Source organism: Streptomyces coryli (genome assembly GCF_011044975.1).
GTDB lineage: Bacteria > Actinomycetota > Actinomycetes > Streptomycetales > Streptomycetaceae > Streptomyces > Streptomyces coryli.
The window spans coordinates 1-54298 of the sequence record NZ_JAAKZV010000013.1; the positions used below are offsets into that span (position 1 = coordinate 1).

At 72.0% G+C, this 54298-nt stretch carries 57 protein-coding genes (1 of these 57 cut by a window edge); 22 read left to right on the forward strand and 35 right to left on the reverse strand.

From position 1 onward, the window contains the following. From G5C51_RS05330 to G5C51_RS05340, 3 genes are all read right to left on the reverse strand, one after another. Positions 1 to 1660, reverse strand: a 1660-nt coding sequence (locus tag G5C51_RS05330; protein ID WP_165232505.1) for a DUF2207 domain-containing protein, incomplete at its 3' end; no start/stop codon positions are given. Between the two features lie 124 nt (positions 1661 to 1784). Continuing rightward, positions 1785 to 2810, reverse strand: a complete 1026-nt coding sequence (locus tag G5C51_RS05335; RefSeq protein ID WP_165232508.1) for a hemolysin family protein — start codon at positions 2808 to 2810, stop codon at positions 1785 to 1787. After that, positions 2807 to 4153 (reverse strand): CNNM domain-containing protein, encoded by a 1347-nt coding sequence (locus tag G5C51_RS05340; protein WP_165232511.1) that lies wholly within the window; start codon positions 4151 to 4153, stop codon positions 2807 to 2809. The genes G5C51_RS05335 and G5C51_RS05340 overlap by 4 nt, the downstream gene beginning before the upstream one ends. 323 nt (positions 4154 to 4476) lie before the next feature. Here G5C51_RS05340 and G5C51_RS05345 point away from each other — a divergent pair, with 323 nt between their 5' ends. The 3 genes from G5C51_RS05345 to G5C51_RS05355 all read left to right on the forward strand — a co-directional run bounded on the left by G5C51_RS05345 (position 4477) and on the right by G5C51_RS05355 (position 7325). Next, a complete protein-coding gene (locus tag G5C51_RS05345; protein WP_165232514.1) occupies positions 4477 to 6171 on the forward strand; it encodes an LCP family protein in 1695 nt (564 codons plus the stop codon). Further along, positions 6168 to 6563 carry a hypothetical protein gene (locus tag G5C51_RS05350; RefSeq protein WP_165232517.1) on the forward strand — a complete coding sequence of 132 codons (396 nt, stop codon included), beginning with the start codon at positions 6168 to 6170 and terminating at the stop codon, positions 6561 to 6563. The genes G5C51_RS05345 and G5C51_RS05350 overlap by 4 nt, the downstream gene beginning before the upstream one ends. Before the next feature lie 63 nt (positions 6564 to 6626). Further along, on the forward strand, positions 6627 to 7325 hold the full coding sequence (locus G5C51_RS05355) for a polysaccharide deacetylase family protein (RefSeq protein WP_165232520.1): 699 nt from the start codon (positions 6627 to 6629) through the stop codon (positions 7323 to 7325). Here G5C51_RS05355 and G5C51_RS05360 read toward each other — a convergent pair. The 7 genes from G5C51_RS05360 to G5C51_RS05390 form a co-directional block, all read right to left on the reverse strand. Then, complete coding sequence (locus G5C51_RS05360) at positions 7289 to 7969, reverse strand: polysaccharide deacetylase family protein (RefSeq protein ID WP_165232523.1); 681 nt, start codon at positions 7967 to 7969, stop codon at positions 7289 to 7291. The genes G5C51_RS05355 and G5C51_RS05360 overlap by 37 nt on opposite strands. A gap of 58 nt (positions 7970 to 8027) precedes the next feature. Next, entirely contained in the window at positions 8028 to 8981 is a 954-nt protein-coding gene (locus G5C51_RS05365) for a lytic polysaccharide monooxygenase auxiliary activity family 9 protein (protein WP_165232526.1), read from the reverse strand. 168 nt (positions 8982 to 9149) lie between these two features. Continuing rightward, complete coding sequence (locus G5C51_RS05370; RefSeq protein ID WP_165232529.1) at positions 9150 to 9704, reverse strand: dihydrofolate reductase family protein; 555 nt, start codon at positions 9702 to 9704, stop codon at positions 9150 to 9152. Between the two features lie 71 nt (positions 9705 to 9775). Beyond that, positions 9776 to 10477, reverse strand: coding sequence for a helix-turn-helix domain-containing protein (locus G5C51_RS05375; RefSeq protein ID WP_165232686.1), 702 nt, complete (start codon positions 10475 to 10477; stop codon positions 9776 to 9778). Between the two features lie 29 nt (positions 10478 to 10506). Beyond that, positions 10507 to 11148, reverse strand: a complete 642-nt coding sequence (locus tag G5C51_RS05380) for a DNA alkylation repair protein (RefSeq protein ID WP_206313439.1) — start codon at positions 11146 to 11148, stop codon at positions 10507 to 10509. A gap of 95 nt (positions 11149 to 11243) precedes the next feature. Beyond that, positions 11244 to 11762: a GNAT family N-acetyltransferase gene (locus tag G5C51_RS05385; protein ID WP_165232535.1), complete on the reverse strand. Its 519-nt coding sequence runs from the start codon at positions 11760 to 11762 to the stop codon at positions 11244 to 11246. After that, positions 11759 to 12592 carry a helix-turn-helix domain-containing protein gene (locus G5C51_RS05390; protein WP_165232538.1) on the reverse strand — a complete coding sequence of 278 codons (834 nt, stop codon included), beginning with the start codon at positions 12590 to 12592 and terminating at the stop codon, positions 11759 to 11761. The genes G5C51_RS05385 and G5C51_RS05390 overlap by 4 nt, the downstream gene beginning before the upstream one ends. Positions 12593 to 12694: 102 nt before the next feature. Here G5C51_RS05390 and G5C51_RS05395 point away from each other — a divergent pair, with 102 nt between their 5' ends. From G5C51_RS05395 to G5C51_RS05405, 3 genes are read left to right on the forward strand one after another with little or no spacing between them, the layout of a single operon-like run. Further along, entirely contained in the window at positions 12695 to 13456 is a 762-nt protein-coding gene (locus G5C51_RS05395; protein ID WP_165232541.1) for an SDR family oxidoreductase, read from the forward strand. 18 nt (positions 13457 to 13474) lie between these two features. Continuing rightward, a complete protein-coding gene (locus G5C51_RS05400) occupies positions 13475 to 13624 on the forward strand; it encodes a hypothetical protein (protein ID WP_206313431.1) in 150 nt (49 codons plus the stop codon). Between the two features lie 57 nt (positions 13625 to 13681). Continuing rightward, on the forward strand, positions 13682 to 14221 hold the full coding sequence (locus tag G5C51_RS05405) for an MmcQ/YjbR family DNA-binding protein (RefSeq protein WP_165232544.1): 540 nt from the start codon (positions 13682 to 13684) through the stop codon (positions 14219 to 14221). Positions 14222 to 14228: 7 nt separating this feature from the next. Here G5C51_RS05405 and G5C51_RS05410 read toward each other — a convergent pair whose 3' ends face one another. Continuing rightward, positions 14229 to 14849 (reverse strand): maleylpyruvate isomerase family mycothiol-dependent enzyme, encoded by a 621-nt coding sequence (locus G5C51_RS05410; protein WP_165232547.1) that lies wholly within the window; start codon positions 14847 to 14849, stop codon positions 14229 to 14231. Positions 14850 to 14920: 71 nt separating this feature from the next. On the opposite strand from G5C51_RS05410, the gene G5C51_RS05415 reads away from it, so the two are divergent. Continuing rightward, positions 14921 to 15823 (forward strand): LysR family transcriptional regulator, encoded by a 903-nt coding sequence (locus G5C51_RS05415; RefSeq protein WP_165232550.1) that lies wholly within the window; start codon positions 14921 to 14923, stop codon positions 15821 to 15823. A 24-nt stretch (positions 15824 to 15847) separates the two neighbouring features. Here G5C51_RS05415 and G5C51_RS05420 read toward each other — a convergent pair whose 3' ends face one another. The 3 genes from G5C51_RS05420 to G5C51_RS05430 are packed head-to-tail and all read right to left on the reverse strand — an operon-like array spanning position 15848 to position 17522. Continuing rightward, entirely contained in the window at positions 15848 to 16426 is a 579-nt protein-coding gene (locus tag G5C51_RS05420; protein WP_165232553.1) for a hypothetical protein, read from the reverse strand. Between the two features lie 12 nt (positions 16427 to 16438). Further along, the gene (locus G5C51_RS05425; protein WP_476715129.1) at positions 16439 to 16858 is read right to left on the reverse strand and encodes a PaaI family thioesterase; all 420 of its coding nucleotides are present in this window, start codon (positions 16856 to 16858) and stop codon (positions 16439 to 16441) included. 58 nt (positions 16859 to 16916) lie between these two features. Then, entirely contained in the window at positions 16917 to 17522 is a 606-nt protein-coding gene (locus tag G5C51_RS05430) for a TetR/AcrR family transcriptional regulator (protein WP_338118022.1), read from the reverse strand. Positions 17523 to 17619: 97 nt separating this feature from the next. Here G5C51_RS05430 and G5C51_RS05435 point away from each other — a divergent pair, with 97 nt between their 5' ends. From G5C51_RS05435 to G5C51_RS05445, 3 genes are read left to right on the forward strand one after another with little or no spacing between them, the layout of a single operon-like run. After that, the gene (locus G5C51_RS05435; protein ID WP_165232561.1) at positions 17620 to 18660 is read left to right on the forward strand and encodes an LLM class flavin-dependent oxidoreductase; all 1041 of its coding nucleotides are present in this window, start codon (positions 17620 to 17622) and stop codon (positions 18658 to 18660) included. A 6-nt stretch (positions 18661 to 18666) separates the two neighbouring features. Further along, positions 18667 to 19374, forward strand: coding sequence for an NADPH-dependent F420 reductase (locus tag G5C51_RS05440; protein ID WP_276617594.1), 708 nt, complete (start codon positions 18667 to 18669; stop codon positions 19372 to 19374). A 32-nt stretch (positions 19375 to 19406) separates the two neighbouring features. Next, on the forward strand, positions 19407 to 20573 hold the full coding sequence (locus G5C51_RS05445) for an acyl-CoA dehydrogenase family protein (protein ID WP_165232567.1): 1167 nt from the start codon (positions 19407 to 19409) through the stop codon (positions 20571 to 20573). On the opposite strand, the gene G5C51_RS05450 is transcribed toward G5C51_RS05445, so the two are convergent. Then, on the reverse strand, positions 20540 to 21538 hold the full coding sequence (locus G5C51_RS05450; protein ID WP_165232570.1) for a DMT family transporter: 999 nt from the start codon (positions 21536 to 21538) through the stop codon (positions 20540 to 20542). The two genes, G5C51_RS05445 and G5C51_RS05450, sit on opposite strands and share 34 nt — an antisense overlap. Before the next feature lie 168 nt (positions 21539 to 21706). Here G5C51_RS05450 and G5C51_RS05455 point away from each other — a divergent pair, with 168 nt between their 5' ends. Both G5C51_RS05455 and G5C51_RS05460 read left to right on the forward strand, forming a co-directional pair. Then, entirely contained in the window at positions 21707 to 23599 is a 1893-nt protein-coding gene (locus G5C51_RS05455) for an ABC transporter ATP-binding protein (protein WP_165232573.1), read from the forward strand. A 92-nt stretch (positions 23600 to 23691) separates the two neighbouring features. Further along, positions 23692 to 25344 (forward strand): alkaline phosphatase D family protein, encoded by a 1653-nt coding sequence (locus tag G5C51_RS05460; protein WP_165232576.1) that lies wholly within the window; start codon positions 23692 to 23694, stop codon positions 25342 to 25344. On the opposite strand, the gene G5C51_RS05465 is transcribed toward G5C51_RS05460, so the two are convergent. The 4 genes from G5C51_RS05465 to G5C51_RS05480 form a co-directional block, all read right to left on the reverse strand. Beyond that, entirely contained in the window at positions 25341 to 25811 is a 471-nt protein-coding gene (locus G5C51_RS05465; protein ID WP_165232579.1) for a hypothetical protein, read from the reverse strand. The genes G5C51_RS05460 and G5C51_RS05465 overlap by 4 nt on opposite strands. A 73-nt stretch (positions 25812 to 25884) precedes the next feature. Then, a complete protein-coding gene (locus G5C51_RS05470) occupies positions 25885 to 26772 on the reverse strand; it encodes an RNA polymerase sigma-70 factor (protein WP_165232582.1) in 888 nt (295 codons plus the stop codon). 39 nt (positions 26773 to 26811) lie between these two features. Continuing rightward, positions 26812 to 27984 (reverse strand): NAD(P)/FAD-dependent oxidoreductase, encoded by a 1173-nt coding sequence (locus G5C51_RS05475; protein ID WP_165232585.1) that lies wholly within the window; start codon positions 27982 to 27984, stop codon positions 26812 to 26814. A 91-nt stretch (positions 27985 to 28075) separates the two neighbouring features. Beyond that, positions 28076 to 29734, reverse strand: a complete 1659-nt coding sequence (locus tag G5C51_RS05480; protein WP_165232588.1) for a lactate permease LctP family transporter — start codon at positions 29732 to 29734, stop codon at positions 28076 to 28078. 130 nt (positions 29735 to 29864) lie between these two features. On the opposite strand from G5C51_RS05480, the gene G5C51_RS05485 reads away from it, so the two are divergent. Continuing rightward, positions 29865 to 30947 carry a CopD family protein gene (locus tag G5C51_RS05485; protein ID WP_165232591.1) on the forward strand — a complete coding sequence of 361 codons (1083 nt, stop codon included), beginning with the start codon at positions 29865 to 29867 and terminating at the stop codon, positions 30945 to 30947. Here the strand turns inward: G5C51_RS05485 and G5C51_RS05490 are convergent. Next, positions 30916 to 32028 (reverse strand): class I SAM-dependent methyltransferase, encoded by a 1113-nt coding sequence (locus G5C51_RS05490; RefSeq protein ID WP_165232594.1) that lies wholly within the window; start codon positions 32026 to 32028, stop codon positions 30916 to 30918. The genes G5C51_RS05485 and G5C51_RS05490 overlap by 32 nt on opposite strands. Before the next feature lie 183 nt (positions 32029 to 32211). Between G5C51_RS05490 and G5C51_RS05495 the strand changes: the two genes are divergently transcribed. Continuing rightward, the gene (locus tag G5C51_RS05495) at positions 32212 to 32652 is read left to right on the forward strand and encodes a nitroreductase family deazaflavin-dependent oxidoreductase (RefSeq protein WP_165232597.1); all 441 of its coding nucleotides are present in this window, start codon (positions 32212 to 32214) and stop codon (positions 32650 to 32652) included. A 27-nt stretch (positions 32653 to 32679) separates the two neighbouring features. Further along, positions 32680 to 33903: a GNAT family N-acetyltransferase gene (locus tag G5C51_RS05500; RefSeq protein ID WP_165232600.1), complete on the forward strand. Its 1224-nt coding sequence runs from the start codon at positions 32680 to 32682 to the stop codon at positions 33901 to 33903. On the opposite strand, the gene G5C51_RS05505 is transcribed toward G5C51_RS05500, so the two are convergent. The 3 genes from G5C51_RS05505 to G5C51_RS05515 form a co-directional block, all read right to left on the reverse strand. Further along, positions 33900 to 35135, reverse strand: coding sequence for an acyltransferase family protein (locus tag G5C51_RS05505; RefSeq protein WP_206313434.1), 1236 nt, complete (start codon positions 35133 to 35135; stop codon positions 33900 to 33902). The two genes, G5C51_RS05500 and G5C51_RS05505, sit on opposite strands and share 4 nt — an antisense overlap. Beyond that, positions 35108 to 37033 carry a glycosyltransferase family 2 protein gene (locus tag G5C51_RS05510; RefSeq protein ID WP_165232603.1) on the reverse strand — a complete coding sequence of 642 codons (1926 nt, stop codon included), beginning with the start codon at positions 37031 to 37033 and terminating at the stop codon, positions 35108 to 35110. Before G5C51_RS05510 ends, G5C51_RS05505 begins: the two co-directional genes overlap by 28 nt. A 168-nt stretch (positions 37034 to 37201) precedes the next feature. Beyond that, positions 37202 to 38410, reverse strand: a complete 1209-nt coding sequence (locus G5C51_RS05515) for a metallophosphoesterase (RefSeq protein WP_165232606.1) — start codon at positions 38408 to 38410, stop codon at positions 37202 to 37204. A gap of 235 nt (positions 38411 to 38645) precedes the next feature. On the opposite strand from G5C51_RS05515, the gene G5C51_RS05520 reads away from it, so the two are divergent. Continuing rightward, entirely contained in the window at positions 38646 to 39068 is a 423-nt protein-coding gene (locus G5C51_RS05520; protein ID WP_165232609.1) for a hypothetical protein, read from the forward strand. 4 nt (positions 39069 to 39072) lie between these two features. Here G5C51_RS05520 and G5C51_RS05525 read toward each other — a convergent pair whose 3' ends face one another. From G5C51_RS05525 to G5C51_RS05545, 6 genes are all read right to left on the reverse strand, one after another. Further along, a complete protein-coding gene (locus G5C51_RS05525; protein WP_206313435.1) occupies positions 39073 to 40290 on the reverse strand; it encodes an MFS transporter in 1218 nt (405 codons plus the stop codon). A 48-nt stretch (positions 40291 to 40338) separates the two neighbouring features. Beyond that, a complete protein-coding gene (locus G5C51_RS05530; protein WP_338118026.1) occupies positions 40339 to 41010 on the reverse strand; it encodes an alpha/beta fold hydrolase in 672 nt (223 codons plus the stop codon). Between the two features lie 6 nt (positions 41011 to 41016). Further along, positions 41017 to 41139: an alpha/beta fold hydrolase gene (locus G5C51_RS43975; RefSeq protein WP_338118023.1), complete on the reverse strand. Its 123-nt coding sequence runs from the start codon at positions 41137 to 41139 to the stop codon at positions 41017 to 41019. A 70-nt stretch (positions 41140 to 41209) separates the two neighbouring features. Next, entirely contained in the window at positions 41210 to 42175 is a 966-nt protein-coding gene (gene add / locus G5C51_RS05535) for an adenosine deaminase (RefSeq protein ID WP_165232612.1), read from the reverse strand. A 27-nt stretch (positions 42176 to 42202) separates the two neighbouring features. Next, positions 42203 to 42805, reverse strand: coding sequence for an HAD family hydrolase (locus G5C51_RS05540; protein WP_338118024.1), 603 nt, complete (start codon positions 42803 to 42805; stop codon positions 42203 to 42205). A gap of 11 nt (positions 42806 to 42816) precedes the next feature. Beyond that, positions 42817 to 43389: a PadR family transcriptional regulator gene (locus G5C51_RS05545; RefSeq protein ID WP_165232615.1), complete on the reverse strand. Its 573-nt coding sequence runs from the start codon at positions 43387 to 43389 to the stop codon at positions 42817 to 42819. Positions 43390 to 43486: 97 nt separating this feature from the next. Here G5C51_RS05545 and G5C51_RS05550 point away from each other — a divergent pair, with 97 nt between their 5' ends. Both G5C51_RS05550 and G5C51_RS05555 read left to right on the forward strand, forming a co-directional pair. Next, positions 43487 to 43921: a nuclear transport factor 2 family protein gene (locus G5C51_RS05550; RefSeq protein WP_165232618.1), complete on the forward strand. Its 435-nt coding sequence runs from the start codon at positions 43487 to 43489 to the stop codon at positions 43919 to 43921. A gap of 95 nt (positions 43922 to 44016) precedes the next feature. After that, on the forward strand, positions 44017 to 45240 hold the full coding sequence (locus G5C51_RS05555; RefSeq protein ID WP_165232621.1) for an alpha/beta hydrolase family protein: 1224 nt from the start codon (positions 44017 to 44019) through the stop codon (positions 45238 to 45240). Positions 45241 to 45242: 2 nt separating this feature from the next. On the opposite strand, the gene G5C51_RS42835 is transcribed toward G5C51_RS05555, so the two are convergent. Beyond that, positions 45243 to 45545 carry a hypothetical protein gene (locus G5C51_RS42835; RefSeq protein WP_240929407.1) on the reverse strand — a complete coding sequence of 101 codons (303 nt, stop codon included), beginning with the start codon at positions 45543 to 45545 and terminating at the stop codon, positions 45243 to 45245. Between the two features lie 469 nt (positions 45546 to 46014). Next, positions 46015 to 46989: a DUF5937 family protein gene (locus G5C51_RS43695; protein WP_165232624.1), complete on the reverse strand. Its 975-nt coding sequence runs from the start codon at positions 46987 to 46989 to the stop codon at positions 46015 to 46017. 97 nt (positions 46990 to 47086) lie between these two features. On the opposite strand from G5C51_RS43695, the gene G5C51_RS05570 reads away from it, so the two are divergent. Beyond that, positions 47087 to 47671: a dihydrofolate reductase family protein gene (locus G5C51_RS05570; RefSeq protein WP_165232627.1), complete on the forward strand. Its 585-nt coding sequence runs from the start codon at positions 47087 to 47089 to the stop codon at positions 47669 to 47671. 63 nt (positions 47672 to 47734) lie between these two features. Beyond that, complete coding sequence (locus tag G5C51_RS05575) at positions 47735 to 47965, forward strand: hypothetical protein (protein WP_165232630.1); 231 nt, start codon at positions 47735 to 47737, stop codon at positions 47963 to 47965. Here G5C51_RS05575 and G5C51_RS05580 read toward each other — a convergent pair. From G5C51_RS05580 to G5C51_RS05595, 4 genes are read right to left on the reverse strand one after another with little or no spacing between them, the layout of a single operon-like run. Then, positions 47955 to 48779, reverse strand: coding sequence for a carbohydrate ABC transporter permease (locus G5C51_RS05580; protein WP_165232633.1), 825 nt, complete (start codon positions 48777 to 48779; stop codon positions 47955 to 47957). The two genes, G5C51_RS05575 and G5C51_RS05580, sit on opposite strands and share 11 nt — an antisense overlap. Further along, on the reverse strand, positions 48776 to 49675 hold the full coding sequence (locus G5C51_RS05585; protein WP_165232636.1) for a carbohydrate ABC transporter permease: 900 nt from the start codon (positions 49673 to 49675) through the stop codon (positions 48776 to 48778). The genes G5C51_RS05580 and G5C51_RS05585 overlap by 4 nt, the downstream gene beginning before the upstream one ends. Then, positions 49672 to 51087: an extracellular solute-binding protein gene (locus G5C51_RS05590; protein ID WP_206313436.1), complete on the reverse strand. Its 1416-nt coding sequence runs from the start codon at positions 51085 to 51087 to the stop codon at positions 49672 to 49674. The genes G5C51_RS05585 and G5C51_RS05590 overlap by 4 nt, the downstream gene beginning before the upstream one ends. Before the next feature lie 25 nt (positions 51088 to 51112). Further along, the gene (locus tag G5C51_RS05595) at positions 51113 to 52201 is read right to left on the reverse strand and encodes a PfkB family carbohydrate kinase (protein WP_165232639.1); all 1089 of its coding nucleotides are present in this window, start codon (positions 52199 to 52201) and stop codon (positions 51113 to 51115) included. Positions 52202 to 52332: 131 nt separating this feature from the next. Between G5C51_RS05595 and G5C51_RS05600 the strand changes: the two genes are divergently transcribed. Then, the gene (locus G5C51_RS05600; RefSeq protein WP_165232642.1) at positions 52333 to 53091 is read left to right on the forward strand and encodes a DeoR/GlpR family DNA-binding transcription regulator; all 759 of its coding nucleotides are present in this window, start codon (positions 52333 to 52335) and stop codon (positions 53089 to 53091) included. Continuing rightward, positions 53088 to 54298, forward strand: partial view of a 6-phospho-beta-glucosidase gene (locus G5C51_RS05605; protein WP_165232645.1) — the 5' portion only. Its footprint extends 109 nt past the window's final position; the window shows 1211 of its 1320 coding nt (coding positions 1-1211); the start codon lies at positions 53088 to 53090; the stop codon falls past the right edge of the window. The genes G5C51_RS05600 and G5C51_RS05605 overlap by 4 nt, the downstream gene beginning before the upstream one ends.

Genomic DNA, 54298 nt, shown 5'->3' on the forward strand with positions numbered 1-54298 from the left:
CGCCCCCGCCGCTGCTACTGCCGCCTACGTGACTGCTGTTGTACGAGCTGGACGAGCCCCCGCCGCCCCCGCCCGACGACGGGACCGCCGTGGCCAGGGCGGCGGCCGTCAGGCGCTTGATGCTGCGGTACCGGCGGACGTCCTCCGGCGGCCGGGGCGTCCCGTCCGCGCCCTGGCGGGAGGCTGCGCGCTTCAGCGCGGCCGCCCACGGCTTGGCCTGTCCCAGGGCAACGGCCCACGGGGTGAACGCGTCCGGGGCGTCCTCATCGCCGGGCTCGGCGAGGTACTGGCGGAAGGCCTCCGTCTCCCGCCACCGTTGCGACCCGAGCGCGGTACGGGCCGGCAGCTCCCAGGCCCGTAGCGCCGCCGCGAGGCCCGCACCCGACAGGGCCGCGGTGACGGCCGTGGGCGTCAGCCAGGCGGCGCCCGGGTCCGTCACCTGCGAAGCGGCGAAGCCCACGGCGATGGCGGCGAGGGGCGCGACGATGACACCGCCCCACAGGGCGAGTCGGCGGCGGCTCTCGCCCGCCGGCAGCCACAGGCCGTCGCCGCCGGCCCGGCGCCACTCGTCGAGGCGGTCGCGCAGCAGCTTCCAGGCATGCGCGAAGTCGCGCTGGAACTGGCCCAGATGCACCCGGTCCTTGCGGGCGAACAGCGCCGCCAGCACCTCGGCCGTCAACGGATCGGCGTCCGCGCCGCCTTCGTCCGCGGGCGTCCGCTGGAGGTCGGGTTTCTTGCGTCCCTCGATGCTGAGGTGCCCGTCCCGCGCCGCGCTGAGCAGCCACGCCACGCGATGCTCGTCCTTGACCCGGCCGGCATGCAGGACCCCGGCCCGCGTGGGGGTGAGGCCCGCGGGCGGTACGGGGGAGGGCTTGATCTCGGCGTCCTGGCGGCGGATGTCCATGCGCCGGGTGCGGCCGTCGGGGCACTTGACGCGGTCCCGGCCGGCGAGGCGCAGCAGTTCGGAGACGGCGGCGGCCGCGGCGAGGGCGACGGCGGTCGCCCAGAGCCAGCCGAGCAGCGCACTGTCGCCCTTCTCGACGCGAGCGGCCGCGCCTTCAGGGGCGGGTGGCAGATCCACGGCTTCGCCGGCGGCGGCGCCGCGGTCCGCGTACAGCCTCATGCCGTCGCCGGCGTCCAACTTGCCGACGGATGCGGCCAGGCGTCCAGGGGCGGGCCGCTCGACGGTGCACGTCCCGTCACCGTCCCCATTGCAGACCGGGTGCTTGAGGGCGAAGGGAGCGGTCACGTGAACGTCGGCCCGCGCGATGGGAACGTCCCACGCGCCGTCGACGGCACGCCAGCCGATCTCGCGCCCGTCGACGAAGCCCGGCAGCGTGTACGTGATCCGGTACCGGTGGGTCCCCGAGACGGTGCGCGCCGGGTCGCCGATCCGGATCCTGGTCGCGTCGCCGGCGTCCGTCGCCAGATGCGGCACGGTCCGGCCGTCGGCCGTGACGCTGATGTCCCGCGCCTTCCCGGCTCCGGTGTCGAGCACGTTCCGGAAGACGCCGTGCCGCTCCTCGCCGGCGAAGTCGTAGTCGATGACCTCGGTGATCCGGGCCTCGCCGCCCGCACGTATCTCGGCACCGATCCACATCCGGTCGATCCGCTCCCCGGGCCCGCCGACCACAGCTCCCAGCAGGGCAACGAGCCCCACGACCACGGCCCCTACGGCCAGCATCACGGCATCGCGCCGCCGTCGCCGCCCCACCACTGCCCCGACCCGCACCACAGTCCCCCGCCCCGTCGGCCACTCGCGGGGCGAAGCATAGCCGCGGCCGTTACGCCGCCGGATGCAGCAGTCGCGCCAGCAGATCGTCCAGGCTGATCAGCCCGGTGAGGCGGCCGGACTCGTCCCGTACGACCGCGAGCGTGGAGCGGCGGCGCCGGAGCTGCTCGACCGCGTGCGCGATGGTGTCGTCGGCGTGCAACTCCGGGACCGGGCGGGCGAGTTCGCGTGCGGTCATGGCGTGTGCGCGGGTGCGGGCGGCGAGGGCGTCGCGGGCGTGGACCGAGCCGAGGATGCGGGTGCCGTCGCGGTCGTCGCGGACCAGGAGGCGGGTGCGGTCGGCGGCGGTCGCGGCCGCGAGGATCTCCTCCAGGCCGGCGTCGGCCGGTACGGCGTCGATGTCGGCGGCGGGCACCTGCAAGGCGCCGACCGCGGTCTGCGGTTCGGTGAGGGAGCGGGTGAGCAGCGCGGAGTCGTCGGCCTCGATCAGGCCGAGGCGCTCCGACTCGGCGACGAGGTGGGTGAGCTGCTCGCGGTTGTGGACCGAGGCGATCTCCTCGCGCGGGGCGACCTGGCACAGCCGGACCAGCGCATTGCTGATCTGGTTCAGCAGCCAGATGACCGGCCGGACCACCAGTGTCACGCCGCGGAACGGCGGTGCCAGCAGCATCGCGGAGGTCTCCGGGTGGGCGATGGCCCAGGACTTCGGCGCCATCTCGCCGACCACCATGTGCAGGAAGACGACGGCGAACATGGCGAGGGCGAAGGCGATGCCGTAGCTGAGTGCGGACGGCAGGCCGAGCTTCTGCAGCAGCGGGTCGAGCTCGTGCGAGATCGCCGGCTTCGATACGGCGCCGAGCCCGAGCGTGCACAGGGTGATGCCGAGCTGGGCGCCGGCGAGCATCAGCGACAGCTCGCGCATCCCGGCGAGCGCGGACTTCGCGCCGCGCTTGCCGTCGGCGACGGCCTGCTCCATGCGGTGCCGCTTCGCGGCGACCAGCGCGAACTCGGCGGCGACGAAGAACCCGCTGCCGATCAGCAGCAGCGCGGTGACGAGGAGGGCCATGGGGAAGCTCATGCGTGGCTCTCCTCGCTACGGGCGCCGGTGGGGGCGGGTGGCAGCTGCCGCAGCCGGATGCGTTCGGGGACGTGGTGGTCGAGGGTGACCACCTCGATCTCCGCCTGTCCGCCCGCCGGGAGCTCGACGGTGAGCCGGTCGCCGATGGCCGGGAAGCGGCCGAGGCGGTCGAGGATGAGCCCGGCGGCGGTGTCGTAATCCTCCTCCTCCGGCAGCTCGATGCCGGTGGCCTCGGCGATCTCGTCGAGGCGCCGACCGGCGCCGACCAGCCAGCCGTCGCCGTCGGGCACGGCGAGGATGTCGGCGCGGTCGGTCTCGTCCTCGATCTCGCCGACCAGCTCCTCGGCGATGTCCTCGAAGGTGACGATCCCGGCCATCCCGCCGTGCTCGTCGAGCACCACGGCGAACTCGTCGTCGCGCTCGCGCATCCGGTCCACCGCGTCGGGGAGTTGCAGGGTGTCGGGCAGCAGCAGGGCGGGGCGGGCGAGTTCGCCGCAGGTGGCGGCCGCGACGCGGGCGGCGGGCAGCCGCATCAGGTCCCGGACGCCGAGCACGCCGGCCACGTCGTCGTCGCGGCGGCCGACGACCGGGTACGTGGAGTGGCCGAGGCGGGTGATCAGGCCGACGGCCTCCTGCGCGGGGTCGGCGGCGCGGACGTACGCGGCGTCCACCCGCGGCACCATCACCTCGGCCAGGGTGCGCTCGGAGAACTCCAGCGCGTGGTCGAGGAGGTCCGCGGTGTGCGCGGGCAGGTGGCCGTGCTCGTGTGACTCGCCGATCAGGTGGCCGAGCTCCTCCAGCGACGCGCCGTGGTGCAGCTCCTCGACCGGCTCGATGCCGACCAGGCGCAGCAGCCTGTTCGCCGCGGTGTCGAAGACGCGGATGAGCGGGCCGACGATCTTCAGATACAGGAGGGTGGAGGACGCGAGGGACTTCGCCAGCCGCTCAGGGACGGCCAGGGCGAGGTTCTTCGGGGCGAGTTCGCCGAGCACCATCTGGATGACGGTGGCCAGGACGAAGGCGAGCGTCAGCGAGACGCCTGAGACCGCGCCCTCGGGGACGCCGAGGCCGGTGAGCAGCGGTTTGATCAGCACCGACAGCGACGGCTCGGCGAGTACGCCGACGACGAGGCCGGTGACCGTGATGCCCAGCTGGGCGCCGGAGAGCATGAACGACAGCCGTTCGAGGACCTTGATCGCCCGGGCGGCGCGCTTGTCGCCGGCGGCGGCGTCGCGGGCCAGGGTGATGCGGTCGGCGGCTACGTACGCGAACTCCTGGGCGACGAAATAGCCGGTGCCGGCTGTGAGCACGAGGACGGCCAGCAGGCCGAGCGCGGCGTTCACCGGGGTGGCCGGGGACTGTGGCAGGCCGGGTCCGTCGATCTGGATCTGGCGGACAAGCAGTGGCTCCTGGGGGTGCGGTGCGGTCTCCGGGCAACGGTCGCGACGGGTGATCAGTTCCCGGGTCGCGCTTATGCTGCGACATCAAGGTAGCGCCGCTGGTGACGATGTGGGAGGAGCGCACGCCGCCGGCAGCGGGTACGAACGGTGTTGAAGTTGCCGACAACCTTGCCGGTGGGCCGAGCGTCTACTGATTGGGCACTGCGGGCCGGTGTCCTTCGTTGGCTTCGGTGACCGAGAGCATTCAACAGAAGAACGGGGGACGGATGGGGCACGACGGTGAGGATGAGGGATCCATAGGCGGGGCCTCCGCCGATGGAGGCTCGTCCGCGGTGGACACGACGCTCCGGCTCACCGCCGCGCGCGAACAGGCGCCGCAGGGCCTGGCGACCGTGCCCGCGCAGGCCTCCGCGCCGGCGGACGAGGTCCCGGGTCCGCCGTCCGACGGGAAGCGGCGGCACGCCGCCGACCTGCCCAGGCGGAAGTCGGTGCGCGTCCTGCGCTGGACCGCGATCGGCGTATCCGTGGCCGTGCTGGCGACGGCGGGCGGCGGCTGGCTGTACTACCGGCACCTGAACGCCAACATCACCAAGGACGCGCTCAACCTCGGCGACACCGGCGCGAAGCCGGCCGAGCCGAACGCCGCCGGACAGCAGCCGCTGAACATCCTGCTGCTCGGCTCCGACAGCCGTAACACCAAGGAAGACCTGAAGCTCGGCGGGGCGCGGGACACCGTCGGACAGAAGGAGCGCGCCGATGTGCAGATGCTGCTGCACGTGTCGGCCGACCGGAGCGACATGACCGTGGTGAGCATTCCCCGCGACACCCGGGTCACGATCCCCAAGTGCACCGACAACGACGACGGCAAGGTCTATCCGGAGACCTCGGACATCATCAACACCAGCCTCTCCCACGGCGGTCCCGGCTGCACGGTCGCCACCTGGGAGAAGCTCACCGGCATCCACATCGACCACTTCATGAAGGTCAGCTTCTCCGGCGTGGTGGACATGGCCGACGCCGTCGGCGGCGTTCCCGTCTGTGTCCGGGACAACGTCCGGGACGAGAAGTCCGGACTGAAGCTCACCAAGGGCTCGCACACCATCAAGGGCGAGCAGGCGCTGCAATGGCTGCGCACCCGGCACGGCTTCGAGGACGGCAGCGACATCGGCCGGACACACGCCCAGCACCTCTACATGAACTCGATGATCCGCGAGCTCAAGGCAGGCGCGAAGCTCACCGACCCCGGGAAGCTGCGCAGCCTTGCCGAGGCGGCCACCAAGGCGCTCACCGTCGATGAGGGCCTCGGCACCGTCAAGAAGCTCTACGACCTGGGCAACGACATCAAGCGCGTCCCGACGAGCCGCATCACCATGACCACGATGCCGCGGATCCCCGACCCGCAGAACCCGACGGCGCACGTCGTGCCGGCGCCCGCGGCCGAGCAGCTCTTCTCGCTGCTGCGCGCCGACAAGCCGATCGACGGCAAGGGCAAGTCCGGCAAGAAGAAGTCGGCGGACCCCACGCCGACCAGCTCCACCCCGAAGGACCAGGTCGCCGTGAACGTCATCAACGGCACCGGCTCCGCCACCGCGGCCCCCGCCCCCGGCCGGGCCAACGTGGTAGCCCAGCGCCTGACCGCGCTGGGCTACGCCCAGGCCCGGCCGTCCACCGCCGTGCAGCCCCAGCGGACCACGACGCTCACCTATCCGGACGCCGCCGCCAAGGCCGACGCGCTCGCCGTCGCCAAGGCGCTCGGCGTCCCCGTGAGCGCCGTGGAGCAGGCCAAGCCGTCCGCCGCGGCGACGGGTATCACCCTCGTCATCGGCGCCGACTGGAAGACCGGCACGCGCTACCCGAAGTCCGCCACCGAGAACACCGAGGACATGCTGCGCTCGGCCGACCCGCTCAAGGCCACCGACTCCAAGGCCTGCATGAAGGTCAACCCGAACAACACGTGGTGACCGCGCGCCGCTTCGAGGCGGGCTGCGGGATCGGCTGCCTGCTGGTGCTGTGCGGGGCCCTGGCCGGGGTCGGCTCCTGGCTGCTCGCCCGGTCCGCCCGCCGGGCCTGCCATGTCTACGTCTCCGAGTGGCCCGACATGCTGTCGTGGCGGTTCTGGGAGCTGCCGCTGAGCATCGGCGCCGGAGCGGTGGCGGCGACGGCGGTGTACGCGCTGGCCGGGGCGCGGGGACGTACCGGCGCCGCCGTGGTCGCGACGCTCGTCGTCCTGGTCGCGCTGACATGGGTGCAATTCGCCTGGCTCGGCACGCCGGCCGGGGCGGGCACCGCCGAGGCGCCGACGTGCCCGGCCTCCAATATTCCGCCCTGGTGGCCGGATTGGCTGCCGGCGTGAAATGCGGCGTGAATTGGGGCGCGAATTGGGGCGTGGGATGTCTATGACGTCTATGCTGGCGTCATGGCAATTTCCGCAGCGATTTCGGCTGTCGCGGCCGTCGCCGTGCTCATGCCGGGCGCGACGCCTGTTCAGCGGCAAGGCGATGTTCTGACGAGGATTCCGACGAAACGTAAGGTCGTCGCCCTCACTTTCGATGCGGGCTTCAACGCCAAAGGCATCGGGGAGATCACCAGGACGCTGAAGAGGGAAAGGGTGCCCGCCACCTTCTTCATGACGGGGAAATTCGCCCGCTCGCACCCGGCCGCCATCCGGAAAATCGCGAAGAGCGGATTTCCGGTCGGCAATCACTCCTACAGACACCCTGATTTCCGCAAGCTGTCGAAGAAGGCCAGGAACAGTGAGGTGCGGCGCGCCGACCAGGCCATCAGGAAGGTCACCGGGCGCACGACGAAACCGCTCTTCCGGTTCCCCTTCGGCATGGCCTCGGGTGCCGATATCCGCGACGTAAGAAAGCAGGGCTACGAGCCGATCGGGTGGACGGTGGACACGCAGGGCTGGAAGGGAGCCTACCGGGGGCGCGGGCCGAAGGCCGTCGTGTCCCGCGCGGTGCGCTGGCTGCGGCCGGGGCACATCATCCTGATGCACTGCGGCGCCGCCCGGGACCGGTCCACCCCGGACGCCGATGCCTTGCCCGCGCTGATCGACCGCCTGCGGAAGGAAGGCTATTCCTTCACCGATCTGCGGCATCTTTCCTCGTAGAGGCAGCGCAGGTCGATGACGCGATAGCCGCGGGCGGCGAAGGCGTCGAGGATGCGGGGGAGTGCTTCGGCGTCGATGACTTTGCCGTTGCCGCTGCTCGTTCCTACGTGCATCTGAAGGATGGCGTTGGGACGCAGCGCATCCAGGGCCGTATTGACCGCCTTTCCGACGTTCATTCCGTCCTTGGTTCCTTTCCAGCCGCCGGTGTCGGTGGTGGACTCGAGGGCCGCGAAGCCGAGGCGGTTCACTTCCCGGATGTGGGCGGGGCTGGTCTGGCTGTACGGGAACCGGAAATAGGCGTCACGGCGACGCTCGGAAGCGGACACTTCCTTGAAACGCGGGTGGCTGTGGGAGTGGTTTCCCAGCCCGTGCCCGGCCGCGGCGATCTTCCGTACCACCCGGGGATTGCGCTCGGCGAATCTGCCGGTCAGGAAGAAGGTGGCGGGCGCGTCCCGGCGGTCCAGTGCGGCGAGGATGCGGTCGAGGCCAGTGTCGGTCCAGGCCGCGTTGAAAGTCAGCGCCACCACATGTCTGTCCGTACGGATCAGGCGGTTCTCTGACCCGTGTGCCGCGCCCGACGTCAGGAGCAAGCACGCCCCGGCTGCCGCCAGCAGCGGCAGCCGGGGCGCATGACGGTGTGTCATGCCGAGAGCTGGGATGCCCATGCCACCTTCATCGGCAGGGCGTCCGCGGTCCTTGAGATCAGGCCGCCGGGCTCCGGTCCGACCTGTTGCGGCGGAGGTAGAGCAGTACGCCGGCGGCCGCCACCAGGGTCGCGGTGGTCACCGGAAGGATCATCGAGGCGTCGCTCGCGGGCTCCGCTGCGCGGTTGGTGGCTGCCGCGGCATCGCTGGCGTCGGCGGCCTGCTCGGCGTGACTGCCGTGGTGTGCCTTGGCGGCTCCCGCGCTGTCAGCGGCGTCCGACGCGCCCGCGGCGATCTCCTCGGCCGACCTCTCGCCGCCCCCGAGGCCGGTCACCTCGCCCTGGCCGCCGTCGAAGACGACGTCCGAGCAGGAGAAGAAGTTCTCCTGGCTGTCCGAGCGGATCCACTGGACGAAGAGCATGTGCCGGCCCGAGCGCTCCGGCAGCTGGAGGTCCCAGTAGTAGTGGCCGCCGTCCGAGCCGGCGCCGCCGGACTGCGGAGGGTTGGTCACGGTCTGCAGATGCGCGAGGTCGCCCCAGCCCAGCGGGCTGGTGGGGGACCAGCCGTCCTTGGTGATGTAGACCTCGAAGCGGCCCGGGTGGTGGGCCCAGTTGCTGTACTTCAGCTGGATGTTCGCGCCCGCGGTGAGATGCGTCGTCGGCCAGTCCGTGCGGGCGGCGTTGTAGGGCTTGAAGTTGTACGGGCTCTTGTCGCCCGCGCTGCACAGCGTCCCGTCCGGGACGTAACCCTCGCCCTTGCCGCCCGCGTTGGAGTCCAGGACGGCGAACCAGTTGTACAGCGCCGCGGTCCCGGCCTCCTGGACCGCGGCGGCGCAGGCCGGGTTCGACGGCATCTGGGTGTCGCTGTGCTCGAGCAGGTCCCGGTAGCACAGGTACGTGCGCGAGCCGGGGTCCATGGCGACGCCGTGCGCCGCGGCGGGGGTCGGGGTCAGGGCGATGAGCAGCGCGAGGGCCGCGGTGGCGATGAGCGCGGATAAGCGTGAGGTGCGCATGGTGGGGGGCTCCTCTGTCCGGGGACATAGGGGTTGGAGGTTGACCTGTCACGGTCAAGTGGGAGCGCTCCCATACCGTAGCGCCGAAGCGCCCGCCCGTAAATGCCGGGAGGGCGCTTCGCGCGCGAACGCCGCTTCAGCCGCAGCCGGTTACGCTGTGATCCGCCGTCACCGCACCGGACGATAGGTCGCGATGACCACCCCGCTGCTGGTCGGCTGGGCGCTCACCAGCTCCAGCTTCTTCAGCGCCGCGTCGTCCGCGAACAGCTTCTTGCGGCCCTCGCCCGCGATCACCGGGTGGATCAGCAGCACCAGCTCGTCCAGCAGGTCCTGCTCCAGCAGCGACCGCACCAGCGTCGGGCTGCCCGCGACCGTGATGTTCTTGCCCTCGCCCGCCTTGAGCTCGTTGACCGCGGTCGCCAGATCTCCCTTGATCAGCGTGCTGTTCTGCCAGTCGTCGACGCCGTCCAGCGTCGACGAGGCGACGTACTTGGGCGAGTCGTTGATCCACTGCGCGAAACCGGCGTCGTCGCCGCTGGTCACGGTCGGCCAGTACCCGGCCCACTCGGAGAAGGTCACCCGGCCGAGCAGGATCGTGTCGGCGCTCTCCAGCGAGCCGGCCAGCGCCGCGCCCATCTCCTCGTCGAAGTCGAACTGCCACTGGTCCGGGGACTCGACGACACCGTCGAGCGAGATGAACAGGCCGGTGACCACCTTGCGCATGATTCCTCCATGGATATCCGGGCTTCTGCGAAGCGTCCGTTACGTCATGAAGGCTAGGAGAGTGCCCGGTCTCAGGTCTTGTACAGAAGCGACAGTGGCTCCGCCGGGTCCGCGGTGCCCAGTTGGGTGGCGGTCCTGCCGATGTAGCGGGACAGGGACCGCGCCAGGTGCGGCTGGTCGAAGTAGCCGAGCCGGTGGATGACGTCCTGGGACGGGACGCCCTCCTGGATCAGGACCGCCGCCTGGCGGGCGCGGTGAATCTGCCGGATGGCGCCGCGGGTCAGTCCGGTCGCCCCGACGAAGCGCCGCTGGAGGGTGCGCTCGGACACGTCCGCGGTGGCGCCGCCGAAGACGGCGGGCACGATCGGGTCGCGGTCCACGATGCCCTCGCGCACCATCCGCCGTACGAACGCCTCGGCGGTGTCGTAATCGGGAAGGTGCCAGGCCGAGCCCTTCAGCCAGAACGAGCGCCGGGTGACGTCCGGGATCGCGGCGGCGCCGCCCACGAGCCGGTCGATCGGAATGTGCGGCAACGAGGTGCCGAGGGCGAAGGTGATCCCGAAGAACGTCGCGTCCTCCGGGACCGGTGCCGGACTGGCCTCGGGTTCGGGGCCCAGTACGGCCGCCTGGACCTGGCCGTGGTGCTCCCAGAAGACCAGCTCGCAATGCGTCGTCGCGATCGACGTCATCCGCCCGGCGCCTTCGCTGCGGCTGCGCCATACCCGCTCGATGTGCGGCAGCTCGGAGGGCCGGCTCTCCACATGCAGGGCCATCCGCGCCACGCCCCCCCTCGTCCAGCTGTCTAGGCGCTCTGCCGGCGCACGATCTCGTGGATCCAGGTCGGTGCGTACGGTGATGTGCAGCCGGGGGAGGTCGGGTAGTCCTCGAGCACCCCGAGGCGCTCGCCGATGGCGAGGGCGCGGGCCCGGTGCTCGGGGTGGCTGATCCCGATCTGCGCGAGGGTGTGGTTCATCTCCCACTGCAGGCGGTCAGGGGCGGCCTTCATCTCTGCCTCGATGACGTCGAGGAGGCCGGCGAGGTCGAGGCCCGCGGGCTGCTTCAGCACGCGGTCGGCGGTCAGCGCCCAGCCGGCGCTCGCGACGACCGGGTCCTGATCGGCGAACCAGGTCAGGCGCAGGTCTTCGGCGTGCGGGCTCTTCTTGACGGCGTAGTTCACGAGCCAGTCGTGCACCTTGGGGGTGCGCGCCTCGCGCAGCATGGCGTCCAGTTCGTCCCGCTCGAAGGCCTTCGGGCGGCAGATCAGCAGCGCCAGCAGCCGCGCCGTGGTGTCGCCGGTCGCCCAGAGCTGCCGCGCGAGATCCTGCTGCGTCTTGAGGCGCTTCGCGATCGCGCGCAGCTTGCTGAGGTTCACCCCGTGGTCGTCACCGTGCTTCTCGTTGACCGCGCGAATTTTGGGATCCTCGAGCGCGGCCAGCTCATCCATCAGCTCAGGGACCGTCGCCCCGGCCGGCGTCGTCTCGGCCACCACAGCCTCCGTCCGTCCTGTGCGGGCTTCAGCCTATGACGTACGCGGCTCCGCTACCCAGCCCGTGGTGGTGGCGGCCCGACCGGCAGTCGGTAGAGGTTGCGTACGTCGCCGTCCACCGGCGCCGACTTCCAGTAGGTGAAGCCGAGCTTGCGGCAGACGTTCCGGGAGGGGAGATTGCCGGGATCGATGATGGCCAGCAGGTCGCCCGTATACGTGCGGTGCGCCGTGGCCAGCAGGGCCCGGGCGGCTTCGGTGGCGTATCCGAGGCCGCGGCACTCCGGCACCAGCCGGTATCCCCATTCCAGCCAGGTCCGGCCCTCGAAGACGATCCGGTCCACGCCGGTGTAGCCCACCACCAGCCCGGAGGAGCGCTCGATCACCGGCTGTTTGGCGAACGGGATGGTCGCGCAGAGCGTGATCATGTGGTCGAAGCGGGCCTGCGCCCGCACCTCGGTCATCGCCCCCGGGTGGAAGACCATGAAGTCGGGATCGCGGAAGAACCCGACGAACCGCTCCCGGTCGGACTCGCGGGGCGGTCGAAGCTCGAGGCGGGGGGTCGTAACGATCACGTCTCCTCCCGCGCGGTCGCCGTCAGGGAGCCGAGGAGGGTGAGGGCGTCGCTGCTCGGGGAGGCGGGGGCGGCGTGGTAGACGACGAGTTCCTGGCCGGGGGCCGCGCGGACGTCGAAGGTCTGCATGGTGAGGGTCAGGGGGCCGACGTCGCGGTGGGTGAAGCGTTTCTGTTCCAGCGCCTTGCCGCGGGCGTCGTGGCGGGACCAAAGCTCGGTGAATTCCTCGCTCTGGTCGAGCAGTTCGGTCAGCACCTGCCGGACCCGCGGGTCATCCGGTGCCGCGCCGTGGCCGAGGCGGAAGCCGGCGACCGAGTTGCGGGCGACCTCGTGCCAGTCGCGGTAGAAGGTGCGGGCGGCCGGGTCCGTGAAGATCACGTGCAGGAGATTGCGGGAATGGGTCCAGCCGTGGAAGAGGGCGTCGGCGATCGCGTTGGAGGCGAGGACGTCGTATGCGCGGTTGTAGACGATCGCCGGGTTGTGCGGCCAGGCGTCCATCAGCGCCGGCAGACTCGGCTCGACCCGCTCCGGCACGGCGGCCGCCGTCGCGCGCGGGCCGATGCCGGCGAGGCGGAAGAGGTGCAGGCGGCCGTCCGCGTCGAGCCGTAGCGCGGCGGCCAGCGCGTCGAGGACCTGGGCCGAGGGCGTACGCTCGCGGCCCTGCTCCAGCCGTACGTAGTAGTCGGCGCTGACGCCCGCCAGCAGCGCGACCTCCTCGCGCCGCAGACCCGGCACCCGGCGGTGCCCGGTCGCCGGCAGGTTCACGTCGGCCGGGGTGACCTGGGCGCGGCGGGCGGTGAGATAGCCGCCGAACTCGGAGCGTGCTGCCATGCCGCCATCGTAGGGCGGTGCCGCGCCGCCTTCCTGGGTGCGCTGCACCCAGGAGAATCCCGCCTCTCCCGCGGCCCCGGCGCCCGGGCCAGCCCCGAGGGCATGACCACACCACATCCCGAAAGCACCGGACCGGCGGCCGGCCGCAAGGTCGTTCTCGTCACCGGCGCCAGCAGCGGCATCGGCGCGGCCGTCGCCGAGCGGCTCGCCGCCGAGGGCCACCACGTCGTGGCCGGCGCCCGTCGTACGGACCGGCTGCGGGCGCTCGCGGAGCGGGCGGAGAAGGCACCCGGCAGCCTGCACCCTTCCCGCCTCGACGTTACGGACCGCGCCGACGTCGCGGCCTTCGTCACCGCCGCCCGCGAACGCCACGGCCGCGTCGACGCCCTCGTCGCCAACGCCGGCGTCATGCCGCTGTCGCGCCTGGACTCCCTGCTCGTCGGTGAGTGGGACCGGATGATCGACGTCAACGTCCGCGGCCTGCTGCACGGCATCGCCGCCGTACTGCCGGTCTTCACCGAGCAGGCCTCCGGCCACTTCGTCACGATCGCCAGCACCGGCGCCTACGAGGTGGTGCCCACCGGCGCGGTCTACTGCGCCACGAAGTACGCGGCCCGGGCGATCACCGAGGGCCTGCGCCTGGAGTCCGACCCCTCGATCCGGGTCACCACCGTCTCTCCCGGGGTGGTCGAGTCCGAACTCGCCGACACGATCACCGACCCCGGCGCCGCCGCGGCCATGCACACGTACCGCGCCCACCCCATCGGCCCGGACGCCATCGCGGCAGCGGTCTCGTACGCCCTCGCCCAGCCCCCGGAGGTCGACGTCAACGAGATCGTCGTCCGCCCCACGCGCCAGCGCTGACACCCGTAGGAGAAGACCATGAACCCCTGGGACCTCACCGGCCGCGTGGCCGTCGTCACCGGCTCCGCCCGCGGCATCGGCCACGCCACCGCCACCTGCTGCCGCGGCGCCCGCTTGATCGTCACCGGCGTGCTCCTCGCCGTCGACGGCGGCTGGACCGCGCTGTGACGTGCGACGTGACGGGCCGGGGGAGCGGGCGGCGGCAGGATGCGGCAGGCTGGTCGGATGACGACCCAGGCCCACCTGCGCAAGTACGCCCTGGCCCTTCCGGAGGTCGAGGAGGGCACGCACTTCGGCATGGTCTCCTTCGCCGTGAAGGGCAAAGGCTTCGCGTCCGTGACGAAGGACGGTTACGTACAACTGCAGCTGCCGCCGAACGAGGCCGAAGCGGCCCTGGCCGCGCACGCCGGCGGGGAGCGCATCGTGCGGGCGGGGAAGGTGATCGGGTTCCGGGTGCCGCTGGCCGATGTCAATGGCAAGGATCTGAACGCCTTGGTGCGCGCCGCCTGGTTCTGCCGGGCCCCGAAGCGGCTGGCGGCGTCGCTGGCCGCGGCGGAGGGGGCCGCTGACGACACCGGTGGCGACCTCCCCGCGGGCATCGGCAAGCCCGCGACGCGGGCGCTACTGGGCGCGGGGGTGCGGACGTTGGAGCAGGTCGCGCGGTATACGGAGCGGGAGTTGCTGGATCTGCACGGCGTGGGTCCGAAGGCCGTGCGGGTGCTGGCGGAGGAGCTGGCGCGGCAGGGGAAGGCGCTGCGCGGCTAGCCCCGCGTCAGCGCAGGCGGCCGGGCGGGAGCGTGCGGCCGAAGGTGAGCAGCAGGAGGTCCTGCGCGCTGCCGTGGAGCGGGCGTCCGGAGCCGTAGGTCCAGTCGAGGTCGTCGGCGCGCAGCTGCACGCCGGTGAGGTCGGCGCCGAAGAACTTCAGGCTGCGCGGGCGGACCTCGCCGAGCAGGATGCGCAGCCGGGCCTCGGGGACCTGGCGGTCGAGGCCGAGGGCCACCGAGATGTCGAGGCCGTGGACGACGTCGTGGCCGAGGGCGGCCGGGAGGCCGCCGACCGGCGGGGTCCAGGGGTGGTCGGCGTTGTCGCGGAGGAAGGCGGCGAGCTCGCCGGGGGAGTGGGCGGCCGCGTCCCGGCGGGCGACGCGGTCGGTCATCCGGTGCAGGTTGCCGCGGGCCCTGGCCAGTTGGGCGAGCGTCGCCGGCAGGGAGAGGCGGAAGCCCATGGACAGGTGCGCCGCGACCTCGCGCACCCGCCAGCCGGCGCACAGGCTCGGCGCGTCCCAGTCGGCCGGGGCGAGTCCGTCGAGGAGGTCGGCCAGCTCGCGGCGCTCTGCGGCGATCTCGGCTTTGAGGTCGGTTCGGCTGTGTTCGCGGTGCGTCGTGTCGGCCATGGCTCCAGGGTGCGGGCTGCCGGTGCCATACGTCCAAGAGACATTTGCGCTGCGATCTAGAATCAGCAGTTATGGAACTGCGGCAGCTCAGATACTTCGTCGAGGTGGTCGACGCCGGCGGATTCACCCGGGCCGCGGACCGCCTGCACCTGGCGCAGCCCGGGCTGAGCGCGCAGATCCGGCAGCTGGAACGGGAGCTGGGACAGCCGCTGTTGCACCGCTCCGGCCGGTCCGTATCGCTGACCGAGGTGGGGCAGGCCGTGCTGCCGTACGCGCGGGCGGCGCTGGCTGCCGCGGAAGGAGTGCGGCAGACCGTGGACGAGTACACCGGGCTGCTGCGCGGCCGGGTGGCGATCGGCGTCGTGTCCGGCGGCACCGGAGAACTGGTGGACGTACCCGCGGTGCTCGCCGACTTCCACGCCGCGCATCCGCAGGTGGAGATCTCCCTCATCGAGGACAGCTCCGAGCGGATGCAGGCCGCACTGCCGGCGGGCGAGCTCGACATCGCGCTGATGGGTACCGCGGACGCCACCCCGCCGGCCGGGGTGGCCTTCCGGACGGCGGTCGACCAGCCGCTGGTCGCGGCCGTGGTGCCTGGCGACCCGCTGGCGCAGCGTGCCCGCCCGGCCATCCCGCTCACCGCGCTCCGTGACCGGCCGCTGATCTGCCTGCCGCGCGGCAGCGGCGTGCGCACGGTGCTCGAACGCGCCTGCGCCGACGCCGGGTTCCGCCCGCAGGTCGCCTTCGAGGCGGCGGCCCCGCAGATGCTGCTCCGGCTCGCCGCCCGCGGTCTGGGCGTCGCCGTGCTCCCGGCCGCCGACGAGGAGGACCTCGGCGGCGGCCTGCGGGTGCTGCGCATCAAGCAGGCGGGGTTGCGCGCCCGGGTCGTCCTCGCCTGGCGCTCCGCCGGACCGGAGAATCCGGCGGCGAGGGCGCTGCTCGAGCGGCTGCTGGCGGCGCTGCCCGAGCAGTGAGCGGGGGCGGGCCGGACCGGGTTGCTACGTATCCGCGCCCGGCCGCTCCTCCGCGTCGGGTGCCGTGACCCCGAGATCGACCCGCATGGCGCGCCGCATGCGCCACAGGAGATCCCACAGCCTGTCGAAGCTTTCCCGGACGGTGTCCAGGTCCTCGCCCCGCAGGGGCGTGCCACAGTCGAGTCGCATCAGCAGGCCGTACAGATCGCCGAGTTGGCGGTTCGCCGTGCTGGCCGTCTCCGCCACGGCGTCGGGCGCCACCATCTGGGCCTCGGCGTGCCGCATGCGGTGTTCGCGGCGCGCCTGGTCCAGCTCCGACCGCAGTTCCTCGGTCACCCCGCCGCTTTCCAGGGCGTGGCGAACCTTCGTCATCGCGTTGGCCAGGTCGCGGGTGCCGGCGCTGAGGGTGGCGTAGCACGTGCGTCGCGCCTCGAGCTGTGCGTGGCGCGTGGCGTACTCGCGTTCCTCGCGCTGGAGTTGCCGGGTGTGCTCCAGCTCGCGGGTCCTGGCGCGGTCGGCGCCGCGCTGCGTGATCACGGCGGCCGCGAGGGTGCCGCCGATGCCCAGAACCGCGATCACGATCTGGCTGATTGAGCTGTCCACACTCGCCATGTCCTAAGCCCCGCGCACCGTCTGCGTCTGCGTCGTCTGTCCCACGGCGCGGCCGTCCGCGTCGTACACATCGGTCTGCACCACGATGAAGCCGCGCCCGACATGCAGCGGGCGCGCCACCGCCCGGGCGCGGCCGGAGCGGACCGGGCGGAAGAAGTTGGTCTTCGACTCGACCGTCGAAGTGCTCGCGCCCTCCGGCAGGTTGAGGAAGGCGCACACCGCGCCGACCGTATCCGCGAGTGCCATCAGTGCGCCACCGTGCAGGGTATCGCCGGCCGTGCACAGATCGGCGGACCAGGGGAGGGTGCCGGTCGTGCGCTCGGAGGTGGCCTCGGTGAGGTCCATGCCCAGGCGGGCGGCGAAGGGCATGGCGGCGAGGAGGTCGGCGGGCTTCGGGGTGGCGTCGGAGGTCATGGCCGCCAGTGTGATCGGCGGTCGCCGCATCGTCCATTACGCAGCGGGGAATTGACGCCCGCGTCGGTCAGTCGCGGCAGATGCGCTCGATCAGCGTCTGCCAGCTGTCCGCGAGCGGGGTGGGGTCGGGGGCCTGGCCGGGAGGCGACAGCAGGATCAGCAGCGGCGCTTCCAGGGCGCCCGTCAGCTGGACCGTGAGGCTGTCGAGATCCGTGGCCGCCAGCCCTGCCTGGCCCAGCAGCATGCGGATGTGCGCGCGGGTGAAGCCGGTGCCCTCCCCGGCCGGGACCGGCCGGGTGCGGTCGAGGGCGGCGCGGGCGATGACGTAATGCGCGGCGAGGAACTCCGTCCGCGCCCGCCCGTAAGCGATCAGCCGCTCCACCGGACCGGCGCCCGGGCCCAGCGGCGGCGGGCCGGTGAGGACCTGCTCCTGGAAGGCGTGCTCATCGTCGTCCAGCAGGGCGTGGAAGATTCCGGCACGGGTGCCGAAGCGGCGGTAGACCGTGCCTTTGCCGAGGTGTGCGCGCTCGGCCAGGCCGTCCATCGTGACCTTGTCCGCGCCCAGCTCGGCCGTCATCGCGCGCGCCGCGGCCAGCAGCTGCTCGCGGTTACGGGCGGCGTCGGCCCGCTCGGGGCGACGCCGGCCCAGGGGCACTACGGGTCGGTCCTCCACGGGGTCCAATCTACTGCGGGAATACAACCGGGGTAAAGTCCGTTTTAGCTCGCGACCAGGTCGTATCCGCGTCCTGACCACTGCAAAGGAGCCAGCCATGTCCGGCACCCCCGGTATCGTCCTCGGCCTCGACACCTTCGGCGACGTGCCCACGGACGACTCCGGCGCGCTCGTCTCCGACGCCCGCGCCATCAGGCAGGTCGTCGACGAGGCGGTCCTCGCGGAGGACACCGGCGTCGACGTCATCGCCCTCGGCGAGCACCACCGGCCGGAGTACTCCGTCTCCAGCCCGGAGACGGTGCTGGCCGGCATCGCCACCCGTACCGAGCGGATCCGCCTCTCCTCCGGTGTGACCGTGCTCAGCTCGGACGACCCGGTGCGGGTCTTCCAGCGCTTCGCGACGCTCGACGCCCTGTCCAACGGCCGGGCCGAGGTCATCCTCGGGCGCGGCTCCTTCACCGAGTCGTTCCCGCTCTTCGGCTACGACCTGGAGGACTACGACGAGCTCTTCGAGGAGAAGATCGAGCTCTTCGCCGAGCTGCTGAAGGAGCAGCCGGTCACCTGGAGCGGCAAGCACCGGGCCGCGCTGGCGGGCGCGGACGTCTTCCCGAAGACCGAGTCCGGTCACCTCACCACCTGGGTCGGCGTCGGCGGCTCCCCGCAGTCGGTGATCCGCACCGCCCGGTACGGCTTCCCGCTGATGCTCGCCATCATCGGCGGGCCGCCGGAGCGGTTCGCGCCGTACACCGATCTGTACGAGCGGGCGACGGAGAAGTTCGGCACCACGACGCACCCGATCGGCGTGCACTCGCCCGGCTTCGTCGCCGACACCGACGAGGAGGCGCGGGAGCTGCACTGGCCGAACTACCAGGTGATGCACAACCGGATCGGCACGCAGCGCGGCTGGCCGCCGATCACCCGCGAGCAGTACGAGCGCGAGATCGAGCAGGGCTCGCTCTACATCGGCTCTCCGGAGACGGTCGCCCGCAAGATCGCGCGCACGGTGCAGGCGCTCGACGCGGGGCGCTTCGACCTGATCTACACCGCGGGTCCGATGCCGATGAGCGGCCGGCTGCGGGCGGTTGAGCTGTACGGCAGCAAGGTCATCCCGATGGTCCGCGACATCCTCGCGGACTGAACGCAGCTGAACACGGCTGAACGTACCGAAGGAGAAGCTGAAATGGAGACGCTGGGCATCCTCGGCGCGGGCAAGGTCGGCACGGTGCTGGCCCGGCTCGCGCTGGCGGCCGGCTACCGGGTGCTGATCGCCGGCTCCGGCGACCCTGCCCGTATCGCGCTCACCACCGAGGTGCTCACGCCCGGCGCGGTCGCCGTCACCCCGGCGGAGGCCGCGGCCGGGGCGGACGCGGTGATCCTGGCGCTGCCGCTGGGGAAGTACGACACCATCCCCGCGGCGGAGTTGCGCGGAAAGCTGGTCATCGACGCGATGAACTACTGGTGGGAGACGGACGGCATCCGCGACGACCTCACGGACCCGCTCGGCTCCTCCAGCGAGCTGGTGCAGCGGCAGCTGCCCGGGTCGCGCGTGGTCAAGGCCTTCAACCACATGGGCTATCACGACCTCGAGGACCGCTCCCGCCCCGCGGGCGCCCCGGACCGCAGGGCCATCGCGATCGCCGGCGACGACCCGCGCGACATCGCCGCGACCGCACACCTGGTCGACGCCTTCGGCTTCGACCCGGTCGTGGCAGGGGAGTTGGCCGAGGGCGTACGCCTGGAGCCCGGCACCGAACCCTTCGGCGCCGTTGCGGACGCCGCGACGCTGCAGGCGAAGATCGACCGCTTCCCGGAGTCGGAGCGCGGGCGGATGCGGGCGGCCGCGCGGGTGTGAACTGAGCGCGCTTCGTAGGACGATGGCGCCCGATGAGCACCCAAGACGGCCTCCCCGAGCACGAGCGGCTGGTCATCCGCACCGTCCGCGACTTCGTCGACAAAGACGTCAAGCCCGTCGTCCGCGAACTGGAGCACGGCGATACCTATCCCGAAGCCCAGATCGAGCGGATGAAGCGGCTCGGCATCTACGGGCTCGCCATCCCCGAGGCGTACGGCGGCACCCCGGTCTCCACCCCCTGCTACGTCCTGGTGACCGAGGAGCTGGCGCGGGGCTGGATGAGTCTCGCCGGGGCGATGGGCGGGCACACGGTGGTGGCGAAGCTGCTGCTGCTCTTCGGTACGGAGGAGCAGCAGCGCCGCTATCTGCCGCGGATGGCCACCGGCGAGATCCGCGCCACCATGGCGCTGACCGAGCCGGGCGGCGGCTCCGACCTGCAGGCGATACGTACCACGGCGCGCAAGGAAGCCGATGGCTACGTGGTCGACGGCACCAAGACGTGGATCACCAACTCCCGCCGCTCGCAGCTCATCGCGCTGCTCTGCAAGACCGATCCCGATGCCGCCCCCGCGCACCGCGGCATCTCCATCCTCCTCGCCGAACACGGCCCTGGCCTCACCGTCTCCCGCGACCTGCCGAAGCTCGGCTACAAGGGCGTGGAGAGCTGCGAGCTCTCCTTCGCCGCGTACCGGGCACCCGCGGACGCCCTCCTCGGCGGCGTCGAAGGCGACGGGTTCGCGCAGATGATGCGCGGCCTGGAGACCGGCCGGCTGCAGGTCGCCGCCCGTGCGCTCGGCGTCGGCAGGGCGGCGCTGGAGGACTCCCTGGCGTACGCGCAGCAGCGCGAGTCGTTCGGCAAGCCCATCTGGCGGCATCAGGCGGTCGGTACGTACCTCGCGGACATGGCGACCAAGCTGACGGCGGCCCGGCAGCTGACCCTGTACGCCGCCCGGCAGGCGGACGCGGGGCGGCGCGTCGACATGGAGGCGGGGATGGCGAAGCTCTTCGCCTCGGAGACGGCCATGGAGATCGCGCTGAACGCCGTTCGTATCCACGGCGGGTACGGCTACTCGACCGAGTTCGACGTGGAGCGCTACTTCCGCGACGCCCCGCTGATGATCGTCGGCGAGGGCACCAACGAGATCCAGCGCAATGTCATCGTCCGTCAGCTGGTCGAGCGGGGCGGGCTCGACGGCTGACGGGACTCCTCCGCCGTACCCGAGGCGACTATCCGGCTCGCCCCGCGGCCGGGCAGCGCCGCCAGCGCCACCGCCGCGAGCGCGAGGGCGGCGCCGGCGACGGTGGCCGTCGTGACCGCGGCGTCGCCGTGCGGGAGGAAGGTGTCGAGGGCCAGGGAGCCGAGGAGCTGGCCGGTGATGGTGCACAGGCCCAGCAGGAGGACGCCGAGCCGGGACACCGTGGCGACCGCTATGGCGATGAAGCAGCAGCCGATCAGGCCGCCCAGGTAGAGGTGGGGCGACGTCGGCAGGTGGTCAGGGAGGCCGGAGACGGCCGTGTGGATCAGGAAGATGACCACCAGGGCGGCCGTGCCCGCGGCGAAGTTGAACCAGGTGCCCGTATAGGCCGAGCCCGACGAGACGCGGACGTGGCCGTTGACCGCCTGCTGCCAGCTGACGCAGACGCCCGCGGCGAGCGGCAGGGCCAGCAGGCCGAGCGGGAAGGCGCCGTCCAGTTTGTCCGCCATGGACAGCGCCACCGCGGCGAGCACCAGCGCCGCGCCCGTCGTCCGGCGGGCGGTCGGGCGCTGCGGGCCAGCCGGGCCGAGGCCGATCCGGTCGAAGATCAGGCCGCCGCCCACCTGGCCCGCGACGATCGCGACCGTGAACAGCGCCACCCCGAGCGCCCCCACGGCCAGCCCCTGGGTGAGGACGAAGGCCGCACCGCCGAAGCCGCCGATCAGCTGCCACCAGCGCAGTCGCCCGGCCCGTACGTCCCGCAGCACGACCCCGACCCCGCGCCGCGGCCGGGCGAGAGCCAGCAGGCCCAGCGTCAGGAACACCAGGCCCGAGCCGAACGAGAGCAGCGCCGCCGTGAAGCCGTCGTCGCCGAGCGCGGCGGCGAGCTCGCCGGTGATCCGGGACTGGAGGGCGATCAGCGCGCCGGAGAAGACGGCGAGCAGGGCCCAGGGCGTGGCGGCTGGCATGTGCGGTGCGACCTTTTCCAGTGGGTGCGGTGGTTTCTCTGTGCGAATGTAAGCGGTCCCCGGGGTGCTTTGCGATCAAGCTCAGGTGCTGAGACGGGCATAGCTTGAGCTCAACCTTGGTTGAGGTCCTACGGTGACGACCACTACCTCACCAGCAGGAGAGCTCCCATGGATATGCAGGCCACCGCGTGGCAGTCGCTGCACAGCACCGTCACCGCACAGCGCGACAAGCGACCGCTCAGCAAAGCCGCGCTCGGCCGTATCTGGGCGTTCGCACGACCGCACCGGCGGCTGCTGGCGTGGTTCCTGGTCCTCAGCGTCGTCACCTCCGCGCTCGCCGTGGCCACGCCGCTGCTCGCCGGGCAGGTCGTCGACGCGATCGTCGGGAATTCCGGGCAGGGCGTGGTGGTCGGGCTCGCCGTGCTCATCGCCGGCATCGCGATCGCCGAAGCGGGCATCGGGCTGGTCGCGCGGTGGCACTCCGCCCGTATCGGCGAGGGGCTGATCCTGCAGCTGCGGACCGCGGTCTACGAGCATGTGCAGAAGATGCCGGTCGCCTTCTTCACCCGCACCCGCACCGGCGCCCTGGTCAGCCGGCTCAACAACGACGTCCTGGGTGCCCAGCGCGCCTTCAGCAACACCCTCTCAGGCGTCGTCGGCAACCTCGTCACCCTGCTGCTCACCCTCGCGGTGATGCTCCGCATCTCCTGGACGATCACGCTCCTCGCGCTCGTCCTGCTCCCCGTCTTCATCCTCCCGGCCCGCCGCATGGGCGCCCGTCTGGCCCGGCTGCAGCGCGAGGCCGCCGACCACAACGCCGCCATGGGCACCCGCATGACCGAGCGCTTCTCCGCGCCGGGCGCCACCCTCATCAAGCTGTACGGGCAGCCGGACCGGGAAGCCGCCGAGTTCGCGGCACGGGCCGGGCGGGTGCGGGACATCGGCATCCGCACCGCCATGACGCAGACCGTCTTCGTGACCGCCCTCACCCTCGTCTCCGCGCTCGCCCTCGCGCTCGTCTACGGGCTCGGCGGCTGGCTCGCGCTCGGCGGCAAGCTGGACACCGGCGCCGTCGTCGCGCTGTCGATGCTGATCACCCGGCTGTACGCGCCGCTGACCTCCCTCGCCGGGGCGCGGGTCGAGGTGATGAGCGCGCTGGTGAGCTTCGAGCGGGTCTTCGAGGTGCTCGACCTCAAGCCGCTGATCGAGGAGAAGCCCGATGCGCGGCCCGTGCCCAAGGGGGCCGCCTCGGTCGAGTTCGAGAAGGTCTCCTTCGCCTACCCGGCCGCCGACAAGGTCTCCCTCGCCTCCCTGGAGGAGGTCGCCGCCCTCGACACCCGCGGCGGCGAGACCGTGCTGCACGACATCTCCTTCCGGGCCGAGCCCGGCCAGATGGTCGCCCTCGTCGGCTCCTCCGGCGCCGGCAAGTCCACCATCGCGTCGCTGCTGCCGCGGCTGTACGACGTGGACGCGGGCGCGGTGCGGGTCGGGGGCGAGGACGTAAGGGATCTGAGCGCCGACTCGCTGCGGGCCACGCTGGGGATGGTCACCCAGGACGGGCACCTCTTCCACGACACCGTCCGCGCCAACCTCGTCCTCGCCCGCCCCGGCGCGACGGACGACGAGATCTGGGACGCCCTGCGCCGGGCCCGGCTCGACGGCCTCGTGGCCGCGCTGCCGGACGGCCTGGACACCATCGTCGGCGAGCGCGGCTACCGCCTCTCCGGCGGTGAGCGGCAGCGGCTGACCATCGCCCGGCTGCTGCTCGCCCAGCCCCAGGTCGTCATCCTCGACGAGGCCACGGCACACCTGGACTCCACCTCCGAGGCGGCCGTCCAGGAGGCGCTGGCCGAGGCGCTCACCGGCCGGACCGCCGTGGTGATCGCGCACCGGCTCTCCACCATCCGGCAGGCGGACCTCATCCTTGTCGTCGAGAACGGGCGGATCGTCGAGCGCGGCACCCACACCGGGCTGCTGGCCGCCCAGGGCCGCTACGCCGAGCTGCACCGGACGCAGTTCGGGGCGCAGGGGTCACAAGAGGGCGAGTCGGTCGCGGCCTGAGGTCCGTGGCGGCGATCACTCGGCGGAACCGGCTGTTCCCGGTACCCGTTCCTGCTGTACTGGGACACGTTCGTTCGAGAGGAGGGCCGATCATGGCTGGTGCGGAACTGCGCCTGGGACCGCTGCTGCGGTACGCCGACGGGGCGCAGGCCACCGTCTGGGTCGAGACCGATCGGCCCTGCGAGGTGGAGATCGCCTGCGATACGGGGGCCGGCGGCAGCTCGCACACCTGGCGGGTGGCCGGGCACCACTACGCGCTGGTGGTCGTGGACGGGCTGGTCCCCGGCGCGGCCACGCCGTACCGGGTGCGCCTCGACGGCGCCCAGGCATGGCCGGAGCCGGGCGCCGCGGCGCCCACCGTCCGCACCCCGGACCCCGCCGAGAGCGTCCGCGTCGTCTTCGGCTCCTGCCGCTGGGCCGCCAAGCCCGACGGCGACCACGACCCGGTCGGGCCCGACGCGCTGGACACGCTGTCCCAGCAGCTGGACGCCGACGGCTACGCCGAGCGTCCCGACGTGCTGCTGCTCCTGGGCGACCAGGTCTACGCCGACGAGACCTCCGCGGCCACCCGCGAGTGGCTCGCCACCCGGCGCGACCTCGCCGAGCCGCCCGGCGCCGAGGTCGCGGACTATGAGGAGTACACGCAGCTGTACTACGAGTCCTGGCTCGACCCCGAGGTGCGCCGGCTGCTCGCCTCCGTACCCAGCTGCATGATCTTCGACGACCACGATGTGATCGACGACTGGAACACCTCCGAGGCCTGGCTCACCATGATCCGCGCGAAGCCGTGGTGGCGGGAGCGGGTGCTCGGCGGCCTCATGTCGTACTGGGTCCACCAGCACCTGGGCAATCTCTCCCCGGCCGAGCTGGAGACCGACAAGCTCTACGCCGCGGTCCGCGCCGCGGGCGACGGCGCCGAGCTGCTGCGCGACTTCGCCATCCGCTCCGACGAGGAGCCGGGCGCGGCCCGCTGGAGCTACCGCCGCGACATCGGCCGCACCCGCATCCTGATGGTCGACTCCCGCGCCGCGCGGGTGCTGCAGGAGGACCGGCGGGCGCTGCTCGCCGACAGCGAGATGGCGTGGCTGCGCGAGCAGGCCCTTTCCGGGCCCGGCACGTACGACCACCTCCTCATCGGCTCGTCGCTGCCCTGGCTGCTGCCGCCCGCCGTGCACGCGGCCGAGGGCTGGAACGCCGCGCTCTGCGCGGGCGGCCGCGGCGCCCGCTGGGCGGGCTTCGCCGAGAAGGTACGGCAGGCGGCCGACCTGGAGCACTGGGCGGCCTTCCCCCGCTCCTTCGCCGAACTGGCCGAGCTCATCGCCGAGGTGGGCCGCGGCGCCGCCGCCCCGGCCTCGGTGCTGGTGCTGTCGGGCGACGTCCATCACGCGTACGTGGCGGAGCCGGAGTACCCGGCGGACGTGCGCTCCAAGGTGGCCCAGCTGACCTGCTCACCGATGCACAACAGCGTCCCCGCCCCGCTCAAGGCCGGCTTCCGCTTCGGCTGGAGCCGCGCCGGCCGCGCCATCGGCCGCGCCCTCGCCCGGCACGGCCGCCTGCCCGAGCAGCCGGTCGCCTGGAAGAAGACCGGCGGACCGTGGTTCGGCAACCAGATCATGACGCTGGAACTGGGCGGCCCGGACAGCGCCCGCCTGCGGCTTCAGCAGGCGGGCGAGAGCGGCGACGCCCGGACGGCGCGGCTGCGGGTGGCGGATGAGCGGGAGTTGGTGTCAGGCCCGGGGGCCTAGGCGTCGGCCTTGGTCCAGGTGCCGGTGCGCTGGTCCCAGACGAGGTGGAGGCGCTGCGCGTCCGGTTCGTCGAGGACGAGGGCGATGAAGTCGCGTACCAGGGCGGCGTGTGCGTCTTCCGGAAGATTGCCGGGGATCTCTACCGTCAGCTCTCCATCGGGAGTTCGCAGGACGAGCAGGTCCCACGGCGTGTGCTGCTGTCGCTTGTCGCTCAACAGTGACTTGATCTTTTCGGTGAACGCCTTATAGGTCGTGTTCGCCGCTTGCCCGGCCAGGGTCTGGACATAGGGTGCGGCCACCCAGACGCCCACGAGCACGAGCACGTCCTGGTAGTCACCGCCCAAGTCGATGGCGACGGCGTCCGAGCCCGCCGAGCTGTCACTGTCCACTCGCTGGTTCGCGAGAATCGACCGCAGGCTGGCGGGCGGGACCGGGCTCTCCGAGACCTCGTAATCCCGGCGGTGCATCTCCCAGGTACCCGCGTCAAGTTCCTCAACTGACAACAGCGATCACCCCTCTCACGGCCATGCTATGGGCACGTCAAGGCAAGGGGGATGAAGTCAGGCCGCGGAGCTTGTCCGGGTTGACCTGGAAGCGGAGGTTGGTCAGGTGGCCGTCGGTGAGGTCGAAGGACAGGGCGCCTACTGGGGTGCCGCCCAGGGTGAACAGCAGGCCCAACTCGCCGTTGAGGAGCGCGGGTTCCAGTCGCAGGTCCGCGTATTCCGGCTTGGCCAGGACGCCCAGCGTCCAGCGGGCGACGTGGTCGGGGCCGTGCAGCGGGCGGCGGGCCGCGGTGACCTTGCCGCCGCCGTCGGACCAGGCGGTGACGTCCGGGGCCAGCAGGTCCATGACGGCGTTGAGGTCGCCGCCGGAGGCGGCCGCCAGGAAGCGTTCGACGACCTTGCGGCGCTGCGCCGGGTCGGCGTCGTCGGTGCGGGGCTTGCGGTCCTGTACGTGCTTGCGGGCCCGTAGCGCGATCTGCCGGACCGTCGGCTCGGGCCGGTCGAGGAAGCCGGCGATCTCCGCGTGCGAGTAGCCGAACGCCTCCCGCAGCACGAACACCGCGCGCTCGACGGGCTTCAGCGTCTCCAGGACCACCAGCAGCGCGGCGGACACCGCGTCCGCCCGCTCGGCGTCCTCCGCCGCGTCCGGCGTCGTGAGCAGCGGCTCCGGCAGCCACGGGCCGACGTACTGCTCGCGGGTTGCGCGGGCGGAGGTGAGGCGGTTGAGGGAGAGGTTGGTGACCGTGCGGACCAGATACGCCTTCGGGTTGCGGACCGCGGCGCGGTCCGCCTGCTGCCACTTCAGCCAGGCGTCCTGGAGGATGTCCTCGGCGTCGGTGACGGTGCCGAGCATCCGGTACGCGGTGCCGAAGAGCAGGCGCCGGTGCTCGAGGAACGGGTCCGTATCCGCCATGGCTTCCCTCACCGGGGCATCGTGCCCGCGGGCGGGTGCCACCCGCAAGGCTCAGCGGGTGGCGCGACCGCCCTTGGACAGGAAGGTCGTCAGGTAGACGCCGCGCGCGGTGAAGCGGTAGGTCTTCAGCGGGCTGCTGCTGACGAAGTCCTTGTACGCGACGGCCGCCCGGCCGGAGAGGAAGAAGCGCCGCGGCGAGTCGTCCGCGCCGGTGAACTGGATGACCGCGTCCTTGCGGCCGAGGCTGACCGGCTGGTGGAAGTAGCCGAAGCGGAACGGCTTGACCTGCTTGCCGCGCAGCCGCAGCGCGATCGCGTCGGCGGTGTACTGCGCGGTGGGCAGGCCGCTCTGGCAGGTGCCGTGGATCTGCCCCCACGGGAGCCGCACGGCCGCGGCGTCGCCGACGGCGTGGATCTCCGGGTACGAGGTGGACCGCAGGGTGGCGTCCACGGAGATCAGGCCGCGGCCGTCGGTCGCGATCCCTGAATCGGCCGCGAGCGGCGGCACCTTGACGCCGGTGGTCCACAGCACCAGGTCGGAGGCGACGACCTCGCCGTCGGCCAGTTCGACGCCGGCGGGCAGCACCTTGGCGACGCTCGCGCCGGCGCGCACGGTGATGCGGAGCCGGTCCAGCGCCCGGTTCAGGTAGCCGCGGGCCTTCTCGCCCATCATCCCGCCCGGCGCGGAGCGGCTGACGAGGGTGACGTTCAGCCCCGGGTGACTCTCCGCGATCTCGGTGGCGGCCTCGATGCCGGTGAGCCCGCCGCCCGCGACCGTCACGCGGCCGCCGCTCGCCGCGAGTTCGGCGAGCCGGAGCGACAACTGGTGGTTGGTGCGCGGGTCGTTCAGCGTGTAGGCGTGCTCGGTGGCGCCCGGCACCAGGGACGTGTCGGTGGCGCTGCCCAGCGCGTACACGAGGGTGTCGTACGGCAGCGTGCGCTCGCCGTCCACGGTCACCTGCCGGGCATCGGGGTCGATGCCGGTCGCCCAGCCCTGCACGAACTCGATGCCCGTGCCCTTCAGCAGCTCCGGAATGCGGTGGTCGCCCAGTTCCTGGCCCGCGGCGACCTGGTGCATCCTGAGCCGCTCGGTGAAGCGGTCCGATGGATTGACCAGGGCGATCGCGACATCCATCCGCCGGGTGCGGCGGGCGAGCCGGATCGCGGCGAACATGCCGGTGTAGCCGGCGCCGAGTACGACGATGCGGTGCTTGGTGGTGTGCATCTTCAACTCCTCAGTCAGGGCCACCGAGTCGGTGACGCCTATGGGACAGGGAGGGCGGCACAGACGTGACAGGGAGACATTGTGACCCGCGTCACGTAGGAAGCATCCATTCCAGCACGGCCGTCGACTGCAGTGCCACCAGCACGCACATCAGCAGCAACAGCAGCAGGCTCCAGCCGACCACCTTCCGCAGCAGCTCCGCCTCGCGGCCGTGCAGGCCGGTGGCGGCCGCGGCGATGGCGAGATTCTGCGGCGAGATCATCTTGCCGAGCACGCCGCCGGAGCTGTTGGCGGAGGCAAGCAGCTCCGGGTTGAGGCCCGAGCTCTTCGCGGCAGTCACCTGCAGGACGCCGAACAGGGCGTTCGCCGAGGTGTCGGACCCGGTGACCGCCACACCCAGCCAGCCGAGGACGGGGGAGAGGAAGGCGAGTCCGGTGCCCGCGCCCGCGATCCAGTGGCCGAGAGTGGCGGTCTGCCCGGAGAGGTTCATGACGTACGCCAGGGCGAGCACCGTCGCCACGGTGAGGATCGCCCAGCGGAGCTGGTGCAGCGTCCGCCCGTACGCGCGCACGGCCAGCCCGGGTCGTACGGACAGCGCCGCGGCCGTGATGACGCCGCTCAGCAGCAGCAGGGTGCCGGTGGCCGGGAGCCAGTTGAAGGTGAAGGTGGTCGCGGACGCGGGGTCGCCCGTCACCGGGTCGGCGACCTCCAGGCCCGGCCAGTCGAAGGAGGTGACGGTCTCCGCCAGCCGGTCCTTGACCGCACCGATCTGGGAGGCGGCGAAGACCGCGATGATGACCAGGTACGGCACGTACGCCTTGAACACCGCCCCGCGGTCGTCCGCCGTCACGGTCTCCGCCCGCCGCTCGGCCACCTCCGCGTCCCGGCTGCCGCCCGCGATCACCGGCGGCGGCTCCAGCCCGCCGCGCTCGGTCTTGCCACCGGGGGTGAGCCGCATCGCCGCGAGCACCGCGCCGAGCGCGACCAGGGCGGCGACCACGTCGGTGAGCTCGGTGGAGAGGTAGTTGGAGGTGGCGAACTGGGCGAGCGCGAAGAAGACGCCGCACACCAGCGCCGGCATCCAGGTCTCCCGTATCCCGCGCTTCCCGTCGACGAGGAAGACCAGCAGCAGCGGCACGACCAGCGCGAGCACCGGCGTCTGCCTGCCGACGGTCGAGGACACGTCATCCAGCGAAAGTCCGGTCAGTTCGGAGAGGGTGATCACCGGTGTGCCCATGGCGCCGAACGCCACCGGCGCGGTGTTGGCGACCAGCGCCACCGTCGCCGCCTTGAACGGGCTGAAACCGAGCGCGATCAGCATCACCGAGGTGATGGCCACCGGCGCCCCGAAGCCGGCCAGGGCCTCCAGCAGCGCGCCGAAGCAGAACGCCACGATGACGGCCTGCAGGCGCTGGTCCCCGGAGAGCCGGCTGAAGGAGCGGCGCAGCACGGCGAAGTGCCCGGTGTCGACCGTCATCTGGTAGATCCACAGCGCGTTCACGACGATCCACATGATCGGGAAGAGCCCGAAGGCCGCCCCCTCGGCGGCGGAGTTGAGGCCCGCCCCGACGGGCATGTCGTACCCCGCGACCGCGACCACCAGCGCCGTGCCGAGCGCCGCCAGTGCGGACCAGTGGGCCTTGAGCCGTACGACCCCCAGCAGCACGAAGAAGACCAGCAGCGGCGCCGCGGCCACCGCGGCGGACCAGGCCAGGGAGTCGCCGAAGGGGTCCAACTCGGGGCGGAACACAGGCACCTCCTGCGGAAGATGGTGATGACAGGTGCCCGACAATGTAAAGCTCAGCCCTGGAAAGGGAACCCCCGCCGCCGGATCGTCCCCCGACTTGCTTCAGGTGTGGAGTGTTCGTGAAGCTCTGGTCATGAGCCCGATACCACCGGCTGCCGCCGCGGGCGACGAGGCGGCAGCCGCCGACGCACCCGCACCATCCCGGCACAGACCTGCCGACCGCCGCCGGGCGCTCCGCCGCACCGTCGCCGTGCTCTGCCTCGCCGCCGGCGGACTGCTGATCCCGCTGCTCGGCCCCGGCGCCGCCCTCGACGGGACCGGGGAGGCGGACGACCCCGGCGTCGAGGCGGTCACGCTGCTGCGGGGCGTGCTGTTCGCCGCGCTGGCCGTGCCCGTCGGCGAGGAGTTCGTGCGCCGGCTTGCCGCTCGCGTGCCGGGCGCCACGCTGCCGCGCGGCTGGTCCGCGTACGCCGCCGTCGTCGGCGCGCTCGCCGCGCTCGGCCTCACCGCGATCGTGGCTGCGGGCAATCTCGTCCCGACCAGCCCGTCGGAGATGGACATCGGCGGCCTGTACGGATCCCGCGACGGCACCCTCGCGCTCATCGAGGTCAACGCCTTTGTGGTGGCGGGCCTCCTGGCCCGCTCCCCGCACGCCCTCCTCCGGCTCGCGCCGCTCGCCGCGATCGTCGCTGCCGAGGCGCTGCGCGCCCATCCGGCGACCGAGGACACGCCGCTGCTCGGCTCGGCCCTCACCCTCGTCCACCTGACATGCGCGTCACTGTGGGCCGGCGGACTCCTCTACGCGCTGCGCACCGTATGGCTGCTGCGCGCACAAGCGCCCGACGCGGGCGCGGCCGTGCTCGGCCGGTACGCCCGCGGCGCCCTGCTGCTGCTCGCCGCGCTCACCGCGACGGGCGTGTGCAGCGCGCTCCGGCGGATGCCGCCGGGCACCGTCCTCGACCAGCTCACCGAGACCGCGTACGGGCGCACCCTGCTCGGCAAGGTGCTGCTCGTCGCGGTCGTCTGCGCGCTGGCGCTGACCGCGCGCCGGCGGCTACGCACCGCCGCAGAGCCTTCCCCAAGCTCTCGGCTTCGCTCGAGCAGGGGAGACCCCATGGCCGCCTACCCGCCCGCCCGCGCCGAGGTCGTCCTCCTCGGCGCGGTCGTGGCGGTCTCGGCGCTGCTTACGGCTGTGCCAGTGCCGATTCGCTGGTGAGCCGGACCACGTCGCGGCCCTGCCCCCACCGCTCGATCGCCTTCTCGTCGGCGAACGCCAGCGCCCGCATCATCATGCCGCCGTCGCTCGACGCCACCGTGCGGCGCAGCCGGGACCGCAGCTTCTCCGGAATCCGGGCGGTGCCCGCCTCGATGCTGTCGCCGTAGGACGGCTCGAAGGACACACCGGCGAAGCCGGTCTGCCGCAGCAGATGGGGCAGCGTCTCCGAGGAGTAGAACATCAGGTGATTCTTGGTAAAGCCGATCCAGTTGGAGCCGTAGGCCTTCAGCTGCAGCGACTTCGCGTTCACGGTGAGGATCAGCAGCACTCCGCCCGGGGCGAGGAGCTCGCGGAAGCGCCTGAAGTCGTCCAGCGGGCGCGGCAGGTGCGCGAGCACCGACCAGAGGGTGAGCACGTCGAAGCCGCCGTCGGCGATCTCCGGTATGTCCTCGGGGTCCCCGTGGTACGCCCGCGCCGTCTCGAGCCGCTCGTTGGCCTGGTCCACCGAGTCGGGGGAGAGGTCGACACCGCAGGCGTCGAAGCCGCGCTGCTCGGCTTCCTGCAGGAAGTATCCGGCGCCGCAGCCGAAGTCGAGCAGCCGGCGGTCGCGGCCGTCCGCGAAGACCGGATCGAAGGCGTCCATGGTCAGGCGGTAGCGGCGCCGGCGTCTGGCGGCGTACTTACCGGTGAGGAAGGTGCTGTAGTTGTTGGCGTAGAGCTCGCCGAGGCGCTCGGGCTTGATGTTGGGGTTCCGGTAGAGGAACCCGCAGTCGGGGCAGCGCACCACCCGGTACGACCACTTCTTCTTGCCGTTGTCCTTGAGCGCCGTCGGTTCGAACAGCGGCTGCTGGCGGGACTCGCCGCACAGATGGCAGCTGATGAACTCCTCGATCGACTTCGCCTTGATCCCGGCCTCGTAGTCGGCCAGGGGGACAACTGGTGCCCGGCGCACCCGCGCCTGCCACTGCAGTTCGCGGGCGAGGCGCTCGCCGGGCCTGACGAAGATGCGTTGCGGCCAGGGGACGCGGTCATAGCGGGAGCCATACAGCGCACGGCTTATGGCTCGTTTTGCTGTCGTCATTGCCACCTCACGGGACGGATGTTCGGGTCACCGTGTCACCGGGGGCCTACCGGACACAAGGGACGCGTCACGTGTTCGCGCGTTACCTTCGCATTAGCCGCGCTTTGCCGGTCCTTGGGACTCCGGTGGGCGCTTTTCGGTCACGCCGGGAAACCTTCTCGGATCCGTGATCGTTACACCTGCATGCCACTCACCGGAGAGTACGAGCCCGGCACCTGGGACTGGGCCACCAAGCAGGCGGAACTGATCGAGAGTTCGGGCGGTACCCAGGGCACGATGATGAACGGGATGGCCGTCGTCCTGCTCACGTCCGTCGGCGCCAGGAGCGGGAAGCTCAGGAAGAATCCACTGATGCGGGTGGAGCATGAGGGCGAGTACGCCGTCGTGGCCTCCAAGGGCGGCGATCCGGCCCATCCCGCCTGGTACCACAACCTGGTCGCGCAGCCGCATGTCGAGCTGCGGGACGGCACAGTGGTCAAGGACTACACCGCCCGTCTCGTCAGTGGCGAGGAGCGGGCGGTGTGGTGGGAGCGCGCGGTGGCGGCCTTCCCTCCGTACGCCCAGTACCAGCAGAAGACCACGCGGGAGATTCCCGTCTTCGTGCTGACCGAGCGGGATGATTAGGCGGTCTTTGACCGATAGTGTCCCTGTATGAACGTCCGCACAGCCATTCAATTCCGTGAGCTGCCCGAGAGCGACATCGAGCGGGCCCTCGCCCTTGCCTACCTCGCCTTCCACGAGAGCCCGGAGGACGACCAGCGCCGCCGCCACCGCGACCTGCTGCGGCAGTGCCTGCGCATCGGGGCGTACGACGGGGACGAGGTCGTCGGCCTGGCGGCGGGGATTCCGTTCCGGCTGTCGGTGCCAGGGGCCGAGCTGCCGGGCCCCGGCGTGAGCTTCGTGTGCGTCGCGCCGACGCACCGGCGCCGGGGCGTGCTCTCCGGGATGATCGGGGAGCTGTTCCGGCGGTGCGCGGACGCGGGCTGGCCGGTGGCCTCGCTGTGGGCGTCGGAGGACGCGATCTACGGCCGTTACGGCTTCGGGCCCGCCGCGTACGGCGCCACCGTCGAGATCGACTCCCGCGAGGCGCTGAGGCTGCGCATCGCGCCCGACGAGCGGCCGCTGCGGCTGCTCGCCACCGATGAGGTGCCGAAGCTCCTCGGCGCGTACTACGACGCGACCCGGCGCACCCGCGCCGGCCGGCCGTTCCGCACCGAGGAGTGGTGGCGGGAGGAGTGGCTGGTGGACAAGGACGAGGACGACGACGACCTCTCCCCGCCGCGGGTCGTGGCCCTCGGTGACCCCGTCGCCGGCTATGCCGTCTACCGCACCAAGCGCGCCGATGACGGCCCCGGCCTGGTCCGCGTGGACGAGCTGGAGGCCGACACCCCCGCCGCGGCCGCCGCGCTGTGGACGTATCTGTGCGCCATCGACCTGACCCGCAAGGTGCAGGCCTGGAACCGGCCGCTCGACGACCCGCTGCTGCTCTTCGCCGCCGACCGGGACCAGGTGCGGGTGACGGCCGAATTTCCGGCGCTGCGGCTGCGGTTGACCGACGCGGCCGAGGCGCTGCGGCAGCGGGAGTGGGCGGCGCCGGCGGACCTCGTCCTCGACGTGACCGATGCCCACATCCCGGCGAACGCGGGCCGGCACCGCCTGACCGCGGCCCCGGGCGGCGCCACGTACGAGCCGACGGATGCGGCGCCCGACCTCGCCCTGGACGTACGCGACCTGGCCGCCTGCTATCTGGGCGGCACCCGGGCGCGCTCGCTGGTGCAGGCAGGTCTCGTCACCGAGCACACGCCGGGCGCCGCCGACGCGCTCGACGACGCCTTCCGGACCGCGCTCCTGCCGCACACCGGCGAGGACTTCTAGCCGCCGGGCCTGCCGGGCTCCGGCAGTGGTGTGTGGTACTCCCGCGGTCTCCCGCGGGAGTCGAAGGCGCCCATGATCTGCAGGGCGGTGGCCTCGATGACGTGATAGCTCAGATACGACAGCGGGATCGTCACCGCGAGGAGGATCGCCGCGGTCAGCGGCCACGCCCACCAGGGGCCCGGCTCCGGCAGCACCCCGCGGCCGTCGATGGCCCGCAGGATCGGCTCGTGCCACAGGTAGATGCTGTAGCTGACGGTCGACAGCGACACCATCGGCGCCCAGCTCAGCCAGCGCGGCCCCGCGTCCAGGCTGAGCGCGGTGGCGCCGACGACGAGGCCGATGCCGAGGCCGAAGAGGGTGTGCAGATACGGCTCCGGGACATGCACCGTCCGGCACCAGATGCCGCCCGCGATCACCCCGGCGCCGGCCAGCCCGACCAGCGTGCGCACGGCCCGGTTCGGCCAGCGCAGTCCCGCCGCGGCGGCGACGGCGAGCAGCATCCCGGTGGCGAAGACGTCCAGCTTCGCGGGCGGCCCGAACCAGACCGACCAGGACTCCTCGGGGTAGCCGCGTACGTACACGGCCCACGTCTTGTACGCCAGGCTCAGCACCATCAGCGACAGGACGCCGCCGAGCATCAGCGCGATCTTCGCGCGCCGCGTCCCGAGCCGCAGACAGGCCCGTTGGGCGACGACGCCGAGCACGGCCAGCAGCACGTAGAAGTGCGCCTCCACGCCGAGCGTCCAGGCCGGGCCGTCCGTATAGAAGATCTTCGCGTCGCTCCAGACATGGGTGAGGGTGAGGTGCAGGACCAGGTCCTGCCAGTCGCCCGGGATGACGGGGTTGGAGATCGACCACACCACCAGGACCACGATCCAGTACGGCGGCAGCAGCCGCACCGCCCGCCGGATCAGGAAGATCCGCGCTCCCCGCGGCTTCCCGGTGCCGAGCGCCGCCCGGGCGAACGGGAGGCCGAGCAGGAAGCCGGAGAGGATGAAGAACATGTCGACGAGCATGTCCGTGTTCAGCAGGATCTCGTGCCCGATGGTGTCCTGCAGCGGCCAGCGCCAGGTGCCCGGCTCCCGGTTGTGCTGATAGGCGTGGAAGGTCAGCACCGTCAGCGCGGCCACCGCGCGGTAGCCGTCGAGGGTGTACCAACCGCGCGGCGCGCCCGGCGGGTTGCCCTGCGCGGCCTTGTCCACCGTCATGGCTGCCTCGGGGTGACGATCCACTGCCGCTCCCCGCTCAGCTCCTTGATGTGCGCGACGCGGCTGATCAGGTTCTTCAGCTCGGTGTAGACGAGCGCGGACACGAACGCGTACATCACGAACCAGCCGCCGCGGCGGCGCAGTTCGGGCGGTGCGAGCCGCCAGGCGAAGAGCACCGTCGCCGGTCCCGCGGACAGCGTGTAGAGGGACGTGAGCAGGAAGGTCGGGATCACCCAGTCGAGGCGATCCGCCCCACCCGAGCGCCAGATGAGGAAGGCCAGCACCGGCATCATCTGCAGCGACAGCCACGGATACGCCTCCCGCCAGCCCAGCAGGAACCCGATGCCCAGCTTGTTGCGCCGGCTCAGCTCCGGCGAACGCAGCGCCCGCACCAGGTGCTTGCGGGAGACCTGGAACCAGCCCTGCGCCCACCGCATCCGCTGGTTCCACAGCGCGCCCGCCGTGGCCGGGGCCAGTTCACGGGAGAGCAGTGCGGGGTCGTAGACGAGCTTGCGGCCGTCGAGGAGGGCGCGGAAGGACGAGTCGATGTCCTCGGTGAGCATGTGCCCGTGCATCCGCACCTCGCGGAGTACGGCGGTGTTCCAGAAGCCGTTGGAGCCGCCGAAGAGGCCGAATTGGTGGAGTTTGGCGCGGCCGGTGTGGCTCACTCCGTAAATCGCCTCGAATTCCACCGCCACATTCCTCGATACAAGGGAATTGGCGCCATTGCGGATGACGCAGTGCCCCTGCACCACATCGGCGCCGTCCGCGAGCCGGCGCCAGGCTCGGCGATACGCGTCGTGCTGCGGGTGGTGGTCGGCGTCGAAGAGTCCGGTGAATTCGCCGGTGACGACCTGAAGGGCGGCGTTGATGTTCTGCGCCTTGGAGGTGGAGCCCGGGACCTTGAGCACCAGCAGCCGCTCGTCGCGGGCGGCGAGCGCGTGCAGCTCGGACTCGATGGCGGGCATCGGGTGCGGGGTGTTGTACGCGAGGACGACCTGCAGCGGGCCCGGGTAGTCCTGGGCGAGGAAGGCGTCGAGGGTGGCGAGGATGGTCCCCGCCTCGTTCGGCAGATAGGCGGCGATGACGGCGGAGGCGGGCGGATGGTGGCCGGGATCGTCGGGCAGCGGGGTCGGGTTGAGCGCGTGCAGGCCCTCCATCCAGATGAAGACGGACGTGATCACGAGCGCGATGGTGACGGCCAGATACGCCGGCGTCGCGAGGTCGAGTCCCAGCAGATAGAGCCCCGCCAGCGCCGCGAACGGCACCCCCGCGCCCAGCGCGAAGGTGAACAGCGCCTGCAGGCCCGTACGCCACGGGTCGGGGATCAGCCGCTGCGGCGGCTCCACCGCCTCCTTCGGCAGCCAGCGGCGCGGCAGCAGGTCAAGGTGGGTGCCGGCGAACTCGGCGGCCTCCGCGGCCCGTTCCAGCAGCTCCAGTGGCGGCGGGCCGCCGGGCGAGGTGGCCCCGGTGGTCCAGCCGCAGATCGGGGTCGTCTGCAGCTGCTCGCCGCCGACCTCGAGCTCGGCGCGGCTGACCCGCGCCGACATCTGGCCGAGGCGGCGCCCGGCCTGCCGCTCGGGGGTGCCGCGCAGGAACAGCACGACCCCGTCGGTGCCGTCGAGGCCGAGCAGCTCGTGGTGCGCCAGCTCGTCCTGGAGCACCCCGGCGACAGCCCCGAGCACCCGCTCCCACCCACCCGTGCCGAAGCGCGACAGGATGCGTTCGCGCTCGGCGATCCGTATGACGGCGACGACCGGCGGCCACCGGGATCTCTGTCCCAGCGTAAGCACCCTGGCGGTCTGCTGCGCCCAGATCCGGCGGCTGGGCCAGGCGGGCCGCTCGGGCCGCGGCGGCGCCGGAACCAGCGCCGACTGGGTGAGCAGCCGCCTTTCACGGGTGGTGGGGGGAATTACCGACATACCGAAGTCCCGCTGTTCGACGGCAAGGAATTTCAAACCAACAGGCTTGTTACCGCCGGGTTTTGGAACCTGTCAATCAAGCCATTCGTCAAGCCTCCGAACTTGTGCGGCGGGTGAGCCTCACTGGATGTGCGGGCCGTCCACGGCTGATAAATGCGCCGCCGGTTCTCAGGAAGCGGCTACCGCGGGCGCGGCGGTGCTGAAGCTGTGCGCGTGGCGCGCCGCCGAGCTCGCCACGTCCACGGTGTAGGCGTCGATGGACAGCCGCTTCGCGGACGCCTTGAGCACCATGAACCCGTGGTGCGCGAAGTCCTGCCAGCGCGCGGGATGGTCGCCGTGCGCCTCGCCGTCGCCCGACTTCCCGGCCGCCCCGCACACCACCTGCCGGGTGCCGCGGCTGCGCGCGTCCGGCTCCAGGATCTGCAGCGTGTGGTCGTGGCCGGAGACGATGAGGTCGGCCCGCCCGCACACCACCTCCTCGTACAGCTCCTTGAGATGGATCCCGCTGGAGTAGTCGCCGACGACGAAGCCGTCGAACGAACCGGCGCTGCCGTGGTGGCCGTTGTTGATGTACGGGTGGTGCCCGATGACGACCTTCCAGGTGGCTCGGGATGCCGACAGCGCCCCGTCCAGCCAGCGGCGCTGCTCGCGCATGTACGGACCGTCCCACCGGTAGTACGGGTCGAGCTGCGCGACGGTCGAGGCGACGGGGTTGGTGTCGAGCGCGAAGAACTCCACCAGCGGCTCGCCGTCCGCCCCCGGGAGCACGGCGGTGTAGTAGCGGGCGGGCATGTACCAGCGGCGGGAGGTGGTCGCGTACGCCACCTCGCGGTCGCCGCGCGACGGATCGCCGCCGGTGCCGGGGATCAGCCCCGAGCAGTCGTGGTTGCCGAGCACCATCAGCCACGGCACGTCGATGCCCTCGTTGGGCTTCTCGAACTTCGTCGTGAACTCGTCGTCGTGGGCGGACTCCGGGCCGTTCTCGTAGAGATTGTCACCGAGCCCGACGGCAGCGGAGACCCCCTCGGCCCGGCACACGGCCTTGGCGGCCGCGGCCACCGCGTACTGCTCCTCGCCGCCGGTGCCGGCGTCCCCGGTCACCAGCACGGCGTGCTCGTCGCGGGGGTCGGGGAGCGGAAACTTCTGCACGGGCGTGTCGGCGGCGGCCCGGGCCGGGGCACCGGCCTGCGACAGCCCCGCGAGGACGGCGGCTCCGGCGGCGGCACCGCCCAGCACGGTACGCCGGTTGAGCAGCCTGCCGGCCGCACCTCCGTCGGCCGGAGCGGTGCGCCCGGTGGTCGGCACGCTCGCGTCCAGGTCCAGCCACTGGCGCTCGGTGAGGTCGGGTCGTGGGGGGATGCACTCGTCATTGCACATGCCAAGTTTCTCGCAGGTAACTTCACCGAAGTGGTGAAGCACCGACGAATCTTGGGTGAAGGACCGGCGATCATGCGAGGCCTGCCGGGCGTCCGACTTCCGCGGTACCGCGGAAGTCGCAGCCCCCGCCCGGGACTCAACCCGGGGTGGGACGACGCGCTTGCCGCCCCCGCGTACGTTCATCGCAGCCATGCAGCGCGGTCCGGGGGGACCGGCATGAAGCAAGGGGGAGACCGTGTCACTGCAGACCAGGAAGAAGAACGTGCTCCGGAGCCTGGGCGTCCTAGCCGCCGCGTCGGCGCTGACGCTGGGACTGTCGGGGACCGCGCAAGCGGTGCCCGGCTGGTGGATCGGGTGGACGTCGGACGCGGAGTGCGGCAGCGCCCGCGGCCTGTACGGGTACTGGAAGGACGGTACGGCGCAGGGGAAGCCCTTCTACGACACGGAATGGGACTTCGACGTCCACAGCTATTGCGCGAATACCAGCGTGTCGCTCTACACCAAATACAAGAAGTGGACCGGCTCGAAGTGGGTCGACTACACCAGGAGCTACCACCGGATCTCCGCCGCCGGATCCGGGAACAACGTCGCGGATGTGCGGCTGTACGTCTGCAAGGTGGGTGTGGCCAGCTCCTGTGGCCTGATCAGGCCGGAGTAGCCGGTCAGTCGCAGGCCTCGGCGGTCTGGCGGTCGGGTTCGGCCGGCGCGGCCGCCGGGGCTCGGCCCGTACCGCGCTCGCCGAGCTCGCTGACCGCGACCAGGGTCAGCGTGACGGCCACCCCGCCCAGGATCGCCGTCGCCGGGGAGGCGATCGTCAGCAGCAGGCCCGACAGGACGGCGCTGAGGGCGTAACCGGCGCCGGCGGCCGCGTACATGACCGAGTAACCGGCGGCGTGTGCGCTCGGCGGGAGGGCCTCGCGCAGCCGCAGATTGCGGGTGATCAGGACGCCGGACTGGAAGAGGCCGGCCAGGGTCAGCGCCGCGGCGATGCCCGGCAGCGCGGGGACCAGCGCCATCACCGTCACGCATACGCAGACCGTGCAGATCAGCAGGCGCCCCTGGACGTGCGGCCGGCCGGGCCAGGTGCGCAGCCCGTAGACGAACGCCCCGATCGCGGACGCCGTGGCGAAGGCGGCGAGCAGCGGTCCCGACCAGCCGACGGCGGCGCCGCGCTGTTCGAGGAGGGCGGGCAGGACCAGTTCGGCGAGCGCGAGCAAGGTCATGGCGGCGCCGCCGGTCACGAAGGCCGGCCAGGCGGACAGGAGCGTACGGCGCATGGACTTGCCACCGCGGTCCGCGGCGTCCGCGTCCCAGCCCTTCGGCAGCACCCACAGCCCGGCGGCCGAGGCGAGCATCAGCCCGGCGGCCAGCAACTGCGGCGCGTACGCGGCGAGCTGCAGCGCGAAGGTCGCGGTGAGGGCCGGGGCGACGGCCCAGATGGCGGAGTTGAGCATGCTCTCGTAGCTGAAGCCGGTCGCCATCTGCCGCTCGGACAGCTGTGTCTGCAGCAGCATCCGCAGCCCGCCCGCGGCGGGCGCGGGCGCCGCCCCGGCGAGCGCCGCCAGCACCCCGAGCAGCACCGGATGCGCGCCCGGCAGCAGCCCGAGCCCGGCGAAGGCGGCGGCCCCGGCGGCCAGCCCGGCGGCGAGCTGCCACCGGGCCCGCTCCGGCTTGATCCGCGGCCCGAGCAGCGCGGCCCCGGCCACCTCGCCGATGACGTACACGGCGGCCAGCACCGCCCCGAGCCCGTACCCGCCGGGCCGCTCCCGCACCAGGAACACGACCGCGAGCGGCGCCATCGCCACCGGGACGCGGGCGGCGACGGCGACGAGTGACCAGGCCAGGACGGGGCGCGTGGCGAGCTCGCGGTACGAGGACATGGCGACGACCGTAAACGACGGTGGTCGGGCAGTTCACCTCGTTTGCGCTCAGGCGGCCGCCGCGGCCGATGCGAGGAAGGTGCGGACCGCTTCGGCGAAGCCGGCCGGTTCGTTCGCGTAGACGAAGTGGTCCGTCGCCAGCTCCGCGAGGCGGGTGCCGGGGCGGCGCCGCACCATCTCCGCGGCCTGCTCGTCCGGGAGGACGCCACCCTTGGTGCCGCGTACGAGGAGGGCCGGGCAGGTGGCGGCGGTCCAGTCGGACCAGTGGTCGCCGTGCACCTGCTCCTCGGAGTTGACGATGTCCTGCGGGTGGAAGGGCAGGCCCCAGGTGCCGTCGGGGTGCTCGTGGACCGCGGCGGCGAAGTGCGGGGCGAACGGGCCGAGGCGGTCCACGTACGCCTCCCGCGTGGGGGCGGTGCCGGCGGGCAGATTGAGCACGAACGCAAGCGGGTTGCTGCCGTCGAGGCCGAGCTCGGCGCAGCCCTCGGCGTTGACGAGCGCGGTGACGCGGGCGGGGTGGCGGGCGGCGAACTGGTAGGCGTTGATGGCGCCGAGCGAGTGCCCGAGGAGGGCTGCCGCACGGAGGCCGAGGTGGTCCATCAGAGCCTCGAGGTCGGCCGGATAGCCCTCGCGGCTGTAGTCGGCGGCTCGGTCGGAGGCGCCGTGGCCGCGCTGGTCGGGGGCTATGACGCGCCAGTCGGGTGCGAGACGTTCCGCCAGGTCGGCCTACGACATGCCCTCGGACATGTGGCCATGGAGGGCGATGAGCGGGCGGCCCGGGCCGCCGAAGTCCACGTAGGAGAGGGTGCGGCCGTCGATGGTGAGCGCGGAGCGCTTGCTGGTGTTCATGGCATGAGCATGGAGCAGATATATACGCCCGTACAAGACGTACGTATAAGACGCCCGTCCGGATGGTGTTTCAAGCGCGCCCGTACGCCTGGCGGCCGGCCTCCTCCAGCCGGGCGCGGGTCGCGTCGTCGCAGAGCGCGCCCGCCAGCCCGGCCGCGTAAGCCTGGGCCTCGGTGAGGCCAAGCCGGGCCGCCGCCGCGTGTTCCGCGTCGAGGTTCGTGTTGAACATCGCCGGATCGTCCGTGTTCACCGTGCAGCGGACCCCGGCGGCGAGCAGCTGGGGGAGGGGGTGGTCGGCGAGCGACTTCGTCACGCCGAGGCGGAGATTCGAGGTCAGGGCTACGTCCAGGACGACGCCCCTCGCGGCCAGCTCTGCCACCAGGCCGGGATCCTCCGCCGCGCGCACGCCGTGCCGCAGCCGGTGTGCGCCGAGCGCGAGGGCCTGGCGGACCGAATGCGGCCCCGCCGCCTCGCCCGCGTGCGGGACGTAACCGAGGCCGGCTTCACGGGCGATGGCTACGGCACGCTCATGGGGTGCGCTCGGGCGGACGCCCTCGGCCCCCGCGAGGCCGAAGCCGACCACCTCGCGTCCGGCGAACCGGCCCGCCGTACGCGCCGCCTCCTCGCCCGCCGCCACGTCGCAGCCGAGATAGATCTCGGGCGTCAGACCCACCGCCACCCCGAACCGCTCCCGGGCCTCCTCGGCCGCATCGCAGCAGGCGGCGAGGATACCGGCCCAGTCCGCGAGCCAAGGGGCCCAGCACAGGCAGGCTTCGAGGTAGACGGCGCCCTGCGCGGCGGCCTCGGCGACGTAGTCGAGCAGCACGTCGCGGTAGTCGGCGGGGGTGCGCAGGCAGGCGGCGGTCCGCTTCCAGACGCCGATGAACTCCACCAGATCGCGGAACTCGTAGAGCCGGGCGACGCCTTCCGCGGTGTCGGCGGGGAGCGCGAAGTCGTCGCGCCGGGCCAACTCCAGTAGCCGGTGCGGGCGCACCGTGCCTTCGAGGTGAACGTGCAGCTCGATGCGAGGGGGCATGGGCGCCAGCCTAGAGAGGCGGGCGGATCACGCCCGTAGGAAGCTCAGGGGCGCGTGGAGATCGGCGGGGCTGCGGTAGTGCACGCCGGTCATGCCGAGCGCGGCGGCGGCGTCGATATTCTCCATACGGTCGTCCACGAACAGGCACCGCTCCGGGGGTGTGCCGGCCGCGGTAGTGGCGATCTCGTAGATCCTCGGGTCCGGTTTGGCCACGCCCACCCGGGCGCTGTTGACGACGTGGTCGGCGAGGTCGGTCAGGCCCAGCTCGGCCAGCTCGGCGTCGAGTTCGACGGTCGCGTTGGTCACCAGCACGAGCGGCATCCGCGCACGGACCTGGCGGAGCAGCGCCACGACCGCCGCGTCCGCCGTGAAGGGCGCCTGCGCGAGGGCGAGTCCGAGCTCGCGCGCCTGCGCCTGCGGCACCCGCGCGGCCAGCCCGGCGGCGATGGCATCGACCCACTCCCGCTTCGTGATCTCCCCGCACAGCAGCGGCAGATCCACCTCAGGCGCGAACGCCAGCGCCGCGGTCGTGCCCTCTTCAAGCCCGGCCTGCCGCTCCAGAGCGGCCACGTGGGTGGAGTCGTAGAAGCGGATCACATTGTCGATGTCGCACAGTACGGCGTCGAACACGCCCTGCCTCCTTATATCGACTGCTGCGAACTGCGGGCCCGCGCCCGCAGGATGGTGATCGTGCGCTGGCACCAGTCGCGGTTGCCCCGCTCGAAGGCGAGCCCGCGCAGGCACGTCAGATACGGGCCGATGGGGTCGCCGCCGCGCAGGAACTCGTCCTCCGTGCGCTCCCCGCGCATATTGCGCAGCAGCTTGTCGAAGAGGTCGAGCTTGCCCTGGGCGAAGGCGGCGCGTTCGGAGAGCTGCGCGATCAGGGCCTCGGTGTCGACGTGGTCGGCGGCCTGGACCTTGACGAGGAGGTCGTCGCGGATGAAGGCGGGCTTCGCGGCGGCGGCGGTGAAGTCCGCGAGCTCGGTGAGCCCGGCGTCGGTCACCTGGAACAGGCGCTTATTGGGCCGGGACTCCTGGACCACCTCGCGGCCGGCGATGAGCCCGTCCTTCTCGAGGCGGGTCAGCTCGGCGTAGAGCTGCTGCGGCTGGGCGTGCCAGAAGTTCGCCACCCCGAGGTCGAACGACTTGGTGAGCTGGTATCCGCTCAGCTCGCCGCCGAGCAGCGCCGCGAGCACGGCGTGCCGTAGCGCCATCGGACTGCCTCCTTCGTGGCCATTCCAGTGGACCGGTCGCCCATGATACTCATGAATCTGACTAGTCAATTTTATGAGTAAGGAGAGTGAGGGCACCATGACCGCTGCCGACCGCTTCCGTGACGCCGTCGACCGCCGGGACATCGCGGCGCTGGACGAGCTGTTCACCGACGACGTCCGCTTCTACAGCCCGGTGAAGTTCGTCCCGTTCGAGGGCAAGCCGATGGTGCTGGGGCTCTTCGGGGTGCTGCTGCGCACCTTCGAGGACTTCCGGTACGTCGGCCAGTACGACGGCACCGCGGAGACCAGTGCGGACGGGACGTCCGCGCCGTCGGAGGTGCTGCTCTTCCGCGCGACGGTGGGCGGGAAGGAGATCCACGGGATCGATCTGCTGCACTTCGCCGAGGACGGGCGGATCAAGGAATTCACGGTCATGGTGCGTCCGCAGTCGGCCGTGCACGCGCTCGGCGAGGCCGTGCTCGCCGGGCTGGTCGCGGACGGGCTGGCGCCGGCGTCGGCGGCAGGTCAGTAGGGCGCGGGACCGGCCGGACTACTGACGAAAGTGGTGGTGGGCTTCGTACGTTCGCCAGTGCCTGGCGCCCCGGTGCGGTTCCTAGGCTCCCGGACATGATCAGTAACCGCATTTCGCGTACGGGCGCCGCAGCGCTGGTGGCCCTCGCCGTCCTCGGCCCGGCAGTTGCCGCCTGCGACGACGGCTCGTCGTCCCGTAAAGCCGCAGCTTCTGCGGAGCAGGAAGCCGGGCTCTCGCTGCCGCGCCCCGCGGGGCCGCAGGCGATCGGCGAGGACACCCTCCACCTCGTCGACAAGAGCCGCCGGGATCTCTGGGCGCCCGGGGGAGGGGCTCGGGAGCTGATGGTGTCGGTCTTCTACCCGGCCGCCGGGGGCAAGGGCCGGTCGGGCGACCGGGCACCGTACATGTCGGCGAAGGAATCCGCGCTGCTGCTGAAGGCGCAGAAGCTGGACGAGAAGTTCGGCGCCGAGCGGCTGGCCTCCGTCCGTACGAACGCCGTCGCCGGCGCTCGCCCCGACAAGGGCAAGCACCCGCTTGTCGTGCTCTCCCCGGGCTTCACGCTGCACCGGGCCACGCAGACCGGGCTGGCGGAGGAGTTGGCCTCGCGGGGTTACGTCGTGGCGCTGGTGGATCACGCCTATGAGTCGTTCGGAACCGAATTCCCCGGCAAGGGGGACTCGCCGCGCATGCGCACCTGCATCGCCTGCGAGAAGGTCGAGCAGGCGCCGAGCGGAGGCTCGGGGGAGAACAAGATGCTGGCCAAGGCGGCGCGGAACCGGGCGGCGGATCTTTCGTTCGTCGTGGACGAGTTGACCGGCCGGAAGTCCGACTACGCGCCACTCATCGATCCCCGCCGGATCGGCGCCGCCGGTCACTCGCTCGGGGGCAACGCGGCGGCGGTGGCGGCGGGCACCGACCACCGCATCCGCGCGGCGGCCAACATGGACGGCACGTTCTTCGCCCCGCTCCCGACCGCCGCCTCCGGCCGCCCGCTCCTCATGCTCGGTACGGCCAAGGGCCACAACCCCCGCGCGAAGGACGTCACCTGGCCCCGCGAATGGCAGCGCCACGACGGCTGGAAGCGCTGGCTCACGGTCGCCGACTCCGGCCACTTCACCTTCACCGACTTCCCGGTCCTCGGCGGCCAGGTCGGCATGACCGACCCCGCGGCGCCGCTCTCGGGCGAGCGCTCGGGCCAGATCACGCGGGGCTACGCGGCCGCCTTCTTCGACCATCACCTCCGCGGCCGGCCCGCCCCGCTCCTGGAGGGCCCGACGAAGGCCAACCCGGAAGTCACCTTCCACAACCCCCAGCGATGACGTCAGGTGAGGGCGCCGCGGAGCGCGGCGACGACAAAGCCCGCCGCGGAGCCCAGCAGGAGCAGCGCCAGCACGCCCCAGCCCGCGGGGATCGACCACATCGGCCAGTCGGCTGCTACCTGCACCCACAGGGTCACGATGGCGGCGGCGCCGATCCCGAGGGCGTGCCACCGCACGGCGGCCGCGGCCACGACGTGCCGCCGGCTGCGGCACCCGAGCACCCCCCACAGGCCGCCGGCGAAGGCCATCACACCGAACGAAACGCAGCCGATCGCCCCGGCGAGCCGGTCCTCCGGCCATCCCACGGGCCCGTCGGAGGTGGGCTGCCGCCGCCCGCCGGTGTCCCGGACCTCGACGACATCCCCGTACCAGATCAGACCGGTGACCTGTGGGCAACACCAGCTCCGCCTCCGGCGGCTTTGCCCTCTCGCCGCGGTGCAGGGCGGCCTTGCGGACGGTGAAGTCCTGGTCCCACAGGCAGCCCGAAACCTTGACCGGCACGGAAGCACAGCCCGGCGCGGCCCGGAATTCCCGCTCCCGCTCGAGCGCCCCGCGAACCTGACCGGCCATCGCCAACCCGAGCCCGGCCACGAGGAGGGAGACCAGCATCCATAGTCCCGCTCTCACGCCCGGCTTCCACGCCGCTTCAGCCATCCTTCCTCCCCCCACGTCCCGTATTCGAGGGGGCTCAGCATTCACCAGCAGAAGCAGGCAGGTAACGCGCACGGCGGGCAGCTGACCCGGCCCCACGTTGCCGACTCCGGGCAACTGCCGTCAGCCGCCCCGCGGGCACAGGGCGTCGCCGGTCAGGGTCCGTGCGTAGACGACCCGGCGGCCCTCGCGGCGGCGGGTGACGAGGCCGGCTTGGCGCAGGACGGACAGGTGGTCGCTGATACCGCCGGCGCTGATGTGCAGGCGGACCGCGAGGTCGAGGGTGGCGGACGGGCGGTCCAGTTCCCGCAGGATCCGGGCCCGGCGGCTGCCGATCAGCGATGCCAGGGCGCCGTCATCCGGCTGCGGCGGCTCCCAGAGGTCGCCGATGCCCGCCGGCGGATAGACCAGAGCCGGGTCCCAGGGCGCATCGGTCCGCGGCCAGACCTGCGGCCACGTGAAGGCTGACGGGATGAGCAGCAGGCCGCGGCCGGCGAGCTCGACGTCGGCCGCGGACTTGGTCGTCGGGCGGACGGTCAGGCAGCCGGTCTCCCAGCTCACCGACGGATGGAGGTCGGCGAAGGCGGCCCGGGACCCTACGCTCGCCAGGCGACGGGCCCGCGCAGCGATTTCCGACTCGAGGAAGGCCGAGATCGCGGGCCACCTCGGCGCCAGGCCCGTGTCCCACAGCGCCCGCATCTGTCCCACCAACTCGCCCAGCACCCACGCGGGTTCGTCGACGAACGGCCGCGCTGCCGCGGGCAGGTGGGACGGATAGCGCCGCACGATCTCCGCGACCACCCGCTCCGGCGGCGTTCGGGCCACGCGTCCCAGCTCGGCCTCGATGGTCGGATGCGGCTCTCGCGGCGGCGGGCTGATGAAGACGGGCCAGTACGGACCACCGAAGGGCGCCGCGGCGTCGAGCAGTGACAGGTCGAGACCGCTCACCCGCGGCGCCGCCCACTCCACCCAGCTCCGGTGCACGACGGACCGCTCCGGCCGCCGCAGCACGTAGAAGGCGCCGAGGAGCTCCATGAGCGGCGCGATCGCGAACCGGGTCCGCAACAGGTCGTCCTGACCGAACCGGAAGCGAATCACGGATTCAGCCTAGGCCGAATCTCTGGGACCGCCGGAGCCCCCGGAGTACAAACGGTGCGTGCGGACGAGGGCCGAATCCCACCACCAAGGGGCGAACATGAGCAAAGTCATCTCGGGAATCTCGATGTCGCTGGACGGGTTCGTCACCGGACCTGACGTCACCCGCGAGCGTCAACTCGGGCAGGGCGGCGAGGTCTTGCACCAGTGGCTGTCCGAGCCGGATCCGCGCGACGCGGAACTGCTGGCCGGGATGGCCGCGGGTGTGGGCGCGATCCTGATGGGCCGGCGGTCGTACGACCTGGCAGAAGGGGACGGAGGGTGGGCCGACGGGGGCCCGGCCGGCGACGCGCCCTGCTTCGTTCTCACCCACAAGCCCCCGGCGCCGGAGACGGTACGGGCGCCGCATGTCTTCACCTTTGTCACCGACGGCATCCACAGCGCCGTGAAGCAGGCGAAGGCGGCGGCGGGAGGCAAGACGGTCGGCGTGCATGGCGCGAGCGCCGCTCAACAGTGCCTCGCCGCCGGCCTGATGGAGGAGATCCAGATCCATCTCGCCCCGGTCCTGCTCGGCGGCGGCACCCGGCTGTTCGAGCATCTGGGCGGCGGCCCGGTCCGGCTCCGGCGGACCCAGGTGGTCGACACCCCGAACGTCACCCACCTCCGGTTCGAGGTGATCCGCTGAGCGCCCACGATTCACCCGGATGGGTGCTGCGGGGATAATCGAACACGTGCTTGAATGACCTGCATGGCGCACAGCTTTCCCGAGGACCTGGTAGTGGCACAGCGTGACTGGTATGCGGTGTATGAGGAGCTGGCGGAGCGCGACGACGCGGCGGCGCAAACGACCGTGCTGCGGCGGCGGTTGCAGCGGCTGAGCATTCGGGTGTCCACACATCCGTACTGGACGACGATCCCCGGGCGGGCCCCCGCGGCGCGGATGGAGCTGCGGGAGCTGGCCCGTGGGGCTACTCCTTGACCGCGCCCGTGAGCATGCCCTCGATGAAGCGGCGCTGCAGCGCCACGTACACGATCACGACCGGGAGGGCGATCAGCACCGACGCGGCGGCGAGCAGCGAGGTTTCCGAGGCGTGCTGGCCCTGGAAGAAGGCGAGGCCGAGGGGGACGGTGCGCAGGCCCTCCTCGCTCACCATGACCAGGGCCATGAGGAATTCGTTCCAGGTCCACATGAAGGTGATCACGATCATCGTCGTGATCGCCGGGCGGCCCATCGGGACCAGGACCCGCCACAGCGTGGTCCAGGTGGACGCGCCGTCCATGCGCGCCGCCTCGATCACCGAGCGGGCGCTGCCCCGGAAATACGCGCGCATCCAGAAGACGCCGAAGGCGAGCGACTGCGCGGTCTGCGGGAGGATCAACGCCCAGTATGTGTCGGTGAGTTCGACGTAGCGCAGGTCGAAGTAGAGCGGGACGACCAGGGCCTCCTGGGGGAGGGTGAGGCCGATGACGAAGAGGTAGAAAAGCGGGGTGGCGAAGGGGAAGTCCATCACGCCGAAGGCGTAGCCCGCGAGCGTCGCCAGCAGCGCCGTGGCCAGCACCACCACCGCCGCGACCAGCACCGAATTGCCGAGATACGTGCCGAAGTGGCCGCGGGTCCAGGCGTCGGCGAAGTTGCTCCAGTGCAGCCCGCCCTCGGGCAGGGAGAAGCCCGTGCCCAGCGCGCCCTGCTTGCCGAAGGCCGTCGACAGAATGCCGAGCACCGGCGTGAGGGAGATGACGGCGAACAGCGTCAGGATCGCGTAGCCGGTGGTGCGTTCGGTGCGGGAGATCATGAGCGGCGCCCTTCGACGAGCCGGGAGACCGTCACGGTCAGGACGAAGATGACCACCGTCAGCGCCACGCCCACCGCCGCCGCCGAGCCGACCTGATTGGTCTCGAAGGCCCGGTGGTAGACCTCGTAGGCCGGTACGGACGTCGCGTTGCCGGGTCCGCCGCTGGTGGTGATGTAGATCAGGTCGAAGTTGCGCAGGCCCGCCACGATCGTCAGCGTCAAGGCGACGGCGATCTCGGCCCGTAGCCCCGGCAGCGTCACGGTGAAGAACTCCCGCACCGCGCCCGCCCCGTCGATCCGCGCCGCCTCGTACAGCTCCCGCGGAATGCGCTGCGCGCCGGCGAGGAAGAGCACCATGCACAGACCGGTCTCCACCCACGTGCCGACGACGCCGACCGCGGGCAGCGCCCAGTTCTCGTCGCCCAGCCAGGCGCGGGAGAGGGAGTCCAGGCCGACCAGGTTCAGGACGTCGTTCAGCATCCCGTCCGGGGCCAGGATGGAGCGCCAGGTGACGCCCACCACGACCATCGCCAGCACCTGCGGCAGGAAGAGCACCGTCCGGAAGAACGTCATCCCGCGCACCCGGAAGCGCGACATCACCGCGGCCAGCAGCAGCCCGATCGCGACCGGCAGCGCCGCGTAGAAGATCAGCAGCACCAGAGCGTGCACGAACGGCGCGCGCAGCGCCGGGTCGGTGAAGAGGTCGCCGTAGTTGTCCAGCCCCGCCCAGGTGGCCGCGTTCAGGCCGTCCCAGTGCAGCAGCGACAGCCAGACCGACTGGCCGAAGGGGTAGAGCAGGAAGGCTGCGTACACCGCCAGCGCCGGGAGGATGTACAGGTATCCGATCGCCCGTGGCTCACCCGGGGCGCGGCGCGACGACCGCAGGGGAGACTTCATCGCTTGCCTGCCCGCTGCTTCTTCATGAAGGCCCCGTAGTCCTTCTGCAGCGCCGCCGCGAAGTCACCGGGGGAGAGGTCGCCGGAGATCAGCTTCTGCAGCGACTGCGACGTCGTGTCGTAGAAGGTCGGCGTGGCGTAATCCAGATACGGGACCAGGCCATCGGCGGCGTTCAGGCGCTTCCACCCGGCGACCATCTGGCCCTCGGTCGACTCCGGGTCGAGCCGCGCCGCCGCCTTGCCCGGCACCGCGGGCAGCACGCCGTGCTTGGTCATGACGTCCGCCGCGTGCTCGGAGGTGATGAAGTCCAGGTACGCGGCGGCGACCTCGGGGTGCTTCGAGCGCGAGGTGACCGACCAGGACAGGCCCTGGCCGCCGGTGGTGACCGGGGCGCCGCCGGACTTGGCGGGCGGCGGCGGGATCAGGCCGAGCTTGTCGCCCATCGGCTTCTTCAGGTCGGCCTGCAGCCAGGTGCCGGAGATCAGGTACGCGCCCTGGCCGTCGGCGAACTTCTTCCACGCGTCGTCGTAGCCGAGGCCGTTGGCGCCCTTGGGGAGATAGCCGCGCTTCGCCCAGTCGGCGAGGGTGGCCGCGGCCTCCTCGGTGTGGTCGTTCGCGAAGCCTGAGCCGCGGCCGAGCACGGTGTCGCGGGTGTCCTCGGCGCCGAGCTGGTCCTGCAGCACGCCGAAGGTGTGGATGGCGGGGTACTTGTCGAGGTTGCCGAACTGCACCGGCAGCTCGCCGCGCTTCTTCAGCGTCGCGAGCGAGTCGGTGAAGTCCTGCCAGGTCTCGGGCGGCTCGAGGCCCGCCTTGTCCAGGACATCCTTGTTGTAGTAGATGCCGACGAACTCGCCCGTCTGCGAGATCCCGTACAGCCGCCCGGTGCCGAAGAACTTGCCGTCGGCGGAGACCCGGTTGAGGTTGAGCAGCGTGTTCGGGTAGCGGGTGTTCCAGTCGTAGATGCCCGCGTAGTTGTCGAGCGGGGTGAGCAGGCCGGCCTGGACGAACGCGACCATGTCCGGATAGCCCTGGTTCGCCTGCACCACATCGGGCGGGTTGTTGCCCGATATCGCCAGCTTCAGCGTCGTCTTCAGGTCGGAGAAGCTGCGCGCCACCCGCTTGATCCGGACATTGGGGTACTTCTTCTCGAACTCCCGGTTCAGCTCCTCCAGCTCACCGTTCGTACCGCCGCGGACCTCCTGGTCCCACACCGTCAGCGTCACGTTCCCGGCGTCCGCCGGATCCGGTACGGCGGTGGCGCCGCCGCTCGCGCCCTTGCCGGCCAGGGAGCCGTCGGTGCCGGGCACACACCCGGCGGCGAGCAGCGCGAGCCCGGCCGCGAGCGCGACGGGCAGCACGCGCGTACGGCCGGACCGACGGCGGCGGTGCATGCCGGTACACGGAAGTCCCATTGGGGGTCTCCTTCGAGGGATCAGATCACCGGTCGCGGAAGCCGATCGTCGGCACCGCGCGCGGCCGCGTGCTCGGGCAGCCGCCCAGCTCGGCGGGCAGCAGGTCGTTGAGGAAGGCGTACCGCTTCGCCAGGTCGCCGCCGCGCGCCCGGGCCGCGGTCCACCACGCGGCGACCTCCGTCCAGCCCGGCGCGGCGAGCGAGCCGCCGAAGTGCTCGACGGACAGCGCCGCCGTGAGATTGGCGAACGCGAGCCGGTCGGCGAGCGGCCAGCCGGCGAGGGTGCCGGTCATGAAGCCCGCGACGAAGACATCCCCCGCGCCCGTCGGATCCAGCGGCTCCACCGCGACCCCGGGCACCGACGCGTATTCGCCGGTGGCGGCGTCCACCGCCACCGCCCCGTCCGGGCCCTTGGTGACGACGGCGAGCGGCACCAGCTCCGCGAGCTTGCGCACCGCCGCCTCGGGGGAGTCGGTGCGGGTGTAGTGCTGCGCCTCGGTCGCGTTGGGCAGGAAGGCGTGGCAGTGCTCGAGGTCGAGCAGCGCGGCGGGATCCCAGCGGCCGCTGTCGTCCCAGCCGACATCCGCGAAGATCTTGCTGCCTTGCTGGGCGGCGTTACGGATCCAGTCCTGCGCGCGCCCCGGCTCCAGAGACGCGACGCCCGCGCGCGAGCGCGGCAGCACGCAGTCCGCGGGCGCGGGCGGCGCCGGGTGCTCGTGCGTGACCATGGTGCGCTCGCCCTCGTACGCCATCGACACCGTCACCGGCGAGTGCCAGCCGGCCACCCGCTGCGTGGGGGTGAGGTCGACACCCTCGTGCTCGGCGAGGGTCTCCTGGCAGTAGTCGCCGTACAGATCGGCGCCGAAGGTGGTGGCAAGCGTCGTGCGCAGGCCGAGGCGGGCGAGGGCGGTGGCCATGTTGGCGATGCCGCCGGGGCTCAGGCCCATGCCACGGGCCCAGTTCTCGGTGCCCCGGATCGGGGCGTGGTCCATGCCGGTGAAGATGATGTCCAGGAAGACGGTGCCGGTGAGATAGACGTCGAAGTCCGGGTCCCCGGACGCGCGTATGTCCGCCAGCGGATCCAGGGTGTCGGCGACCGCCGAAGAAGTGCCCACCGTTGCGCCCTTCCATGTCTGGTCATGCTGTCAATGCGAATGGCTGACCGATACCTTGCACCCAGCCGGGCCTGAATGCAAGAGGTCAGTCACACTCGCGCACAGTCGCTCATGTGCAGTAGATTGCGGGCATGTTGCGTGAGGCCCGCCACGAGAAGCTGCTGGACATCCTCGGCGAGGAAGGGGTGCTGCCCATACGGGAGATCGCCCGCCGGCTGAGCATCAGCGAGGCCACCGCCCGCCGCGATCTGACCGAACTGGGCGAGGCGGGCAGACTCACCCGGGTCTACGGCGGCGCGGTCGCCGCCCGTCCCGGGCACGAGCGCCCCTTCGCGGAATCCGCCGTCGACGACCTCCCGCACAAGCAGGCCATCGCCGCCCGCGCCGCCGAACTGGTCGCCGACGACGACGTCCTGCTCCTCGACATCGGCACCACCACCCTGGAGCTCGCCCGCCTCCTCCACGACCGCCCGGTCACGGTGGTGACCAGCAGCCTCGCCGTCTACGACGAGCTCCGCGACGACGATGCCGTCCGGCTGATCCTGCTGGGTGGCGAGGTACGCCGTAACTACCTCTCCCTGGTCGGCTTCCTCACCGAATCCAACCTCCGCGAACTCCGCGTCGGCCGCGCCTTCCTCGGCGCCAGCGGGGTACTCCCCGACGGCAGCATTCTCGACAGCACCCACGTCGAGGTCCCGGTCAAGCGCGCGATGATCGCGGCCGCCCGGCAGACGGTGCTGCTGGTGGACGCGGCCAAATTCCCCGGCGATACGGGCCTGGCCCGGGTCTGCGGCCCGGAGAGCATCCACACCCTGATCACGAACCACACGTCGGACGCGACGACCCTCGCCACCCTGCGCGAGGCCGGCACGGAGGTAGTAACCGTATGAGGCTCACCCTGCTCGGCGGCGGCGGATTCCGCGTCCCGCTCGTCTACCGCGCGCTGCTCGACGACCGCGGCGACGACGCGGGCCGGATCACCGAGCTGGTGCTCTACGACACGGACCGGGCCCGCCTCGACGCCATCACCGCGGTCCTCACCCAGCAGGCCGCGGGCCGCGACCGGGCACCCGCCGTACGCGCGACGACCGACCTCGACGAGGCGCTCCGCGGCGCCGACTTCGTCTTCTCCGCCATCCGCGTCGGCGGCCTCGAGGGCCGCAGCCGCGACGAGCGCACGGCGCTGGCGGAGGGCGTCCTCGGCCAGGAGACCGTCGGCGCGGGCGGGGTGCTGTACGGGCTGCGTACGATCCCGGTCGCGCTGCACATCGCCGAACGGGTGGCGGCCGTGGCCCCCGACGCCTGGGTCATCAACTTCACCAACCCCGCCGGCATGGTCACCGAGGCCATGCAGCGCGTCCTCGGCGACCGCGTCATCGGCATCTGCGACTCCCCGGTCGGCCTCGGCCGCCGCGCCGCCCGCGCGCTGGGCGCCGACCCGGACCGGGCCCGCTACGACTACGTCGGCCTCAACCACCTCGGCTGGCTGCGCGCGGTGACCGTGGACGGCCGCGACCGCCTCCCCGAACTCCTCGCCGACCCCGGCCGCCTGGAGTCCTTCGAGGAGGGCAAGCTCTTCGGCGCCCGCTGGCTGCAGGCCCTCGGCGCGCTCCCCAACGAATACCTGCACTACTACTACTTCAACCGCGAGGCGGTCACGGCGCTACGCGAAGCCCCCGCCACCCGCGGCGAGTTCCTCCGCGACCAGCAGTCGGCCTTCTACGCCGAAGCCGCCGCGCACCCCGATGACGCGTACACCGCCTGGGACCGCACCCGCCTCGAGCGCGAGGCCACGTACATGGCGGAAAGCCGCGCCAGCACCGGCGGCTGGGAGCGCGACACGTGCGATCTGGACGGCGGCGGCTACGACCGCGTCGCCCTGGCCCTGATGCGCGCCATCGCCCGCAACGAACGCACCACCCTGATCCTCAACGTCCGCAACCGCACCACCGTCGCCGGCCTCGACACCGACGCCGTCATCGAGGTCCCCTGCCTGGTCGACGCGGGCGGCGCGGCCCCGCTCGCCGCCGACCCCCTGGCCCCGGACCAGCTGGGCCTGATGCTGTCGCTGAAGGCCGTCGAGCGGGCCGCGATCGA

What these genes read in the sequence shown, in the direction of transcription:
- G5C51_RS05335 (WP_165232508.1), bottom strand. Translation starts at nt 2,810, where the DNA reads ATGAGCTTCCCCATGGCCCTCCTCGTCACCGCGCTGCTGCTGATCGGC.
- G5C51_RS05345 (WP_165232514.1), top strand. Translation starts at nt 4,477, where the DNA reads ATGGGGCACGACGGTGAGGATGAGGGATCCATAGGCGGGGCCTCCGCC.
- G5C51_RS05355 (WP_165232520.1), top strand. Translation starts at nt 6,627, where the DNA reads ATGGCAATTTCCGCAGCGATTTCGGCTGTCGCGGCCGTCGCCGTGCTC.
- G5C51_RS05360 (WP_165232523.1), bottom strand. Translation starts at nt 7,969, where the DNA reads ATGACACACCGTCATGCGCCCCGGCTGCCGCTGCTGGCGGCAGCCGGG.
- G5C51_RS05365 (WP_165232526.1), bottom strand. Translation starts at nt 8,981, where the DNA reads ATGCGCACCTCACGCTTATCCGCGCTCATCGCCACCGCGGCCCTCGCG.
- G5C51_RS05370 (WP_165232529.1), bottom strand. Translation starts at nt 9,704, where the DNA reads ATGCGCAAGGTGGTCACCGGCCTGTTCATCTCGCTCGACGGTGTCGTC.
- G5C51_RS05375 (WP_165232686.1), bottom strand. Translation starts at nt 10,477, where the DNA reads ATGGCCCTGCATGTGGAGAGCCGGCCCTCCGAGCTGCCGCACATCGAG.
- G5C51_RS05380 (WP_206313439.1), bottom strand. Translation starts at nt 11,148, where the DNA reads ATGGATGAGCTGGCCGCGCTCGAGGATCCCAAAATTCGCGCGGTCAAC.
- G5C51_RS05390 (WP_165232538.1), bottom strand. Translation starts at nt 12,592, where the DNA reads ATGGCAGCACGCTCCGAGTTCGGCGGCTATCTCACCGCCCGCCGCGCC.
- G5C51_RS05395 (WP_165232541.1), top strand. Translation starts at nt 12,695, where the DNA reads ATGACCACACCACATCCCGAAAGCACCGGACCGGCGGCCGGCCGCAAG.
- G5C51_RS05400 (WP_206313431.1), top strand. Translation starts at nt 13,475, where the DNA reads ATGAACCCCTGGGACCTCACCGGCCGCGTGGCCGTCGTCACCGGCTCC.
- G5C51_RS05405 (WP_165232544.1), top strand. Translation starts at nt 13,682, where the DNA reads ATGACGACCCAGGCCCACCTGCGCAAGTACGCCCTGGCCCTTCCGGAG.
- G5C51_RS05410 (WP_165232547.1), bottom strand. Translation starts at nt 14,849, where the DNA reads ATGGCCGACACGACGCACCGCGAACACAGCCGAACCGACCTCAAAGCC.
- G5C51_RS05415 (WP_165232550.1), top strand. Translation starts at nt 14,921, where the DNA reads ATGGAACTGCGGCAGCTCAGATACTTCGTCGAGGTGGTCGACGCCGGC.
- G5C51_RS05435 (WP_165232561.1), top strand. Translation starts at nt 17,620, where the DNA reads ATGTCCGGCACCCCCGGTATCGTCCTCGGCCTCGACACCTTCGGCGAC.
- G5C51_RS05445 (WP_165232567.1), top strand. Translation starts at nt 19,407, where the DNA reads ATGAGCACCCAAGACGGCCTCCCCGAGCACGAGCGGCTGGTCATCCGC.
- G5C51_RS05450 (WP_165232570.1), bottom strand. Translation starts at nt 21,538, where the DNA reads ATGCCAGCCGCCACGCCCTGGGCCCTGCTCGCCGTCTTCTCCGGCGCG.
- G5C51_RS05455 (WP_165232573.1), top strand. Translation starts at nt 21,707, where the DNA reads ATGGATATGCAGGCCACCGCGTGGCAGTCGCTGCACAGCACCGTCACC.
- G5C51_RS05460 (WP_165232576.1), top strand. Translation starts at nt 23,692, where the DNA reads ATGGCTGGTGCGGAACTGCGCCTGGGACCGCTGCTGCGGTACGCCGAC.
- G5C51_RS05465 (WP_165232579.1), bottom strand. Translation starts at nt 25,811, where the DNA reads ATGCACCGCCGGGATTACGAGGTCTCGGAGAGCCCGGTCCCGCCCGCC.
- G5C51_RS05475 (WP_165232585.1), bottom strand. Translation starts at nt 27,984, where the DNA reads ATGCACACCACCAAGCACCGCATCGTCGTACTCGGCGCCGGCTACACC.
- G5C51_RS05485 (WP_165232591.1), top strand. Translation starts at nt 29,865, where the DNA reads ATGAGCCCGATACCACCGGCTGCCGCCGCGGGCGACGAGGCGGCAGCC.
- G5C51_RS05490 (WP_165232594.1), bottom strand. Translation starts at nt 32,028, where the DNA reads ATGACGACAGCAAAACGAGCCATAAGCCGTGCGCTGTATGGCTCCCGC.
- G5C51_RS05495 (WP_165232597.1), top strand. Translation starts at nt 32,212, where the DNA reads ATGCCACTCACCGGAGAGTACGAGCCCGGCACCTGGGACTGGGCCACC.
- G5C51_RS05500 (WP_165232600.1), top strand. Translation starts at nt 32,680, where the DNA reads ATGAACGTCCGCACAGCCATTCAATTCCGTGAGCTGCCCGAGAGCGAC.
- G5C51_RS05510 (WP_165232603.1), bottom strand. Translation starts at nt 37,033, where the DNA reads ATGTCGGTAATTCCCCCCACCACCCGTGAAAGGCGGCTGCTCACCCAG.
- G5C51_RS05515 (WP_165232606.1), bottom strand. Translation starts at nt 38,410, where the DNA reads ATGTGCAATGACGAGTGCATCCCCCCACGACCCGACCTCACCGAGCGC.
- G5C51_RS05525 (WP_206313435.1), bottom strand. Translation starts at nt 40,290, where the DNA reads ATGTCCTCGTACCGCGAGCTCGCCACGCGCCCCGTCCTGGCCTGGTCA.
- G5C51_RS43975 (WP_338118023.1), bottom strand. Translation starts at nt 41,139, where the DNA reads ATGAACACCAGCAAGCGCTCCGCGCTCACCATCGACGGCCGCACCCTC.
- add (WP_165232612.1), bottom strand. Translation starts at nt 42,175, where the DNA reads ATGCCCCCTCGCATCGAGCTGCACGTTCACCTCGAAGGCACGGTGCGC.
- G5C51_RS05545 (WP_165232615.1), bottom strand. Translation starts at nt 43,389, where the DNA reads ATGGCGCTACGGCACGCCGTGCTCGCGGCGCTGCTCGGCGGCGAGCTG.
- G5C51_RS05550 (WP_165232618.1), top strand. Translation starts at nt 43,487, where the DNA reads ATGACCGCTGCCGACCGCTTCCGTGACGCCGTCGACCGCCGGGACATC.
- G5C51_RS05555 (WP_165232621.1), top strand. Translation starts at nt 44,017, where the DNA reads ATGATCAGTAACCGCATTTCGCGTACGGGCGCCGCAGCGCTGGTGGCC.
- G5C51_RS05570 (WP_165232627.1), top strand. Translation starts at nt 47,087, where the DNA reads ATGAGCAAAGTCATCTCGGGAATCTCGATGTCGCTGGACGGGTTCGTC.
- G5C51_RS05575 (WP_165232630.1), top strand. Translation starts at nt 47,735, where the DNA reads ATGGCGCACAGCTTTCCCGAGGACCTGGTAGTGGCACAGCGTGACTGG.
- G5C51_RS05580 (WP_165232633.1), bottom strand. Translation starts at nt 48,779, where the DNA reads ATGATCTCCCGCACCGAACGCACCACCGGCTACGCGATCCTGACGCTG.
- G5C51_RS05585 (WP_165232636.1), bottom strand. Translation starts at nt 49,675, where the DNA reads ATGAAGTCTCCCCTGCGGTCGTCGCGCCGCGCCCCGGGTGAGCCACGG.
- G5C51_RS05590 (WP_206313436.1), bottom strand. Translation starts at nt 51,087, where the DNA reads ATGGGACTTCCGTGTACCGGCATGCACCGCCGCCGTCGGTCCGGCCGT.
- G5C51_RS05600 (WP_165232642.1), top strand. Translation starts at nt 52,333, where the DNA reads ATGTTGCGTGAGGCCCGCCACGAGAAGCTGCTGGACATCCTCGGCGAG.